Annotated in this window: 50 protein-coding genes and 1 pseudogene; 17 read left to right on the top strand and 34 right to left on the bottom strand. The window is 53.1% G+C overall.

Annotation, left to right across the window (positions count from 1 at the left end; all coding sequences use genetic code 11):
- The first annotated feature begins 219 nt into the window (after positions 1-219).
- Positions 220-393 carry a DUF6472 family protein gene (locus ACTQ3V_RS07335; protein ID WP_441466946.1) on the top strand — a complete coding sequence of 58 codons (174 nt, stop codon included), beginning with the start codon at positions 220-222 and terminating at the stop codon, positions 391-393.
- A gap of 12 nt (positions 394-405) precedes the next feature.
- On the top strand, positions 406-963 hold the full coding sequence (locus ACTQ3V_RS07340; protein WP_441466947.1) for a sugar O-acetyltransferase: 558 nt from the start codon (positions 406-408) through the stop codon (positions 961-963).
- Between the two features lie 146 nt (positions 964-1109).
- On the opposite strand, the gene ACTQ3V_RS07345 is transcribed toward ACTQ3V_RS07340, so the two are convergent.
- A complete protein-coding gene (locus ACTQ3V_RS07345; protein WP_441466948.1) occupies positions 1110-2324 on the bottom strand; it encodes an IS110 family RNA-guided transposase in 1215 nt (404 codons plus the stop codon).
- 607 nt (positions 2325-2931) lie between these two features.
- On the opposite strand from ACTQ3V_RS07345, the gene ACTQ3V_RS07350 reads away from it, so the two are divergent.
- The 14 genes and pseudogenes from ACTQ3V_RS07350 (at position 2932) to ACTQ3V_RS07415 (ending at position 14898) form a co-directional block, all read left to right on the top strand.
- Complete coding sequence (locus ACTQ3V_RS07350) at positions 2932-3864, top strand: RNA polymerase sigma factor (protein ID WP_441466949.1); 933 nt, start codon at positions 2932-2934, stop codon at positions 3862-3864.
- A gap of 70 nt (positions 3865-3934) precedes the next feature.
- Complete coding sequence (locus ACTQ3V_RS07355) at positions 3935-4135, top strand: helix-turn-helix domain-containing protein (protein WP_441466950.1); 201 nt, start codon at positions 3935-3937, stop codon at positions 4133-4135.
- A gap of 148 nt (positions 4136-4283) precedes the next feature.
- Positions 4284-4592 (top strand): hypothetical protein, encoded by a 309-nt coding sequence (locus tag ACTQ3V_RS07360; protein WP_441466951.1) that lies wholly within the window; start codon positions 4284-4286, stop codon positions 4590-4592.
- A gap of 92 nt (positions 4593-4684) precedes the next feature.
- Complete coding sequence (locus ACTQ3V_RS07365) at positions 4685-5098, top strand: hypothetical protein (protein WP_441466952.1); 414 nt, start codon at positions 4685-4687, stop codon at positions 5096-5098.
- A 72-nt stretch (positions 5099-5170) separates the two neighbouring features.
- Positions 5171-6058, top strand: coding sequence for a hypothetical protein (locus tag ACTQ3V_RS07370; RefSeq protein ID WP_441466953.1), 888 nt, complete (start codon positions 5171-5173; stop codon positions 6056-6058).
- Positions 6059-6136: 78 nt separating this feature from the next.
- Positions 6137-6466, top strand: coding sequence for a hypothetical protein (locus ACTQ3V_RS07375; RefSeq protein WP_441466954.1), 330 nt, complete (start codon positions 6137-6139; stop codon positions 6464-6466).
- A complete protein-coding gene (locus tag ACTQ3V_RS07380) occupies positions 6463-7053 on the top strand; it encodes a winged helix-turn-helix transcriptional regulator (RefSeq protein WP_262396870.1) in 591 nt (196 codons plus the stop codon). Before ACTQ3V_RS07375 ends, ACTQ3V_RS07380 begins: the two co-directional genes overlap by 4 nt.
- Positions 7054-7067: 14 nt before the next feature.
- Positions 7068-8252 (top strand): MBL fold metallo-hydrolase, encoded by a 1185-nt coding sequence (locus tag ACTQ3V_RS07385; protein ID WP_441466955.1) that lies wholly within the window; start codon positions 7068-7070, stop codon positions 8250-8252.
- A complete protein-coding gene (locus tag ACTQ3V_RS07390; RefSeq protein ID WP_441466956.1) occupies positions 8249-9250 on the top strand; it encodes a 3'-5' exonuclease in 1002 nt (333 codons plus the stop codon). Before ACTQ3V_RS07385 ends, ACTQ3V_RS07390 begins: the two co-directional genes overlap by 4 nt.
- A 404-nt stretch (positions 9251-9654) precedes the next feature.
- The gene (locus ACTQ3V_RS07395) at positions 9655-9972 is read left to right on the top strand and encodes a DUF3847 domain-containing protein (protein ID WP_441466957.1); all 318 of its coding nucleotides are present in this window, start codon (positions 9655-9657) and stop codon (positions 9970-9972) included.
- A 2-nt stretch (positions 9973-9974) separates the two neighbouring features.
- Complete coding sequence (mobQ, locus tag ACTQ3V_RS07400; protein WP_441466991.1) at positions 9975-11450, top strand: MobQ family relaxase; 1476 nt, start codon at positions 9975-9977, stop codon at positions 11448-11450.
- A gap of 26 nt (positions 11451-11476) precedes the next feature.
- Entirely contained in the window at positions 11477-11839 is a 363-nt protein-coding gene (locus ACTQ3V_RS07405) for a hypothetical protein (protein ID WP_441466958.1), read from the top strand.
- Between the two features lie 77 nt (positions 11840-11916).
- Positions 11917-13282 (top strand): annotated as a pseudogene (locus tag ACTQ3V_RS07410) (recombinase family protein).
- Between the two features lie 140 nt (positions 13283-13422).
- Positions 13423-14898 carry a recombinase family protein gene (locus ACTQ3V_RS07415; RefSeq protein WP_441466959.1) on the top strand — a complete coding sequence of 492 codons (1476 nt, stop codon included), beginning with the start codon at positions 13423-13425 and terminating at the stop codon, positions 14896-14898.
- A 79-nt stretch (positions 14899-14977) separates the two neighbouring features.
- Here ACTQ3V_RS07415 and ACTQ3V_RS07420 read toward each other — a convergent pair whose 3' ends face one another.
- Genes ACTQ3V_RS07420 through ACTQ3V_RS07435 form a run of 4 tightly spaced genes read right to left on the bottom strand, consistent with a single transcriptional unit; the run spans position 14978 to position 19075 of the window.
- Positions 14978-15628 carry a hypothetical protein gene (locus ACTQ3V_RS07420; RefSeq protein ID WP_441466960.1) on the bottom strand — a complete coding sequence of 217 codons (651 nt, stop codon included), beginning with the start codon at positions 15626-15628 and terminating at the stop codon, positions 14978-14980.
- A 26-nt stretch (positions 15629-15654) separates the two neighbouring features.
- Positions 15655-16734: an alginate O-acetyltransferase AlgX-related protein gene (locus ACTQ3V_RS07425; protein WP_441466961.1), complete on the bottom strand. Its 1080-nt coding sequence runs from the start codon at positions 16732-16734 to the stop codon at positions 15655-15657.
- An 11-nt stretch (positions 16735-16745) separates the two neighbouring features.
- Entirely contained in the window at positions 16746-18122 is a 1377-nt protein-coding gene (locus ACTQ3V_RS07430; RefSeq protein ID WP_441466962.1) for an MBOAT family O-acyltransferase, read from the bottom strand.
- A gap of 23 nt (positions 18123-18145) precedes the next feature.
- The gene (locus ACTQ3V_RS07435; protein ID WP_441466963.1) at positions 18146-19075 is read right to left on the bottom strand and encodes a DMT family transporter; all 930 of its coding nucleotides are present in this window, start codon (positions 19073-19075) and stop codon (positions 18146-18148) included.
- Positions 19076-19193: 118 nt separating this feature from the next.
- On the opposite strand from ACTQ3V_RS07435, the gene ACTQ3V_RS07440 reads away from it, so the two are divergent.
- Positions 19194-19367 (top strand): hypothetical protein, encoded by a 174-nt coding sequence (locus ACTQ3V_RS07440; protein ID WP_441466964.1) that lies wholly within the window; start codon positions 19194-19196, stop codon positions 19365-19367.
- A gap of 426 nt (positions 19368-19793) precedes the next feature.
- Here the strand turns inward: ACTQ3V_RS07440 and ACTQ3V_RS07445 are convergent, their stop codons facing one another.
- The 29 genes from ACTQ3V_RS07445 to ACTQ3V_RS07585 all read right to left on the bottom strand — a co-directional run.
- Complete coding sequence (locus ACTQ3V_RS07445; protein WP_441466965.1) at positions 19794-20984, bottom strand: pyridoxal phosphate-dependent aminotransferase; 1191 nt, start codon at positions 20982-20984, stop codon at positions 19794-19796.
- Between the two features lie 104 nt (positions 20985-21088).
- A complete protein-coding gene (locus tag ACTQ3V_RS07450) occupies positions 21089-23305 on the bottom strand; it encodes a DNA gyrase subunit A (protein ID WP_441466966.1) in 2217 nt (738 codons plus the stop codon).
- 17 nt (positions 23306-23322) lie between these two features.
- Complete coding sequence (locus ACTQ3V_RS07455; protein ID WP_441466967.1) at positions 23323-25317, bottom strand: DNA gyrase/topoisomerase IV subunit B; 1995 nt, start codon at positions 25315-25317, stop codon at positions 23323-23325.
- 431 nt (positions 25318-25748) lie between these two features.
- Positions 25749-25931, bottom strand: coding sequence for a 30S ribosomal protein S21 (gene rpsU / locus ACTQ3V_RS07460; protein ID WP_031472056.1), 183 nt, complete (start codon positions 25929-25931; stop codon positions 25749-25751).
- Positions 25932-26052: 121 nt separating this feature from the next.
- Positions 26053-28461: a leucine--tRNA ligase gene (leuS, locus tag ACTQ3V_RS07465; protein ID WP_441466968.1), complete on the bottom strand. Its 2409-nt coding sequence runs from the start codon at positions 28459-28461 to the stop codon at positions 26053-26055.
- A gap of 82 nt (positions 28462-28543) precedes the next feature.
- Complete coding sequence (rsfS, locus tag ACTQ3V_RS07470; protein WP_441466969.1) at positions 28544-28909, bottom strand: ribosome silencing factor; 366 nt, start codon at positions 28907-28909, stop codon at positions 28544-28546.
- A 22-nt stretch (positions 28910-28931) separates the two neighbouring features.
- Positions 28932-30677, bottom strand: a complete 1746-nt coding sequence (locus ACTQ3V_RS07475) for an LCP family protein (protein ID WP_441466970.1) — start codon at positions 30675-30677, stop codon at positions 28932-28934.
- Between the two features lie 24 nt (positions 30678-30701).
- Positions 30702-31283, bottom strand: coding sequence for a bis(5'-nucleosyl)-tetraphosphatase (symmetrical) YqeK (yqeK, locus tag ACTQ3V_RS07480; RefSeq protein ID WP_441466971.1), 582 nt, complete (start codon positions 31281-31283; stop codon positions 30702-30704).
- 38 nt (positions 31284-31321) lie between these two features.
- Positions 31322-31915: a nicotinate (nicotinamide) nucleotide adenylyltransferase gene (nadD, locus tag ACTQ3V_RS07485; RefSeq protein ID WP_441466972.1), complete on the bottom strand. Its 594-nt coding sequence runs from the start codon at positions 31913-31915 to the stop codon at positions 31322-31324.
- Positions 31912-32211, bottom strand: coding sequence for a YhbY family RNA-binding protein (locus ACTQ3V_RS07490; protein WP_441466973.1), 300 nt, complete (start codon positions 32209-32211; stop codon positions 31912-31914). The genes nadD and ACTQ3V_RS07490 overlap by 4 nt, the downstream gene beginning before the upstream one ends.
- A 27-nt stretch (positions 32212-32238) precedes the next feature.
- The gene (rdgB, locus tag ACTQ3V_RS07495; protein WP_441466974.1) at positions 32239-32811 is read right to left on the bottom strand and encodes an RdgB/HAM1 family non-canonical purine NTP pyrophosphatase; all 573 of its coding nucleotides are present in this window, start codon (positions 32809-32811) and stop codon (positions 32239-32241) included.
- Entirely contained in the window at positions 32811-33536 is a 726-nt protein-coding gene (gene rph / locus ACTQ3V_RS07500) for a ribonuclease PH (RefSeq protein ID WP_441466975.1), read from the bottom strand. Before rph ends, rdgB begins: the two co-directional genes overlap by 1 nt.
- A complete protein-coding gene (gene ftsY / locus ACTQ3V_RS07505) occupies positions 33536-34462 on the bottom strand; it encodes a signal recognition particle-docking protein FtsY (RefSeq protein ID WP_441466976.1) in 927 nt (308 codons plus the stop codon). Before ftsY ends, rph begins: the two co-directional genes overlap by 1 nt.
- A 13-nt stretch (positions 34463-34475) precedes the next feature.
- Positions 34476-34715: a hypothetical protein gene (locus ACTQ3V_RS07510; RefSeq protein ID WP_441466977.1), complete on the bottom strand. Its 240-nt coding sequence runs from the start codon at positions 34713-34715 to the stop codon at positions 34476-34478.
- Between the two features lie 17 nt (positions 34716-34732).
- Positions 34733-38308: a chromosome segregation protein SMC gene (gene smc, locus ACTQ3V_RS07515; protein WP_441466978.1), complete on the bottom strand. Its 3576-nt coding sequence runs from the start codon at positions 38306-38308 to the stop codon at positions 34733-34735.
- 170 nt (positions 38309-38478) lie between these two features.
- Positions 38479-39150 carry a ribonuclease III gene (gene rnc / locus ACTQ3V_RS07520; RefSeq protein ID WP_441466979.1) on the bottom strand — a complete coding sequence of 224 codons (672 nt, stop codon included), beginning with the start codon at positions 39148-39150 and terminating at the stop codon, positions 38479-38481.
- A 63-nt stretch (positions 39151-39213) separates the two neighbouring features.
- The gene (plsX, locus tag ACTQ3V_RS07525; RefSeq protein ID WP_441466980.1) at positions 39214-40227 is read right to left on the bottom strand and encodes a phosphate acyltransferase PlsX; all 1014 of its coding nucleotides are present in this window, start codon (positions 40225-40227) and stop codon (positions 39214-39216) included.
- 1 nt (position 40228) lies between these two features.
- Positions 40229-41533 (bottom strand): methylenetetrahydrofolate--tRNA-(uracil(54)-C(5))-methyltransferase (FADH(2)-oxidizing) TrmFO, encoded by a 1305-nt coding sequence (trmFO, locus tag ACTQ3V_RS07530; protein WP_441466981.1) that lies wholly within the window; start codon positions 41531-41533, stop codon positions 40229-40231.
- Positions 41526-43988 (bottom strand): type I DNA topoisomerase, encoded by a 2463-nt coding sequence (topA, locus tag ACTQ3V_RS07535; RefSeq protein WP_441466982.1) that lies wholly within the window; start codon positions 43986-43988, stop codon positions 41526-41528. Before topA ends, trmFO begins: the two co-directional genes overlap by 8 nt.
- 49 nt (positions 43989-44037) lie before the next feature.
- Positions 44038-45228, bottom strand: a complete 1191-nt coding sequence (gene dprA / locus ACTQ3V_RS07540; RefSeq protein WP_441466983.1) for a DNA-processing protein DprA — start codon at positions 45226-45228, stop codon at positions 44038-44040.
- A 13-nt stretch (positions 45229-45241) separates the two neighbouring features.
- Positions 45242-46021 (bottom strand): TrmH family RNA methyltransferase, encoded by a 780-nt coding sequence (locus ACTQ3V_RS07545; protein WP_441466984.1) that lies wholly within the window; start codon positions 46019-46021, stop codon positions 45242-45244.
- Positions 46018-46677, bottom strand: coding sequence for a potassium channel family protein (locus ACTQ3V_RS07550; RefSeq protein ID WP_441466985.1), 660 nt, complete (start codon positions 46675-46677; stop codon positions 46018-46020). The genes ACTQ3V_RS07545 and ACTQ3V_RS07550 overlap by 4 nt, the downstream gene beginning before the upstream one ends.
- 63 nt (positions 46678-46740) lie before the next feature.
- Positions 46741-48114, bottom strand: coding sequence for a TrkH family potassium uptake protein (locus tag ACTQ3V_RS07555; RefSeq protein WP_441466986.1), 1374 nt, complete (start codon positions 48112-48114; stop codon positions 46741-46743).
- Positions 48115-48375: 261 nt separating this feature from the next.
- Entirely contained in the window at positions 48376-50478 is a 2103-nt protein-coding gene (locus ACTQ3V_RS07560) for an ATP-dependent helicase (protein WP_441466987.1), read from the bottom strand.
- 1 nt (position 50479) lies between these two features.
- Positions 50480-51244, bottom strand: a complete 765-nt coding sequence (gene yaaA, locus ACTQ3V_RS07565) for a peroxide stress protein YaaA (RefSeq protein ID WP_441466988.1) — start codon at positions 51242-51244, stop codon at positions 50480-50482.
- Positions 51245-51327: 83 nt separating this feature from the next.
- Positions 51328-51789, bottom strand: coding sequence for a thioredoxin-dependent thiol peroxidase (gene bcp, locus ACTQ3V_RS07570; protein ID WP_441466989.1), 462 nt, complete (start codon positions 51787-51789; stop codon positions 51328-51330).
- Between the two features lie 603 nt (positions 51790-52392).
- Positions 52393-53646, bottom strand: coding sequence for a site-specific integrase (locus ACTQ3V_RS07575; protein ID WP_022117667.1), 1254 nt, complete (start codon positions 53644-53646; stop codon positions 52393-52395).
- Positions 53647-53660: 14 nt separating this feature from the next.
- The gene (locus ACTQ3V_RS07580) at positions 53661-53900 is read right to left on the bottom strand and encodes an excisionase (RefSeq protein WP_231195999.1); all 240 of its coding nucleotides are present in this window, start codon (positions 53898-53900) and stop codon (positions 53661-53663) included.
- Positions 53882-54074, bottom strand: a 193-nt coding sequence (locus ACTQ3V_RS07585) for a hypothetical protein (protein ID WP_441466990.1), incomplete at its 5' end; no start/stop codon positions are given. The genes ACTQ3V_RS07580 and ACTQ3V_RS07585, both read right to left, overlap by 19 nt.

The following is a 54074-nucleotide window of genomic DNA, read 5'->3' on the forward strand; positions in this document are numbered from 1 at the left end:
GGATATGGCCCCCTTTCGACAAGTTGTTGTATAGCAACTCAACTTTAACCGATGTGGTCTTATCCTTCATCCTTTTTTATTCAACTGTCCAAGATGTATTGTACTCCTACACCATTTGAACCTTTCCACAAAATGTGTTATGCTTTTATCAGAGACAATGACCGGCATCCTAATGCCTTTTCATTTCGCACAACACCTGTATGATTGGGGGAAACCATCATGACCGGTACCTGTGAGGGCTGCGCGTACAACGTATATGACGACATCGTGGGCGAGCATGTCTGCGAAGCCTATCTGGATGAAGACGAGTTCTACCGCCTGTCGCAGCGCAGCGGCCCTTGTCCCTATTACCGCTCCGGCGATGATTACGAGCTGGTGCGCCATCAAAACTGAGGAGAGAGCAACATGACTGAACGAGAAAAAGCAGCCGCAGGGCTGCTGTATGATGCCAATTACGACCCGGATCTGCTGCAGGCCCGCGCGACAGCAAAAGATCTCTGTATGGACTACAACCAGTTGCGCAGTACCCAACAAGAGGAACGCCTGCATCTTCTGCACAAACTGCTGGGTTCCTGCAGAGAGGACACCTACATCGAGCCGCCATTTTTTGTGAATTATGGCAGCAACATCCGCATCGGGAAGGCATTTTACGCTAACCACAATCTGGTTGTGCTGGACGGTGCGCTGGTCACCTTTGGCGACCATGTGTTCATCGGTCCAAACTGCTGCTTTTCCACGGCCGGGCACCCGCTCGACACCGCACAGCGCAACGCCGGGCTGGAATACGCCAAACCTATCACCATCGGCAATAATGTCTGGATTGGTATGGGGGTGCAGGTGCTGCCCGGCGTGACCATCGGAGATAACGTGGTCATCGGCGCAGGCAGTGTGGTAACCAAGGATATCCCTGCTGGCGTTCTTGCCGTTGGCGTGCCCTGTCGCCCGGTGCGCGAGATTGTGTAAAAACCACGCCGTGTCATTCTATAAGTCTGCAAATAAAAAGTCAATAGGAAATTGAGAAAAATTGCAGACTCAGGAGGAGGCGAAAAAGGGTATAACAAAAAGACCGCCGCGCAAGCACCGGTCAAATTGAAAGAATATGGAAGTGGTCAATCAGTATCTTCCAGAGAAGCCAGATACTCCTTTACCCGCCCATAGTAGATACGCAAGAACTTGTTGGCTCCGGCTGTCATGTAGACCAAGTAAGGCTTACCCTCGGCTCGTTTCTTGTCCATGAAGCAGTACACAGGGTCATCCTGCGGCATGGTTTTCAACAGGCAGTCCATGACCAGAAAGAGTGCTTTGCGCAGTTCTGGCGGCCCACTTTTGGAAGCCCTCGTACTCTTTGCCTCATGGGTGCCAGACTGGTCAGCACCAGGGTCAACGCCCGCAAAAGCAGTAATGGAGTTTCTGTGGGTGAAGCGGGTCACATCTCCAATCTCCGCCATGAGCTGTGGGCCAAGGGAATCTCCCACGCCGCGCATGGCCATGACAACTGGATATTCGGGGAGTTGGGCGGCCAGAGTACGCATTTCGGCTTTGAGCCGTTCCAGAGACGCAGAGACGGCGTTCAGTGCGTCAATGGCTTGCCGTACTACGGTTTTGGTTAGAGCGTCCTTTGGAAGCATGGCAATCAAATCCTGTGCTCGAGCGTGGATTTCAACAACTCGGCTCTGGCTGAAGTTGTAACCGTGCCGCTTACACCATTTTTGGTATCGCTCGGTAAAAGCAACAAGGCTCATATTCCGCACACAGTCCACATGCCAAAAAGCCATGGCAAAATCCACCCATTTTTGGCTGCCATCCTCGCGGACAGGGCTGTCAAACAGATTGTTGACTCCGGGATAGGTCTGGTCCAGAAGGGCGATGAGGTTGTTCTTCATCATCGTCTTGGTTTTGGAGTATAGACCCTGCTGCCGGTTCAGCGTTTTCAGTTGCATACGAATCGTGTCCATGGGTGTATGTTGGCGCAATTCCGTCCAGTTGTCAAGCCCATAGCGGGCGATCTTCCGGGCATCCGCCTTGTCTGTTTTCACTTTGCGCAGGGTGTTGTTCCCATAGTCTTTTATAAGCTTTGGATTGACCGCGCTGACAAAGATGCCCTCCTCGTGGAGAAAGCGGGCCACGGGCTCATAGTACCGCCCGGTGTGCTCCATGACCACCCGGGTCTCGCCTTCCAGGCTTTTCAAGTAGTTTGCCAACTCCTTGAGTTCACTGCCGGTGTGGCCAACAGAAAACGGTTTTGCCACCACTTCCCCAAAGGGGCGGAGAACAGATACCATGCTCTTTCCTTTGGAAACATCAACCCCTGCCACATTGTTCATGCAAATCGCTCCCCATCGTAGATTTGTCTTTTGGCATCCAGCCTTTTCATCATTGCCTATCCAATCTATTTGATGACACGGGCGCACCGGTGTGGCGGCTCAACCTGCATAAATCGAACGCTGCGAATGAGAGACTGGCTGACGGACTTATGCTCGGACGCAATGGTCCTGGGAGGAATACATCAGGCCAAGACTCTCTCATTCTAACTGCTTAGGCAACAATACGAAAAAAGACACGGCTGGCTGCCGTGCCTTAACCCGCAAATATATTGTAATAGGAGAAATACAAAAAAACCTTTGCCCTTACACGGGTGCTCATAAGAAAGTAATTCCAGAAATTACGATTATGGCATCTGTCAGACGGGGTTGGTAAACGAGATAACGGGTATTCGGTGAAAACCGAGTACCCGTTATTTTTTTGCCTATGCGTGGAAGCAATAGATTTATTCACATTTTTCGTGTATAATTAACTCATATCTTTTCCATTCTTTTCATTCCGAGATTTTTTCAAAAAATCTCAAAAAATTTTGGAAACATTGGAACAATTCAGCCTTTCTCATGCCATATATAGTAGAGGGCTATTTCAAAACGATTGGAGGTGACGCCTATGGAAAAGCGGAAAAGTCCGAAAGGATTCATTGTGGTGCTGCCCGGTGAGATTATTGAGATACCGCAGGACAGTGATAAATCATGGTTGACCCTGTTTTACAGTCTGCCGAGGGAGCTTGCGGAAAAGTGGAAGCCCGCCTACGATCTGCCCCGCTGTCCCTATGAGGTTTTGCGGACGGACAAGTATGACCACATCGTATGTGACGATATGTTCAAGTTGCTTGTGTGGGACTGCTACGCATGGAGCGCATGGCAGTTTTTCCAAGTAAAAGACCGCAAAGGCAATTATCGTGACATCCCCGGAAACTGGACGCAGTACGCAGGATATTTCCCCTTGTGGCGGCTATCGTACAGTATCATCCCCTACATCCGAATGAAGTTTGAGCAGAACGGGCTTGGCTTCCAAAACCTTTACAACATCCCGCAGGGTGTGGAAGTGCCGTGGCTGACCTATCAGCAGTTCAGCAATCTGATCGGTAATGTCACCGACATGGTGATTGCAGAGCAGAACTGGCAGCCGATGATCGACGCGATCTGGGAAAACCGCACCGTAGAGGACTACGAAACCACAAGTAGCACCGTTAAGACTAACTTCATGCGGAAGTGGCATCACAACCGTTCCGGCAAGCCGATCTCTCTGGATGAAATGATGGAGAGCGAGGACGGGGACATTTTCGATGTGGCAGACCCCCGCAGCGATTTTGAGAACTCTGTTATTTCTGAAATGCAGATTGCTTCCTTTGCGGAAAGTACCATTACAGAGAAAGACCGGGAGATATTGAAGTTGCGTATGGAGGGCTACACCGAACAGGAGATCGCAGACAGGGTTGGCTACAAAACTGCCAGCGCAGTCCATAAGCGGATCACCAAGATCGCAGCCGCTTATGAGGGCTTTGTGACAGCGGAATATCAGAAGTATTTGGACAAGTAAACAAACGCAGAAGCGGCAGCAGTTACCAAAATGGTGACTGCTGCTTTTTCATGCCCGAAAGGAGGTTTTTATGAGCAGAGAACCGTTTGAAACCATGCCCGATGTGATGGATGCTAAGCAGCTTGCAGAGGCGTTGCAGATTTCCAAAGCGGGAGCATACAACCTTTTGAGTAGCCCGGACTTCCCAACCTTACGGATCGGCGGGCGCAAATTGGTGATGAAAAATGAGCTGGTGGAGTGGCTGAAAAGCCACACGAACAGAACACCATGAAAATGCAGTCAAGAGCTGGAAAAGTGGCAAATCAGTCGGTAGGACAAAGTGAAATGTACCCCGCATCGTTTTGGGCGTTTCCATCAAAAAATCGCAGCACTTTTCCAATTCAAGAGCTGAGAAAAAATCGTGAAGATCAGGAGGTTTTATGAGAACAGGGCTTACCAAAAAGCAAAAGACAACGGTGATCTATTTTGACGAGTATGGCGGTATGATCGAGGTGCAGACCCACAACACCGATCTCAAAAAGCGGCTGATGGCATTTGCGGCAAAGCACCCGCAATACTGCCGCCAGACCGACGATGACGAGCAAGGCGGTCTGACCTTTGAAATTGAGAAAGGACGGCTGAGCTTCCGACTGACAGCACCGTACAGTGAGGAACGGAGACGGGGGGCAAGCGAGTGGGCGAAGAAGAACGGTGTGAGAAAATTGCTGCCCGAAAAACATTATCAATAAAAAACAACAGAACATCTTGACTTTTTGAAAATGTAGAGTACAATAATATCAGAGGCGTGAAAATACGCCTCTGATATTAAGGGGGCTTACAGATGAAAGCAACGTATTCTGGCTTTATTACGGACAACAAAAACTGTTCCGGCTTTGAGTTCAATACGGATGCGAACAGAATATTTGATTTTCTGAACCAAGATGAGATCATCATTAAAATGGCTGAATATGCAGATCAAGGCAAACCAGCTCTTGCCGGCTGTGTCTTGGAGTTAGAACAATTTTATGAGGAAATGGATAATCCGACGATCGACTTCAGCGATGGGTTCACTCGGACTGTTGTCGGTCGCATGATCAAGAGCATCTTAAAGCCATTCGGGTATCAGGTTGAAAAGCAAAAGGATTTCCCGAAAAACCGGAAGGGAAAATATTTTGTTTCAGCATCTTGTTACAAGCTCGACACAAGTGAAGCAACCATGCGCATTGTGAAAAGAATTGAAGAAATAGAAACATAGTATTCCATAGTCGGTTGTCATTTTTTGACCTGAATCGTATTTATATAGAGAAATGAAAGGGGAATATGAATCATGGGACGAAAATATACCAGAACTGAGACGATTGCACAAATAGAAGAAGTCGCAAAGGACATGTCAACTTTTTACATGGCTACCTGCATAAATCATGCCGGAACGACTTATAAAGCCGATGGTGCCAGGTACTACACAGAAATCATTTCTGAGTATTTGTTGGAACACTACGATTTATTTGATCAGATTCAAAAAATCAAACGTGGGAACTACAAAATTGGCTCGCATAACGGAACAACGCCTCGCGAAACTTCTAACCGAAAGGAAGAACGAATCGCACTGGCTTTAGCCCAGAAAAAGGTACTGAACCCACTCGGCGAGGTCATCGATTATCAAGTTCCGCTGAAAAGCAAGCAAAGCGATCGAGCCGGTAAAATTGATTTGATGACTTTCGACGAATCCACAGGGATTTTGAGACTGATTGAGTTAAAAGCACCTAAGAGCAAGGAAACATTGCTTCGCTGCGTTTTGGAGATTTACACTTATTACAAGACGGTGGATATGGACGAGCTGTTAAGAAGTTACGGTTTAGATGGTAAGTGCAAGGAAGTTCGGATTTGCCCGCTGTTTTTCAAGGGAAGCACTCAAAACAACGAATATAATACATTAGGCAATCACGGAAACCTTGTTGGACTGATGGACAAAATGAGTGATGATGGCGTCAAGGTCGAGTTACTCCGGTTTCCTTTTGAAAATATCGAAACGGTATCACCAAGCACTTCCTATGCAAATGGTGTCACTGGTTGTGATACTCCTTGCACCCCAGGGGCGATCATTATCATTCCTACCGTAAAGAGCCCCAATGCCGCTCCGCTTGATTTAGAAGAAGTTCCTGACTGTGACACGGGAACGCCATCAAAATGGGAAATCGAAATTTTGGATTATTAGCTTTTCAACTCTACCACCCTGTTGTCGCGGCGGTTTGCTATACTGCCATCAAGAAAGACAGTAGGAGGACAATTTTTTATGGATGAGCAGCAAATAAACGAAAACAAAACCCTGTCCGGCGACGACATTGCCTGTCCCAACTGCGGCAGTCACAATGTGCGCTGCGTACCGTACCCCAAGGTGGAGTTCGGCGCATGGTTTATCCTGTGGCTGGTTGTTGCGTTCGGCGGGTATATGATCTCGGTGTTTATTACGATCGCGGGCATCGTGTTCTGGAGCATTGCACTGGTTATCCGGCTCAAGCAGAACAAGCTGGCGAAACAGTACATTCGGATGCAGTGCATCACCTGCGGGACAAACTTTGACGTGGCAAGAAGCGAACTCACAAAGGGAGGCGGCAAAAAATGAGTCGGGACTATCGTATCAATACCTTCGGTCTGACCGAAGAACAGAACGCACTCGTGGAAGATAATATCCCGACACGGGACTATGAGGTTTTTGACACCGATGCGCCGACCGACCTGATCGCAATCAACTGTGAGGTACTGATCATCTATGCCCCGGAGATGGACCAGGATTCCATCGGCATGATCTTCGATTACTATTCGCAGGTCAACGGCTGCACCGACGAAACCGTTATCTGGCTTGGAGAGCCCAAACCTCCAAAAGAGCTGCAAAAGTTTTTCAAATGCTACGATTCCTTTGATGCGATCACGGACAAGCTCAAATATCTGCTGCTCACGGCACACAGCAAGAGTAAAAAGGCGCACGAATACAGTGAAAAGTTGGTAAACGGGCTGAAAATCCTCGCCTTGATCCGGAGTCATCCTGGCATCTCCACGCAGAAACTGGCTGAGCTGACCGAACTGCCGCTGCGCAGTGTACAGCGCTATATTGCCGCCCTGCAAGCCACCGGAGAATGGATCGAATATGACCGGTCACTTCGAGGCTGGAAGCTGTTTCATGGAATTTCGATGCTCTATGGCGAGGTCTGAAAGGAGGAATGGGATTGAAACTCTGCATTCATCGTGGGACGCATCAGATCGGCGGCATTGCCGCAGAAATCTCCACGGCAACGACACGCATCCTCATTGACATGGGCGATGAGCTGTCCCTTGACCCCAATTTTGTCTCCGCTCCACTGAACATTCCGGGTGTGACCGATACCGATGGATGCTGTGACGCTGTTCTGTTTACCCATTATCACGGCGACCACACCGGTCAGATGCTGCGCATCCGCCCGGAGATTCCGCTCTATGCCGGGGCGCTGGCGAAGGACATTATGCTCCAGTCAGCAGAACATGGCGGGCATAAAAATGACGCACTCTCCGCTCGGATGCAGACCATTCAAACCTTCTCTCCTGGCGAACCGTTTCTCATTGGCGACATCCAAATCACACCCTTTTGTATTGACCACTCTGCCTGTGACAGCTATCTCTTTTTGATCGAAGCAGACGGCAAGCGTGTTCTTTACACCGGCGATTTCCGACTGCACGGTGTGCGCGGCGGAACGATGGACAAGATTCTGGATAGACGAATCGGCAAGGTTAATGCCGTCATCACCGAGGGAACGACGGTGTCCCGCTCGGATGGCGCAGTGGTGACAGAATGGGATTTGCAGAAGCGCGTGAAAACGTATTTGCGGCAATATAAATATGTGTTCGTGCTGTGCGCGACCACCAACCTTGACCGGATTTTTGCACTGGCGCGGGCAGTGCCCTATGGAAAATACTGTATCTGTGACAACTATCAGAAAACACTGGTTCAGACCGTCTCTGAGCATTGGGCCGGTATTTCGACATTTTATCAAATGCCAAAGCTGACCGTTTATGGTGACAACCTGCTTCCACGGTTTCAAACGTTGGGCGGTCTGATGTTTGTCCGCGCTAACCGGCAGTTTGAAGCCATGATCCGCCAGTTTGACCCGGCGCAGAGTATTATCCTCTATTCCATGAGGGACGGCTACCGCACGAAACCCGGCAGCACAATTCCAGACTTTCTGGCACTGACCGGCACTTGGGAACTGCTGCACACCAGCGGACACGCCGCACCGGAGGATTTACGCCATGTCATCGAAAAAGCAGATCCAGAAATTGTTATTCCCATGCACACCGATGCGCCGCAGAAGATGCAGGCCCTATGCCCCAACCGGAAAGTTGTCCTGTTGAAAGACGGGGAGGAGCTTAAACTATGACAAATGATGTTTTCTGTGTCGGACTGACAAGGACAGAGCTGCAAACATTAAGCGTACTGTTCCCCATCACTTTCCCCATTCTGAGCGTAGAGCCCGACGCGCTGGACGAGGATATGATCGAACACATCACAGATCAGGTGCGGTGCATGGTACTAAACCCGAAACGGCTCTCCGAGGAGCAACTTACGTGGTTTTTGTACGATCAGGATTACCTTCGCACGCACTATCACCCTGTACCGATTCTCCTGTTTTCAGACCCCATGACCCGTGAGCAGAATCGTTCGATTCCGATGCCGGAGTTCCCGATTCTGGTGATCGACCTGCGCAAGCGGATAGACCGCAACCGGAAGCTTGCGATCAAGCTGCTGCGGGAGTCATCGCTGCCATGCTGGCAGAATAGAAAGACTATGCACAATAATATGTTCAACGATGCATGGTATCTGATTGACATTGAAACGACCGGGCTGGATGTCTGGAAAGACCGGATTGTTGCAATCCGTTTTTCAAAAATGGCAAATTTCGAGGTGCATGGCGAAAGCACGATTTATATTCGTCAGCCGGAGCCGCTGCCGGAGAATATTACCAAGCTGACCGGAATCACGGATGATATGCTGGAGCATGGTGTTTCTTTGGAGGAAGCCATCGAGGAGCTGGACGCTCTCCCGTGCAAGAACATTCCGTTTATCTTTACTGACGAGGACTATACGACAGGTTTTTTGAACGCAGCGTTCCTTCGCTACGGCAAGGCACTTGACCGGCCGTATCTTGCAATTGACAAGCTGGCGAATATCCCGTTCGGCTATCTGATGCAACGCAGGGCACGGAACATTCCGTCGCTGGCCGACCCGGAATCGACCGAGAACCTGCTGTTTGATACTGAGCTTCAGGAGCTCTATGCGCTGACAAAGTGTACCTTCGATGCCCTGATGAACCGCTACGATGTCCGCTGCCCTGGGCAGTTCGACAAACTGTACGCAGCAGAGTTGAGTAACGTATAAAACCCTTTTGGAACAAAGGGCGCACTTCTATACAGGGGCAAGCCCTGTATGTGCGCTCTGCGAGGCAGACAGCCCGGACGATTGAAGTCCGGGCTGTTTTGCGTCACTTCGTTCCGAACAAGGGGCTGCACCCCTTGCGCCATCGTCGTCGCAAAGTCCGCTCGGCTCCGTTTCCGCCTTGCGGCGAAAACTGCGCTCACTCCCTTGCTCCTCCTCTCCCCACAAAATCATGCGATTTTGCGGGGACCCCTTATGGCTATCCCTGTGTACTTTGCGATTGGCGCAATTTGCTGATGCAAACAGCACCACTCACAAAGTTTTGAATATGTACCCATGACCGTTTACCGATTTTCGGTAGGCGGTCTTTTTATATCCACCAATCAAAATCAAGGAGGTCATACACTATGGCAAAACAGAAAACCATTCCCCAACTGGAAGCAGAGAAAGCGGAAAATGAACGCAGGCTCTCGCAGCTTCAACACAAAAAGCAGCAGCTTGAAAACCGCATCACCTACTACGAAAAAGGAGATCGGCGCAAGCGGGCGCACCACCTTATCACCCGTGGTGCAGCCATTGAAAGCGTCGCACCGCTGACAAAAGTTTTGACCGAAACCGAGTTTTACTCCTTTGCGGAAAAAGCCCTTGCTGTCCCGGAGGTCAAGGGCTTGCTCATGGAAGCGGTCAACGAACACAACCGGGCTGAACAGAAAGAGAGGTGTTAAATATCGCACTATATCATTTTCATGTCACACAAATTAAGCGCAGCGCAGGACAATCCGCTATTGCGTCTGCCGCCTATCGTTCCGGCGAAAAGCTGCATAGCGAATACTACGGCGAGGACAGCGACTACACCAAAAAGGGCGGCGTGATCTGTTCGGGAATCCTGCTACCGCCTCATGCCCCACCCTCTTTCTCTGACAGAGAAACACTATGGAATGAAGTAGAAAAAGCGGAACGGGGAAAGAAAGCGCAGCTTGCATACAGCTTTGACATTGCCTTGCAAAACGAGTTTTCCGTGCAGGAAAACATCGAGCTCGCAAGGCAATTTTTATTGGAGCAGTTTGTAAGTCGGGGCATGGTGGTGGACTTCGCTGTTCACTCTCCCGACAAGGAGGACGGCGGCATTTCCAATCCCCACTTTCATGTTATGTGTCCTATCCGTCCTCTGGATGAACACGGCAGATGGGGCAACAAGCAGCGGCGGGAATATTTACTTGACGAGCATGGCGAGCGCATCCGGGATGAAGCAGGAAACTATGTATTCAACGCTGTGCCGACCACCGACTGGGGCAGTCCCGACACCTTGGAGCATTGGCGGCAAGCGTGGGCTGATCTATGCAATCAGAAGTTTGCTGAAAAGGAACTGGACTGTCGTATCGATCACCGCAGCTATGAACGACAAGGCATTGACCAGCTTCCCACCGTCCATGAGGGTGGGACCGTCCGGGCGATGGAAGCAAAGGGCATCCGCACCAACAAGGGTGATCTAAACAGATGGATCAAGGTGACCAACGATCTGATCCGCAATCTGAAAAAGAAAATCTCTGCGCTGCTTGACTGGCTGAAAGAAGCCCATGAGGAATTGAGCAAGCCGCAATCTCCCAATCTGGCGCAGCTTCTCAGCGAGTATTACACCAACCGCAACGCAGGAGCTTGGAGCCAGAAAGCGAAGATCGGCAATCTCAAGGAGTTCAATGAGATCGTCAATTATCTCATGCAGAACAAGCTGACAACGCCCGAAGAATTGCAGGAGCGTGTGTCTGTTCTGAGTGACCACATCGACACCTTGAAAAGCTCCATGCGTGGCAAGTCTGACCGCATGAAAGAGTTGGACGAGCTTCTCCGCATGGTGCAGTTTTACACCGATGGCAAGCCCGTTGCCGACAAGTTAGCGACTATCAAATGGAAAGGCAAGCGGGAGCAGTTTATGTCCGAAAATGAAAATACACTCCGCCTGTATCACATGGCAGAGCGCAAGTTGAAGACATATTTCAAGGATGGCAAGTTGCCCATCACTGCATGGCGCAGAGAGCGTGACCGTCTGGAACAGGAGTACAAGACCGAACAAGCGGAGCTTTCACCCATCCATGCGGAGGTAAAAAAGCTCTGGCAGATCAAATATAAGGTGGAGCAGGTCATCCATGAGCAGGAGCGTCAGAACGCTGTTACACGGCAGAAAAAACAGGAAATCGAACACTAATTCTTACACAAATTCAGGAGGCACTTATGAGCAAGAAGAAACCATTTGAACATGAAATCGACCAAGAGCTTTTGGCAGAGATTGAGGAATGGGAGCAGCAGGAGCATGACGAGCCGGAGGGATATTACTTTACCAATCCCGACCCGTATCTGAAACCCGCACCGCTGCCGCCCGACCATCCCAGACACAATTTCTGGTTTGATGAGGACGGACACATCTGCGTGAAAAATCCATCCGCTTTCTGGCTGCCGGAGTTCACTTTGCAGAAAGAGATCGGCGGTACGATCTACACCGTTACAGGGAGCTATGACGGGACGGAAACGCTGGACAGGAAAATGGAGCGCATCATGGCCGAAAAGTTTACAGAAAAGATGGAGGATTCCGAATGACAAATTCACAGACTCTTGGTACAATAGAAGCAACCAATCCTGTACTGGCAGTTGCCCCTTTGAAGGAGGAAACAGAAATGTTACGGGCAACTGATAAAATCACCGCACTCTATTGTCGCCTTTCCGTAGAGGATATGAATAAAAACGGCGGCAAAGAGGATGAATCGAACTCCATACAGAATCAAAAAATGATCCTGCTCCAGTACGCTAAAGAGAATCGCTTTCCTAACCCGACCTTTTTCGTGGACGATGGGTACAGTGGCACGAACTATGACCGCCCCGGATTCCAAGCCATGCTTGCGGAGATCGAAGCGGGACGAGTGGCAGTTTGTATCACCAAAGATTGTTGTGGCATATGCGCCCTATGGCTATATGATGCACCCGACAAAGCGGAATGCCCTTGCAGTTGATCCTGACTCTGCTGCCGTTGTCCGGCGCATCTTCGACGAGGCTCTGGCCGGAAACAATACCTCCGTCATTGCGGATATGCTGAACGACGAAAAGGTTCCGACACCCGGCCAGTATTTCAGAAGCAAGTACCCTGACAACAAGAAGTTTCTCCGCATGAGCGAAAAGATAAGCTGGACAACCTCTATGGTTCACAAAGTGCTGGTCAATCAGCTCTATACCGGAGCAATGGTCAGTCACAAGCGGAAGTCCTGCGGTGTGGGAAACAGGCGGACAGTAGCCAACGATCCGATCATCGTTGAGGGAACTCATGAAGCCATCGTTAGCAAGGAAGAGTTTGAAGAAGCGCAGAAGGTTATCCGGGGTGGTATTAAAAATCCTGACCGCAAGGTCAAGGAATATCCGCTGCGGGGGCTAATCTGCTGCGGCAACTGCAAACGCGCCATGTATCGCGGAAAAACAAGAAACGACGGTATTTTCTTTACCTGTACGCACTCAACGCACGATAAAGATACTGACTGTGCGGTTGGCGAAAAGTACAGCGAAGCATGGCTGGAGTCCATCGTCTTTCATGCGATTGGGGACTATCTGGCACTGGCAGAAAAACAGGCGGTTCAGAACCGGGAGGTCGGGTATCTCAGGAAGTCAGCGATCACGGAATGCGCCGCCAAGATACGATCCTTGCAGACACAGACAGAACAGCTCAAGGGTGTGAAGCTGCGGCTGTACGAGAAGTACACTTCCGGCAGCATTACGAAGCAGGAATACCTCAAGCAGAAATCCGACACCGATGCCAAGTTAGCGGAGAACGCTGAGGCGATCCGGTTTGCCGAAGAACGAATGCGGGAGCTTGACTCTGAGCAGCCTTGTTCCGACGAACGGCTGGATGCCGTGTGCAATGAGTACCGGAACAGTTCGGCTCTGACCTATGAGCTGGCTCACGCATTTATCTCAGCAGTCTATGTCCACAATCAGGACAACATCGAAATCGTCTGGAAGTTCAAGGACTTCCTTTCAGAAACGGAGGCTGAGTAGGTTGATCGTTGCGGTCTACGCCCGCGTAGCTACCAAGGAACAGCTTGACGATAAAGATTATCCTGAGCGTCAGACAGAAATGCCAGAACGGCGGGAGGATCAGAATCCGGCTCAGACAAATCAATCAGGGGCTTGATGAGATGCAGCAAGCCGTTCACGGGTGGTTGTCCACCTATGAACGGCTTGTAAATTCTCAATATTTTTTTAGTTCCTACTTGACACAAGAAGACCTATCCAGACTGGGACGAAATTCCTCGCTGACCGGGCTTTATATCAACTTCACTTTCCCGAAATACAATGTGCGGTATATTGCCATCAACGACCACTTTGACACCATTGACCCCAACAGCACAGATAGCGATATTGCCGGTATCAAAAACTGGTTTAACGAATTTTTCGCCAAAGATACAAGCCGCAAAATCCGGGCTGTGCAGAAAGCAAAGGGTGAGCGTGGCGTACCGCTGACAACCAATGTTCCGTTTGGGTATCTTAAAGACCCGGCAGACAAAACCAAGTGGATCGTAGACGAAGCGGCGGCTGTGATAGTGAAGCGAATCTTCAAGCTGTGCATGGAAGGACGGGGACCGATGCAGATCGCCAAGCTCTTGCAGGAGGAAAAGGTGCTCAACCCCACCGCCTACAAGAAGCGTGAGGGCATCAAGGCACCCAGCCCGGAAACCGCTGATCCGTACCATTGGAACACCAACACGGTCGTTCACATTCTGGAACGGAGGGAATACACGGGATGCACTGTCAATTTCAAGACCTATACCAATTCCATCTGGGACAAGAAGCAGAGGGAAACGCCCCTTGAAAATCAGGCGGTTTTCTACGACACCCATCCGGCGATCATCGAGCAAGAAGTCTTTGACAAGGTGCAGGAGATCCGGCAGCAGCGTCACCGCAGAACGAAAACGGGCAAAAGTAGTCTGTTCTCTGGCATGGTCTACTGTGCCGACTGCGGAGCGAAAATGCGGTACTGCACCACCAACTACTTTGAGAAGCGGCAGGATCACTTTGTATGCGCTAACTACCGCAGCAACACGGGAAGCTGTTCGGCTCACTTCATCCGGGCGGTTGTTCTGGAAGATTTGGTCTGGATGCACATGAAAGCGGTCATTTTCTATGTGACACGGTATGAGAAGCACTTCCGGGAGGTCATGGAGCAAAAGCTCCGCCTGTCCAGCGAGGAAGCCATCCGTGGACACAGAAAGCGTCTGGCACAGGCCGAAAAACGGTTGACGGAACTTGACCGCCTGTTTATCCGCATCTATGAGGACAATGTGGCAGGGCGTATCACGGATGAACGGTTCTCTATGATGAGCAAGACTTATGAGGATGAGCAGACGCAGCTCAAAGTGGAAATTCAGAGCTTACAGCAGGAAATTGAAGTACAGGAACGACAGATTGAAAACTTGGAGCAGTTTATCCAGCGGGTACACAAATATGAGGATTTGCAGGAGCTTACCCCTTACGCTCTTCGGGAACTTGTCAAGGCGATCTACATTGAAGCCCCTGACAAGAGCAGCGGCAAGCGGCGGCAGAACATCCGCATTTCCTATGACCTTGTGGGCTTTATCCCGCTGAATGAACTTTTGAAAGAGGAAACGGCATGACCGAAGCCATGCCGTTTCTGCAAAAAACTATATTACTTTCTTACGACCCCCGCCCTTTCGGCAAAGGTTTTTTGTTTGCTTAAGCAACCGCTTCTACGGTTTCCACACCGTTTTCGCGGTAGGTATACACGGTAAATCCACTGTACGTCCATACGCCGTCCTCTCCGTCACCCATGCAGCTGGGCGAATAGGTCTTAGAACTGGGTGACCCGAGTGCTCCCTCCAGCGCAGAAGCAGAAGAGCCAATATAACCGGATGCCTGCGAAGCCGTCGGCTTAGCCGGTTCAGGTGTCGGCTCAGGCTGCGGAGCGGGAGCCGGAGTGGATTGTGGCTTGCTGGTTGAAGTATTACCGGACAAGCTGCCTGAGGAAGGCGTACCGGTTGTATTGCTGTTAGAAGAACTCGAACCAGACGACGTAGTGCCGCTTGACTGCGGTTTGCTGGTTGAGCTGCTACCCGTGCTCGTGCCGGACGATGCGCCGCCCGACTGCGGCTTGGACTGTGAAGTACTACCCGAAGTCTGGCTATCCGCGTCATTCTTATCCGCTTCAGACTTATTCTCTTCGAGGGTCACATCCTCGGTCTTGTCCTTGTTCTCCTCATCCGTTACCGTCTCAACGGTCTCGTTTTCCTGTTTATCCTCGGCTGTAGGATTCTGATTACCGCCGCAGGCTGCCAGGCTGGCGCACACAAGCGCTGCCAGCAGCAGAAGTGTTATTTTCTTTTTCATATCTTGTCCTCCCGGTTGTTTCTATTTTATTCGACGGATTCCGTCTCCTGATTGTTCCCCATATCAGGCGGATATTTGAGCAAATTTCCGAGATTTCTCTCAACAATCTCAACAATTACCGTATCGCCCGCCTGCACCTGTGTCAGCGGATAGGGCATTTGCCGCGTGATGACCGCTTCGCGAAAGTCCGCAGCCAGAAACGGATGCAGCGCGTTTCCGAACGAATCACGGCACAGGATCAAACGCCCGTTCTGCGCATGCTCACTCGTCGTTTGCATTAGGATATCCTCTGCCGTGCGCGGTGGCGTGACATAGGAAAAGTCAATTGCATACTGCTGTTGTGTTTCCCTCTCGGTTCCCTTAGGATACAGCATTTCATACAGGTCGCCACGGTGAGTATTTTTCGTTTTGTAAGAGGCTTGACCAAACGGCGTATACGGCAAACCGAGCGTCTGCATCAGAAAATCATGCGCAAGCGCCGCGCCGCGGTTGGACCAGTGCGAATCTGTGTGCAGATACAGCACTTCATCCTGCCCGGAGAAAAAAGTGAACAAATCAGCATAGTCAACTTCATATTCCTGCAAATATTTCGCAACAAGCTCGTAATTGCCCGGGGAATCGCTTTGCAGATAACGTACAGGCATATGCTCAGGATAGAGAGAATTCTTGTTGGGTGCGATGGTGAACACAAACCGCGCGCCGCGCGCCTGGCAATATGCCTGCATGTCCGCCACTGTCTGCGCAACCTGTCGCGCCTGCTCCTCCGTCAGCGTAGCGTGGTTCTGATAATCGTCGAGTGTTGCGGCATAGTACAACCAGCCATCCGAGCCGTAAATCACATCCTCTGCGGGTGAAGTAGCAAGCAGCGTGGTCTGCAAAGCGGCGTTCGCGGTGACCATCTCCTGCCGCAGTGCAAAGTGGTCGGCAATGTAGTCGGTCACCTGATCAAGCACTGCCGTATTCCAGCTGCCATCCTCGTTTCGTAGGACCGGCTTGGGCGACAAGCGCTCATTGGCAGCCGCTTGCGTCGGCGGCAAAAACAGCATACCTGCCGAGGGAATCAAGCAGAGCAGCACAAAGGCCGCAGTAAAAATCCGGTATTTCATAAGCAGCCTCCTTAGAACTGAAAATAGATAAATGGATTAAAGGTGCCCGCCGACAGGTTAAACATGCAGAGCACAAGCAACACCATCGCCCCTGCAAGTGTCAGCACCTCGTTTTTTGGCTGAAAACGTTTTGCGGTAGGAATACTGAGTAAAAGCGCTAAAAACAGCGTTAACAAGAACATAGGCGTTAATAATGAACACACGGTCACGGTTCCTGCCCAATGCAAGCCGATGCCGGTGAACATGGCCGAGAACATCGCACCCGCTTGCGCAAGAGACGCTGCGCGGAACAGCGTAAAGCCCAGCACGACTACCAGCATGGTATACAAATGACCCAGCACCCTGCCTTTCAGTCTCCGGGCAGGTACGATGCCACTGTCCTCAAGCACCGAAAACAGTCCATGCCACAGCCCCCACAATACAAACGTCCAATTTGCACCGTGCCACAGGCCGGTCGTGAAAAACACGATCACGCGGTTGACCCAAGTGCGTACCCTTCCCTTGCGGTTGCCGCCCAGTGGAATATACAGATAATCGCGGAACCAGGTCGATAGCGAAATATGCCAGCGCCGCCAAAACTCCTGAATTGTGGTTGCCGTATACGGATAATCAAAATTTTCAAGGAAATGAAACCCAAACATACGTCCCATTCCGATTGCCATATCGCTGTAACCGGAAAAGTCAAAGTAGATTTGTAAGGTGTAGCAGATCGCTCCCATCCACGCGGCAAACATACCGATTTCGCCCGCAGGCAACGCAAACACCGCGTCTGCCATTTGGCCCATCACATTGGAAATCAGCAGCTTTTTGGAAAGTCCACAGATGAACCGACGGATGCCCAAAGCGATTTCATGCGGTGTGGTCCGCCGCTGGTCTATCTCCTTTTCGATATCGTGATACTTGACAATTGGTCCCGCGATTAACTGCGGAAAATAGGAAATATAGAGTAAAATTTTCACAAAAGAGCGAGAAACGACCGACCGGTCACGATACACATCAATCACATAGGACAGTCCCTGAAAGGTGAAAAACGAAATGCCGATCGGCAGTGCAATACCAGTCATCGGTACTGACATGCCGAGCAGATCATTTATCGTACCAAGCGCAAAATCAGCATACTTGAACACTGCCAGCAGGCCGACTCCACCAACGACCGCGATGCCAACGCCTAACTTCGGATACTTACCCGCCGCCAGCAAGCCACACGCATAGTTGAGTACTACGCTAAGCAGCAGCAACGGCAAATAGACCGGCTGCCCGAACGAATAAAAAATCAGACTGGCTATGAGCAACAGCATGTTTTTTACCCGTACATTGGGCAGCACGCGATCGAGCACGAACACGACCGGCAGGAAGATAAACAAAAAAATCGCTGAACTGAAAACCATGTTATTTTTCCTTTTTCTCTTTATTATGCCTGCCCGCCCTCTGTTTTACTCTCACGCACATAATTTGCAATCGCGATACCGCCGCTAACCAGCGCCAATGCGCCCAAATTACGCAGCGTCAGGATTTGTTCTCCCAGCACAATGGCGGAGAGCAGCGCGCCAAACACCGGAATCAAAAAGCAGAACAAGCTGACCTTGCCTACCGGAAATTTGCCCAGCAGCGCCGTCCAGATGGTGAACGCCGCTGCGGACAGCACCACCATATACGCCAGCAGTAGTACACCTACCGGTGTGACCGCTCCCAATCGGCCTCCACCGAGCAAACCAACCACTAACAGGAACACGCCGCCCATCAAAAGCTGCCAACCGGTCAGCATCATCGGATCCCGTCCCGGTGTATAGATGCGGGAAACCAGCGCGCCTGCGCCGGCCGATACCGCCGACAGCAGCACCAAGCCGTCTCCATGCAGATTAAATCCGTTCAGGCCACCCAAACCGAGCACCAGCACCCCTGCAAAACCGCACAGGCAACCAACCACCTTTTGTCGGTTCATTTTATCATTCTGCAAAAACAAATGCGCGCAAATGAGCGCAAAAAAGGTCTGTGTGCCGGAGAGCACCGCACCTTTCGTCCCGGTCGTGCCAGACAAGCCAATGTAATAGCATACATACTGAATCATGCTCTGAAACAGACTGATCCAGAAGATCGGCTTCCATTCGCTCCGCACCGGAATAATACGGTGTCCCTTGATGCGCGCCACCAGCAGCACAAGCAGCCCCGCCAGCGCAAACCGCCATCCGGCAAAGTACAGCTGGGAAAATGGTGCATCCGATGCAACGGCAAACAGCTCATATCCTTTTTTGATACAGGGGGCGGCACTGCCCCACAGGGCGGTACACAAGACCGCAGGCATATATAACCGACGAAATAATCCTGTTGTTTGTTCCTTCATTTTCTTTTCCCCTTTTTTGACGTAAAACCAGTATAGCACTTTTCCCCTTTTGCACGCAAGCAAGGGAAATTTATCGGACACCTCTTCTGGTATTCTACTATCAGAGGAGGTGAACGGCATGATTTACAGTTGTCAAACCAAATGCTGCCACTATATTTTCCTTGGCAGTGAACAGCAGCGCACCTGTCCGGACTGCGGAAAGCAGCAAATCCAGCCAGCAACCGCAGCGGAACGTGCCGAGTTCTTCCATCGGCATACCGCTACCCTCGTCAAACGCCGCCGCTCCGGCTGAGCGCACAGCAAAAGACCTTCCGAACCGTTCCGGAAGGTCTTTTACATGCCATTTTCATTTGTCATTTCATTTCTGACTCCTCAAGGCAGCCACAGCAGCCACCGTAATGTTTTGCATTACTTGGCGATGTGACGCGCCTTGCGAGACATCGACTTGACGCGGTTCTGGTCCAGATCCAGCGTACGTGCTGCGACCAGATCATTGAAGAAACCCTTCATCATGATTTCGTCACGCTCCTTTTCGTGTATTATTTCTGAGATCCTTTCCTGATCTCTGCTATTATAATACACGGAGTGCGGCAAAAAAACAAGCGGCATGTTTTATGAATATCATACAACTGATATCATTTATTTTTGTGCAATATTTCCGATCTCTGTTAACATTTTGTACATATATTACAGGAGTCAATTAGAAGTTTTCAACAATTTAACCTTTTCCATATTCTTCTGCCAACGCAGCAAACAGCGGCAGCGCCCGGCGAATCGTTTCCGTCTGCACACAGTAAGAGATACGCATATGGCCCGGCGCACCAAAGTCCGCACCAGGTACAACCAGCAAATCATATTTTTTGGCACGCTCACAAAATGCGCGATCATCCGGCTCGAGCGTCTGCGGAAACAGGTAAAACGCGCCCGCAGGTTTGACGCAGGTATATCCCATACCGGTAAGTCCTTCATAAAGCAGATCACGATTGGTCTGATAGACTGAAATATCGCTCGTCTGTCCCGCGCAGCGCGCTGCTATGCGCTGGAACATGCTGGGCGCGCATACATAGCCAAGCGCACGGCCTGCACCGCACACAGCAGCATACAGTTCAGCGCTGTCGGCCGCCTGCGGCGGCACCAGCACATAGCCGATGCGCTCGCCCGGCAGCGAAAGCGACTTGGAGTAAGAATAGCACACAATCGTATCATCATAATAGTTCGGGGCAAACGGCACCTGTGTGCCATCATATACGATCTCTCGGTACGGCTCATCCGATACCAGATAGATGGGGTGCCCGAACTGCTTTTCTTTTTCGCGCAATAGCGCGGCCAACTGCCGCACAGTCTGCTCCGAGTAAACCGCGCCCGACGGATTGTTTGGCGAGTTGACTACGACCGCCTTAGTGCGATCACTTAGCGCCTGCTCCAGCGCATCGAAGTCGATTTGGAAATCCGTGATGGAAGGCGGCACGATAACCGCCTTAGCTCCCGCTCCACTTTCAATAAACATGAGATATTCGGGGAAATACGGCGCCAGCACAACAAATTCATCCCCCGGACAGGCTATCGCCTTGAAGGCACAAGACAATGCTGCCGCCGCCCCTGCGGTCAAGTACAGACTGTCGCCCATATAAGCCGTTCCAAAACGACGGTTCAGGTTGTCCGCCAGTGCCTTACGCACATCCGCTGCACCCTGCGCAGAGGTGTAGCCGTGCAGCACAACCGGATCGCCCGCGGCTTCAGCCAAAATCGCTTGACGCACTGCATCCGGCGCAGGCACATTCGGATTGCCAATCGAAAAGTCAAATACATTTTCCCGGCCCACCACCGCCGCCCGCTGGTTGCCATATTCAAAAAGCTCGCGGATGGTGGAACGGTTGTTCCCCAGCGCGGCCATCTGCTGATTGAGCATGTAAAATCGCCCCTTTCTTATGGATTTTATTATAGCACAGTGCAAAAATGCGCGCAAGACAAAGCCCGCCGCACATCGACCGTGCGGCGGGGCTGTTTTTGCAGTTATTCAAATTTGATCTGCTTCTCCGGAAGATCCTCATCGGTCAGCAGCGCACCGATAGACGGAATGCTGCGGCAGCGGTAGCGCCCGTTGTCAGACAGCCCTGCGTCCTCCATGCGGCAGGCGCGCGTAATCGTGTGCTTACCGCGCAGCACCATAGCCTGTACACCCTGCGTTGAGCGGCTGGCCTTAATATCCAGCATGTTTGCGCGGAAAGTCAGCGCACGGTTAGCCGTCGAGAACATAGTGATTTCTGTTTCCTCATCAATCGGATGGAAGAACGCTACTGCGGGTGACTTGGCCGAATACGCGCCGGTCAGGCGTCGGCGATTGGTCTTGGTCTCAAAGCTCTCCAGCGAGAAACGCGCAGCCTTGCCGTTCTGGAACACGATAACCATATTGCCCTTGTAATCGCCCGGCAACATGGCATATACCGGCATTTCTCCTTCGTCCATGCCGAGCTTGCCGGTCAGGTAATCGCCCAGCACCGATGCCTTGCAGTCGTCAAAGTCATAAAGATGCGCTTTGTACGCCTGCTGCATATTGGTAAAGAATACGATCTCGGCCTTGTTAGTAGCTTCGGCCTGCCAAATCACCTCATCGCCGTCCTTAAGCTTATGCTCCTGCGACATGCGCCACGACTGCGGAGTGATCTTCTTGAAGTAGCCTTCGCGCGTCAGGAACAGCAGCACCGTATAATCCTCGATGTGATCCTCCTCATCGAACGTCGGCACCGCCTCCGCCGTTACCAGACGGGTACGGCGCGGCGATGGATACTTCTTGATGACCTGCTCCAGCTCTTTGACGATGATGTTCCGAATTTTCGCCTTGGATTTAACGATTTCCTCGAGCTTTGCAATCTCTTTCTCCAGCGCCTCAGTCTCCTGCGTGCGCTTGAGAATATACTCCTTGTTAATATTGCGCAGGCGGATATCTGCGATAAACTCGGCTTGAATCTGGTCGATACCGAAGCCAATCATCAAATTGGGAATGACCTCAGCATCCTCTTCCGTCTCGCGAATAATGCGAATCGCCTTATCGATATCCAGCAGAATCTTGGCTAAGCCGTGCAGCAAGTGCAGCTTATCTTTCTTTTTATTCAGGTCAAAAAACACTCGACGACGCACGCACTCGGTGCGCCATGCCGTCCACTCATCGAGCAGCTCACGCACACCCAGCACGCGCGGCATGCCGCCAATCAGCACATTGAAGTTGCAGGAAAAGCTATCCATCAACGGTGTCAGCTTCATCAGCTTTGCCATCAGCTTTTCCGGGTCGGTGCCACGCTTGAGGTCAATCGCGATCTTCAGACCGGACAGGTCGGTTTCATCTCGTACATCTGCTATTTCACGCAGCTTGCCGCTCTTGGCCAGCTCTGCAATCTTGTCAATAATCGCCTCGATGGTGGTTGTGTATGGAATTTCCGTAACCTCAATCAGGTTTTCCTTTTTGTCGAACGCCCACTTCGCGCGCACCTTGAACGATCCACGGCCGGTCTCATAAATGGCGCGCATCTCATTCTCGTCGTAAATCAGCTCACCGCCGGTTGTGAAGTCCGGCGCGGGCAGGGTCGTGAGCAGATCGTGTTCCGGGTTCTTGATACATTCCATCGTCGTGCGGCATACCTCTTCCAGATTGAAACCACAGAAATTGGATGCCATACCAACCGCGATACCCGTATTAGCCGAAACCAGAATATTCGGAAAAGTCGTCGGCAGCAGCGTTGGCTCTTTCATTGTGCCATCATAGTTATCGGTGAAATCCACTGCGTCCGTGTCGATATCACGGAATAACTCCGCGCAGAACGCATCCAGCTTTGCCTCGGTGTAACGCGGTGCGGCGTAGGCCATATCACGTGAATACACCTTACCGAAGTTGCCCTTGGAATCGACAAACGGCATGAGCAATGCTTCATTGCCGCGCGTCAGACGCACCATCGTCTCGTAGATGGCCGCGTCGCCGTGCGGGTTGAGCTTCATCGTGGCACCCACAATGTTGGCCGACTTGGTGCGGTTGCCATTCAGCAGCCCCATTTTGTACATCGTATACAGCAGCTTGCGGTGAGATGGCTTAAAGCCGTCAATCTCAGGGATCGCACGCGATACAATCACGCTCATTGCATACGGCATATAGTTTTCACGCAGCGTATCCGTGATGCGCTGGTCAACCGAGGGATGCTCCTTATATACTTTTGGCTCGTCGTTTTTCTTCTTTGCCATCCAAATTTAACTCCTTGTCAGGATATATCTGCCAACTCGAGGTACTGTGCGCCGTTTTCCGCGATATACTCCTTGCGTCCGGACAGATTATCGCCCAGCAGCAAATCGAACATCTCGCTGGTCGCTTTGGCGTCCTCAGGCTGGATACGAATCAGGCGGCGCGTCTCAGGGTTCATTGTGGTCTCCCACATCATATCCGCCTCATTTTCACCCAGACCCTTGGAACGCTGAATCAGCACCTTTTTTCCTTCAAGTTTTTGCAGAATCGCGGCTTTTTCACTCTCGTCGAATGCAAAATAGCTTTTATCTCGATAGGTGATCTCATAAAGCGGCGATTCAGCAATATAGACATAACCTTTTTCAATCAGCGTCGGCACCAACCGATACAGCATAGTCAAAATCAGCGTGCGGATCTGGAAGCCGTCCACATCAGCATCGGTGCAAATGATAATGCGTCGCCAGCGCAGCGCCTCGAGATCGAACGCGGACAGGTCTTTCGCCGCCTTGCCACGCACTTCCACCCCGCAGCCGAGCACCTTCAGCAGATCGGTGATGATATCGTTTTTGAAAATCTTGCCGTAATCCGCTTTCAGACAGTTGAGAATCTTACCGCGCACCGGCATAATCGCCTGAAACTCACTGTCCCGCCCTTGCTTAACCGAACCGAGCGCGGAATCACCCTCCACAATATACAGTTCGCGGCGGGTGACATCCTTGGTACGGCAGTCAACGAATTTCTGCACGCGGTTGGCCAAATCCATGCCGCCGGACAGCTTTTTCTTAATGTTCAATCGCGCCTTTTCGGCCTGCTCACGGCTGCGCTTGTTGATGAGAACCTGTTCGGCAATCTTATCCGCCTCAGCCTTGTTCTCAATAAAGTAAATCTCGAGCCCCTGCTTGAGAAAGTCGGTCATTGCCTCCTGAATGAACTTGTTGGTGATCGCCTTTTTGGTCTGGTTTTCATACGAGGTCTGGGTGGAGAAACAGTTGGTCACGAGCACCAGACTGTCCAATACATCCTGAAACGTGACCTTACTCTCATTCTTGGTGTATTTGCCATTCTGCTTGAGATAGCCGTCCAGTGCTGAAACAAACGCCGAGCGCACTGCCTTATCCGGCGCGCCACCGTGCTCCAGCCACGAGGAGTTGTGGTAATACTCGATACGCGATACCGCAGAGGAAAAGCAAAACGCACAGCTGAGCTTCACCTTATATTCCGGCTTGTCCGCCCGGTCACGGCCACGCCGCTCGCCCTCCAGAAACTGCACCGAAGTCAGCGGGTTTTCACCGACCAACTCAGTGACATAATCCACAATACCGTTCTGATAGAGAAATTCGGTTGTTTCAAACTTGCCGCCAACCTGATTTTTCAGCACGAACTTGATATGGCTGTTGACCACGGCCTGCCGCTTGAGTGTATCAAGGTAATACTCGACCGGAATGTTGATATCGGTAAACACCTCGAGGTCGGGCTTCCATCGAATGGTCGTACCGGTTTTTTTCGATGTCGACGGCTTTTTGGTAAACCCCTCCTTGGTCGGAGTCTTGTTCTCACCCTTTTCAAAATGCAGGCTGTACTCAAACCCGTCGCGAACGACTGTTACATCCATATATTCCGAGGAATACTGGGTCGCACAAGTGCCCAAACCGTTCAAACCAAGCGAAAACTCATAGTTTTCTCCTGTATCGTTTTTGTATTTGCCGCCCGCATACAGTTCGCAGAACACCAGCTCCCAGTTATAGCGTTGCTCATTCTCGTTCCACTCAATTGGGATGCCGCGACCACGGTCTGCCACCTCAATCGAGCCATCCTCATAGCGGGTGGTGACGATCTCGGTGCCAAAGCCCTCACGTGCCTCGTCAATCGAGTTGGACAGAATCTCGAACACCGCATGCTCGCAGCCTTCCAGCCCGTCTGAGCCGAAAATGACGCCCGGGCGCTTGCGCACACGGTCCGCGCCCTTGAGCGAGGAAATGCTCTCGTTACCGTATGACGGTTTTGCTTTGCTCATAAAGTCCTTAACTCCCTATTTCCGCAATTCTCAAATCCATAACTATAATAGTATACGCCGTTTTCTCGCATTTTTCAATCTTTTTCCGATTTGCATATGCAAAGTCTGTTTTTCTGCACAAAAAAGCGCGCGCTGCGAAATGCAGCGCGTGCTTTCTATAATAATGGGCGGTTGAGCCTCTTGTCTTTGGACTGTCCGGGAGCCTGCGCGGTATTCCGTCCCACAGGGCCGAACAGATTTTTTATCGTCTTCCCATGAAGAAGTTTATGTCAAAAGGGGTGTTCCCTTGCTGTGGTTATACTATACCGTATCCATATGTCTAAAGTTTGTAGAAAATTTGAAGGAAGTGTAAACACTGCCTTATCATCCAATTTATCTTATTCCAAACGAAAAAAGAACAGATGCAAAAGCATCTGTTCTTTTCTACTCAATTAGCGAAACTTTTTCTTCTTGGCGCGCGCAGCCTCAGATTTCTTGCGGCGCTTGACGCTCGGGCTTTCATAATGCTCACGCTTGCGGAGCTCGGAAAGCGTACCCGCCTTGGCGCACGAACGCTTGAAACGGCGCAGCGCGCTGTCAATAGATTCATTTTCCTTGATGCGGATCTCCGACACAGTTTTCCCTCCCTCCGCGCGTTCCACTCTGGAGGAACGCTATGCACAGCCCTGCATGCAACGGCACACAAAACCGTAAGAATATTATATCTGTTTTTACCGTCCGTGTCAACAACAAAGTTTAACGAACGACCAGATTGACAATTTTACCAGGTACGACAATCTGCTTGACCATTTCCTTGCCGGCAATCGCGTTCTGGACCTTCTCCTCTGCCAATGCAGCGTCGATTGCCACCTGCTTGTCGCAGTCCGCAGCCAGCTTAATCGTGCACTTGAGCTTGCCGTTGACCTGTACCGCCATTTCAACCGTATCCTCAACCGTCTTGGCCTCTTCATAAACCGGCCAGGGTGCAACAGACAACAAGCCCTCGCCGCCCATCTGCTGCCACAGCTCTTCGGTGATATGCGGAGCAAACGGATTGAGCAAGGTCAGGAAGGTCATATACTCGGCCTTATTGACGCCCTTGTCGTAGAACTCATTAAGCATGGTCATGAGCGCAGCAATTGCGGTATTGGCCTTGAGGTTGTCCGCGTCCTCGCCGACCTTCTTGATCGTACGGTGCATGAGCACCTCGTGCTGCTTGGAGTATGCGTCACCCTCCTGCACCTTTTCGGCCAGACCCCAGACGCGCTCGAGGAAGCGGCGGCAACCCTTGATGGACTTTGGACTCCACGGCGCGGCCTTCTCAAAGTCGCCGATAAACATTTCGTACAGACGCATGGTATCCGCGCCATAGGTATCCACAATCTCATCCGGGTTGACCACATTGCCGCGGCTCTTGGACATCTTTTCGCCGTTCTCACCCAGAATCATACCATGGCTTGTGCGCTTGGCGTACGGTTCCTTGGTCGGTACAACGCCGATATCATACAGGAACTTGTGCCAGAAGCGGCTGTACAGCAGGTGGAGTGTGGTGTGCTCCATACCACCGTTGTACCAGTCGACCGGCGACCAGTATTCCAGCGCCTCCTTGGAGGCAAGCGCTTTGTCGTTGTGCGGGTCCATATAGCGCAGGAAGTACCACGACGAACCAGCCCACTGCGGCATGGTATCGGTCTCGCGCTTGGCAGGACCGCCGCAGCACGGGCAGGTGGTATTGACCCAGTCAGTCATCTTGGCAAGCGGCGACTCGCCGTTCTCGGTCGGCTCATAGCTTTCCACGTCCGGCAAGGTCAGCGGCAGCTGCTCCTCCGGAACCGGTACCCAGCCGCACTTCTCACAGTAAACCAGCGGGATGGGTTCGCCCCAGTAGCGCTGACGGGAAAATACCCAGTCACGCAGCTTATACTGCACTTTGGCGTGACCGATGCCCTTCTCTTCCAGCCATGCGATCATCGCAGGAATAGCATCCTTCACCGTCTTACCGTTTAGAAAATCCGAGTTTACCAGAATACCAGTCTCATCTTTCGCGGTGAACGCGGCCTTCTGCACATCCTCGCCGCCGGATACGACCTCGATGATTTCGCAGCCGAACTTCTTGGCAAACTCCCAGTCACGGTCGTCATGCGCCGGAACCGCCATGATGGCGCCCGTACCATAGCCCATCAGGACATAGTCGGATACGAAAATCGGAATCTCACGGCCATTCACCGGATTGATTGCGGCAACGCCGTCCAGCTTTACGCCGGTCTTGTCCTTATTCAGTTCAGTACGCTCAAAATCCGACTTGCGCGCAGCTTCCTCACGATAACCACGCACCGCATCAATGTTTTTGAGCTTGTCCGCCCACTTTTCTATCGTCGGATGCTCGGGTGAGATAACCATATAGGTGGCGCCAAACAGCGTGTCCGGACGGGTGGTATAAACGGTCAGGGTATCGCCCTCTGTGGTCTTGAAATCAACCTCAGCGCCGGTTGAACGACCAATCCAGTTCTTCTGCTGTACCTTGACACGCTCAATGAAATCTACTTCATCCAAATCGTCGATCAGCCGCTGTGCATATTTGGTGATAGCCAGCATCCACTGGCTCTTGGTTTTATGGACGACTTCGCTGCCGCAGCGCTCACAGACACCGTTGACAACCTCTTCATTTGCCAGCACACACTTACAGGAGGTGCACCAGTTGACGCTCATTTCCTTCTTATAGGCAAGGCCCTTCTTAAACAGCTGCAAGAAGATCCACTGCGTCCACTTATAGTAGTTCGGGTCGGTTGTATTGATTTCACGCGACCAGTCGAATGACAGGCCGAGCGATTTAAGCTGTCCCTTAAAACGCGCGACGTTCTTCTTGGTCACTTCCGCCGGATGGATATGGTTCTTAATCGCAAAATTCTCAGTCGGCAGGCCAAAAGCGTCCCAACCCATCGGATACAGTACATTGTATCCCTGCATGCGCTTTTTACGCGCAACGATGTCAAGCGCGGTGTAGGAACGCGGATGTCCTACATGCAGGCCCTGACCGGATGGATACGGAAATTCGACCAGCGCATAGAATTTTTCCTTATCGCTGCCGTTTTCCGCTTCAAAGCAATGTGCTTCATCCCAGATGTCCTGCCACTTTTTTTCAACCAGTTTGTGATCGTACTTCAACGGTATTTCCCCCTAAAGTGAATGGTTTATTTTAGGCGCGGTAACGCGGCGGACACACTTTCTGCATCCGCCGCATTCTGTTTTATTTTTCTGCAATGCCAAGCTCGGACAGCGCCACCGGCGTTCCGTCTTTCCACAGGTTCTCCAGATTGTAGAACTTGCGGGCCTCCGGCATAAACACATGCAGCACAACACAGCCGTAATCGAGCAGCATCCACTGCGCGGTTTCATAGCCTTCGGTGTGATGCACCAGCGTTTCGTGATCGTATTTCAGACGCCACTCTACGTTATCGGCCAGCGCCTTAACCTGCGTGGTCGAGGAGGCAGAACAAATGACGAAATATTCTGTCAGCTCGGTCAGGCGCTCCACCTGCAGCACTTCGATTTCCTGCGCTTTCTTCTCCAGAAGTGCTTCGCAAATCGCTTTTACAGTATCTTTAGCAGTCAATTTTCAAACTCCTTCTTTATCGTCATGCTTCCGGATCGATTGCAGCGCCGCCGCCTGTGCCAGAATCAGTCGTGCCGCCGCCCGTGGTTTCTCTACCACCCGTGCTGCCGCCGCCGCTGGCTTCTCCGCCACCTGTGCTGCCGCCGCCAGTTGTGCCACCGCCGGTTTCTCCACCGCCGGTTGTGCCATCGCCTGTGGTCGCTCCGCCACCCGTGCTGCCGCCGCCTGTGCCAGAATCGGTCGTGCCGCCGCCGGTGGTTTCTCCGCCACCTGTGCTGCCACCGCCGGTCGTGCCGCCGCCGGTCGTTTCTCCGCCACCTGTACTGCCGCCGTCGGTCGTGCCGCCGCTGGTTTCTCCACCGCCGGTCGTGCCACCGCCCGTGGTTTCTCCACCATTGTTTGTGCCGCCTGTGGTTTCTCCACTACCGGTTGAACCATCGCCGGACGAAGTCTCGCTGCCGCCGGATGAACCGGAATCATCATTGTACTCCTCGTCCGAGGTATCACCCCAGACATAATTTTCCGACGGGTCAGACGTATAATAACCACCGCCGCCCGAATAGCTTTCCGGCCCGGAAACGATATCCAGTGTCTTAATCGGCTCTTCGTATGGATTAAAATACTTGTTGACCAGATCGAGTGTCTCCTGATAATACGGGAAGAAGAACGACAGCCGTAGCGAAGTGCCCGCTGTACTCATCTGGCCGTAACCCGGCAGGGTAAAGAACTGAATGCTTTCGTTTTTGATCTGCAACGCCTGCATGCCCATCCAGAGCAGCTCACCCGCGGTCAGATCGGTCTTGACGTTCTGGAACACCGCATCGGCAATCGAGGAAATCTTGGTGATATTCTTGAGTTGGAACACCTCACCTGCAAGCGTTTTCAGGAATTTCTGCTGATTTTCTACGCGGCCTTCGTCGCCGTTGGGATACTGCACCGAATAGTCGTTGTTGTGACGCCAACGCAAAAATTCTACTGTCTGCTTACCGTCCAGATGCTGCATACCCGCATACAGATCAATATGCAGATTCTGCGACGGATCGTCATACTGCATACGGAACGGGATTTCATAATCAATGCCGCCTATTGCATCTACAATTGCCGCAATGCCGTCAAAATTGACGATGACGTATTTATCCGGCTTAAAGCCCATCAGGCGTTCTATCTCGGTTTTGGTCTGTTCAATGCCTTTGCTCATACCGTAAGCGGCATTGATCTTGCGCCATGCTTCGCTCTGGCCGTTGTTGCACATGGTATCACGCGGAATATTCATCACGTTGATGGTCTTTTTGTTCACATCCATCGTAGCAACCATCAGTGCGTCGGTTCTGGTTTGATCTTCGTCCACCGCGCCAACCACAAAGGTAAACACATCGTCAATGCGCGTGCCCGAGTTGAGCATACTGTTGACATCGATTTTGTCGCCGTTCTCCTTATCCTTGATAGTGGGGTCATTGGCCTGCGGCGGACGAATGAAAACCACCGCAGCAACCGCTGCACAGAACAAAAGTGCAAGAACAACCGCAACAGCAATAATAATTCTCCTGACCTTCTGGCCCTTTGTCAGCTTTTTTTTAACCTTCGCACCTTTTTTACCAGTTGGTTTCGGTGCAGACTGCGATGCTCGCTGAGCCGTGGGCTGTGATGCTCTCGGCGCCGTGGGTATCGGCTTTTGATTGGTCTTTCCCGCGGCCTGCCGCGGCGCGCTTTGATTTTGCGTGCGGTTTGTCCGGCCGTTATGGCCTCCGCTGCCTCCGAAAAGTTTCAAACGATTCCTGCCTCCAGTATTGTGCTATTCGTCACGCCAGCGAATACCCTGCTGAATCATATCGTTATATGCTGCAATAGTATCACTGTGTATCAGTTTGCCACGCTCGACCAACTCGGTCAGCGTCTGGTCATAACAATAGAGCAATGCACGGTCAATGCTCTTCCGCGCCAGCTCACGCGCCTTTTCCACACCTGGAAAATCGCGCGTATCTTCGATGTAATCAGCAAGATAAAGAATTTTATCCAGCACTGTCATGCCGTGCTTTCCGGTTGTGTGGCAGGCAATTGCGTCGCAGATATCCTCGGGCATGCCGTATTCCTCGCGCGCAATGGCCGCCGCCGTTTTCCCGTGCAGCATTTTCGGCTCGCTTTTTTCAACGGTACAGGGTATTATACCGTATTTCTTACATAAATTCAACTGTTCCTGCGGAGAAAGATGCTTTGTTATGTCGTGCAGGATAGCGGCCACCCCAGCTTTTTCCGGATCGCCTCCAAAGCGCTCCGCCAGCTTTCTGGCAGTCCGCTCACATCCCAGCGTATGCTCATACCGGTATCCGTGCAGTCGCGCCAGAATCCCTTGCCTCATTTCATCGTTACACAACATAACTTTTCCCCGCCTTTCTGATTTTATATCGCTTGTTATCAATAACCGTATAGGTGATTTTGCTCGATATAATCCACGACCGCGGGCGCGGTGTAGCGGCGCAATGCACCACCCTGCCGCAGCTGGGTCGATGAAATGGGAATACTGGCGCCCTGCACCAGTTCGATATTCGCGTGCATACTGCGGCGCAGCAACACTGCCTTGCGGCGCAGCCTTGCCCAATCATCCTGTGTACGGGCGCAAACCGCCAGTGTACACAGGCGCACGATTTCATCGGGCGCACGCCAGATGCGGTCAAACGACAGCAACATGTCCGTTCCGACAATCAAATACAAATCGGTCTCGCCCCGCGCATGCAGAGCGCGCAGCGTATCGACTGTGTAGCTTGCTCCACCGCGATCGATTTCCATGGTATCCAACCGTGCCCACGGCGTATCTTTGGTCAGCAGGCGCACCATCTCACAGCGGTCGGCTGCCGTGGCTGTGTGTTCGGGCAGCGCTTTGTGCGGCGGAATATTCGTTGGAATGAACAGCACCCGGTCGAGGCCCAGCGCATCGTGTGCCATCTGCGCCGCGTGTAGGTGGCCCAGATGCGGCGGATTGAACGTGCCGCCGAGAATACCTGTTCTCATTTGACCAGCACAATCTTTCGCTTATCCTTGTCATGCGCCTGCCGGTACACAATAAATTTAGAACCGATGCACTGCACCTGTTCGGCGCCGGTCGCTTCACACAATGCCTCGGATACGGTACGCGGGGTAAGCATGGCGCTCTCGAGCACCTTGCCCTTTACCAGTTCATGTGCCTCCAGAAGTTGGTCGAGCTGACGCTCGACCGCGTCGGTCACGCCTTCCTTGCCAATAATCAGCGTATCAGCCAAAGGATTTGCCAAAGCACGCAGCTGCGCGCGCTGTTTGGTTGTCAGCATAAATAATATTCTCCTGTCTTGTTGGTTTCAAATGCGGGTTTTCAGCGCATCCTGAAGCGCGCGCAGTGCGCGGCCGCGATGAGAAATCCGGTTTTTGACCTCACCCGGCAGTTCTCCGAACGTGCAGCCGTATCCCGGCACGAAGAACAACGGGTCGTACCCAAAGCCGCCTACGCCACGGCTCTCGCGAAGCAGTTGGCCTCCACATTCACCGCGCACGGTCACCTCCTGCCCATCCGGCAGAATACACGCAATCGCACACACAAAACGGCAGGCGCGGTTATCCTTGTCCCGCATGTTCTCTAATAAAAACGTATTTCTATCCTGATCGGTTCCCTCACAGTAACGCGCGGAATAGATGCCCGGGGCACCGTCCAGCGCGTCCACGCACAGGCCGCTGTCATCCGCAATAGCGGGCAATCCGGTAAAATCTGCTGCGCTTTTTGCCTTGATGATGGCGTTTTCCTCAAAGGATGAACCGGTTTCCTCCGGCTCAGGTGCATTTTCGGGTAAAGACAACACTTCAATGCCGAGTTCACCCAAAATCTCCGCCATTTCTCTCAGTTTTTTCTGATTGTGGGAGGCAAGCACAAATTGCATTATAAGTTCTCCCCCATTACGCGGCTCTGCTCTTTACAGAGGCACAGACACCCCTCTTTGCCCAGCGCAAGCAGTTTTTGGAGTTCTCCGTCCGAAAACGGACGACCTTCCCCCGTTCCCTGTACCTCGATAAACTCGCCCGACGAGGTCATGACGACATTGCAGTCCACGATTGCGTGGCTGTCCTCGGCATAATTGAGGTCAAGGATGGCCTCATCTTCAAAAATACCGACCGAAACTGCCGCAACCTGCGCGGTAAGCGGCATTTTCTCGATCACGCCTTCCTCAATCAGCTTTTTGCACGCCAGCCACAGAGCGACAAATCCGCCCGTAATCGACGCGCAGCGCGTACCGCCGTCCGCCTGGATGACATCGCAATCCACCGTAATCTGTCGCTCACCGAGCGCTTTGCGGTCAACCACCGCACGCAGTGAGCGACCGATCAGCCGCTGGATCTCGCTCGAGCGGCCATCCAGCTTGAGACTTTTGATATCGCGCTTTTTACGGGTATTGGTTGCGCGCGGAAGCATGGCGTATTCCGCCGTGACCCAACCAAGGCCCTTGCCCTCCAGAAAGGGCGGCACCTTGTCCTCCACCGAAGCGGTGCAAATCACCTTGGTATTGCCCATTTCAACCAATACCGAGCCTTCGGCATACATCGTATAATCTTTTGTTATCTTCACCGGCCGCAGCGCGTCAGGTGTTCTTCCGTCAGGTCGTTGCATTATGCGTTTTCTCCTTCCACAGGCGGCAGAATGGCTTCCAGAAATGCCGCGCGGTCAAAATCAATCAAATCGTCAATGCCCTCGCCCACGCCGACCAGCTTGACCGGAACACCCAGTCCCGCCGAAATGGCGATGACGATGCCGCCTTTTGCCGTGCCGTCCAGCTTGGTCAGCACGATGCCGGTCAGGTGCGCAGCCTTGTTGAATTCCTCGGCCTGATGCACAGCATTCTGTCCGGTCGTCGCGTCCAGCACCAGCAGCGTCTCACGCGACGCATCCGGCAGCTCGCGCGTGATGACACGATCTATTTTAGCAAGCTCGTTCATCAGGTTGGCCTTGTTATGCAAGCGGCCCGCCGTATCCACAATGATGACATCGCTGCCGCGCGCCTTTGCCGCCGTTATCGAGTCGAACACAACCGCCGCGGGGTCTGCCCCTTCGCCGTGACGCACAATGTCCGCTCCCGCGCGCTTGGCCCATATTTCGAGCTGGTCAGCCGCCGCTGCACGGAAGGTATCCGCCGCGGACAACATCACTTTCTTGCCCTCGTTCACATATCGGGCGGCCAGCTTGCCGATCGACGTGGTTTTACCCACACCGTTGACTCCAATTACCAGAATAACCGCAGGCTTACCTGACACGTCGAGCGGCTGGTTTTCCAGCATATTGTCGGTCAGCACCTCGCGAAGCAGCTCGCGCAGCTCGGGCGCGGTCGTGATCTTTTTGAGTTTGGCACGTTTTTCCACCTCTGAGACGATTCTCATCGATGTTTCCGCGCCTACATCAGACAAAATCAGCGCTTCTTCCAACTCTTCCAGTAAATCTGCATCAATTTTGACAAATGCCGCAAACACATTGTCCAGCGAACGGTTCACCGCATCGCTTGTTTTCTGTAAGCCCTGTTTAATCTTATCAAATAATCCCATAAACACAAAACTCCTACATGACATCTAAATAGTACAGTGCTGTGCAGAACAGCATAAGCAGCGATCCCCCGGCAATCAACGCATTGCCTATCGCACGGCGCTCTCGCCCATCCCGTCCGGCCTCGTCTTCCTCATCGGTAGGGTGCAGATAGAACACCGCTCCCACCAAACCAAAAACAAAGGTAAACGGCCAAACAAACCATGAAATTGTGCCAATAGCGCCCAGAAACTCAAATAATGACTCTATGAACACTTTTCGTTTCCCCTCTGTTATCGAATTGCGCTGCCCAGCTGTTTTTCCGCCTCCGCGAGATTGAGCATCAGCATCTTAGACACGCCCTGCTCCTGCATGGTCACGCCATAGAGCATGTCCGCCTCCTCCATCGTACCACGGCGGTGCGTGATGACGATAAACTGCGTCGCATTGGCCAATCGGCGGATATACTGCGCAAAACGCGCGACGTTTACATCGTCGAGCGCGGCTTCGATCTCGTCGAGCACGCAGAATGGTGTCGGCCGCAGCTTTAAGATTGCAAAATACAGCGCAATCGCCACAAAGGCCTTTTCGCCGCCCGAAAGCAGCGTCAATGTTTTGACAGCCTTACCCGGCGGAGAAACACGGATATCAATACCACAGTTGAGAATATCCGAAGTATCAGCCAGCTGCAATTCCGCATGTCCGCCGCCGAAAATCTCGCGGAATGTCTCGCCGAAATAAGCGTTGAGCTTGGCAAACTCAGAGGCAAAAATCTCCTTCATGCTGACAGTCAACTGTTCGATAACCTTATACAGCTCATGCTGTGCTTTTTCCAAGTCATCCTTCTGCTCTCCCATAAAGGTATAGCGTTCCAGTGCCTGTTGATACTCCTCAACCGCGTCCAAATTGACGTTGCCGAGCGCACGCATCTTCATGCGGATACTCTGCGCCTGCTCTTTGGCGGCAGGCACATCCTCTAGCGGACGTGCGACCTCGGACGCAGGCGTGGGCGTCAACTCATAGTTTTCCCACATTTTATCCAAAATCTGCGTTTCCTCGGTTTTGAGTTGTCCCGCGCGGTTTTCCAGCCGCGCAGATTCACGCTCGAGACCAAGAATTTCTTCGTTTTTACTTTGCGTTTCGCGGTCAATCCGAGCGCGGTCGCCCTCTACTCGCTCACGCTGCTGTATTTTTACATTCAGTGTATCATGCAGCCGTCCCTCGGCCGCAGCAGTCTCCTTACCGGCGTCTTCAGTCCGCGTCAGTTCATCTGTCAAACGAGCAATTTCCGCTTCAAACCCCGCGATCGTATCCGCTGTGCCGGTCACGCCGGCATCCAATTCGGCCTTGAGTTGTTCCAAATCGACCAGCGCACGCGCTTCACTGGCCGCCTCCGAACGGTTCTGCGCCAGTTCGGTTTGCACTGCGGTCATGCGAGAAGCGTTTTCCGCAGCCTGTGTGCCCTGCCGTTCGAGCGCCGTGCGGCAATCCGCAACCTGTCTCTCGGCCTCGTCCAGCGCCTTCTGCGCGCCCGCCTGCTTTTCGTCACACTGTGCGATAGCATCCTCATACTGCTGCTTGGCCTGAGCAAGATTATCCCGCTCCAGCACCAGACTGTCATACTGATGCTGCAAACTGTCGAGCAGCACACCGTGCTGCGACACAGAAGCGCGCAGTCCGGCCTCATCCTGTTCGGCACGGATGCGCTCGGCCTCAATTGCTTTGAGGTCATACTCCAACGCTGCATATTCTTCCTTGGCTTCATGGAACGCGCGGTCGGCCTGCGCCCGTGCCGCTTCCAGCTTTCCAACCTGTTCCTGCGCGGCCTTGAGCCGTCCCGCACGGGCCAGCGCGCCTGTGCCGCGTGAGGCGGAACCGCCCGTCATCGCACCGCCTGCCTGTATAATCTGGCCGTCCAGTGTAACGATACGGAAACGGTGCCCATATGCGCGCGCCAGTGCAAGAGCGGTATCCATATTTTCGGAAACCACCGTGCGTGCCAGTAAGTTCTGCACGATAGCAGTATAGCGTTTATCAAAAGTGACCAGCCGGTCAGCAGTGCCAAAACAGCCATTTTCGCCTTCTAAACCGCTTTCACGCAGCATATTCGGACGAATCGTATCAATCGGCAAAAAGGTCGCGCGGCCGCCGTCCGTGCGCCGCAGGAACTCAATGCAGCGTTTGCCATCCGCCGAAGTATCAACCACAATCGAAGATGCGGACGCACCAAGCGCCGTATCAATCGCGGTGACAAAACGGTCATCGGTCGTAATGAGCGAAGATACCGGTCCGTGTACGCCGCGCATGGCGCCGCGCTCGACCTGCTGCATGATAGACTTGACCGAACGCGAAAAACCCTCGTAGTCCCGCTGCATATCGCTGAGCATCTTGACGCGGTTTTTGGCATCAGTCAGCGCAGCCTGTGCTTTCGTTAACTCACCCTGTAAAACTTCAGTCTTTTTGCGTCGGCTGTCCGCTTTGAGGGCGATACCCTGCACTTTATTTTTTGCACCGGCAAGCGTATCCAGGCACGCCTGCATGCGCGTCTCCAGCTCGTTGTGCTCCTGTTTCTCCTGTTCCAGCCGCTTGCCCGCAGCCTCAATGTCGGCTGTGATGGTGTCGCGTCGACCATCCATACCGGCAAGGCTGGTTTCCGCCGCCGTGCGGTCGAGCGCAAGCGCGTGCAGCTCGTTCTGTCTGGTATCACGCACTTGCTGCGCCTGCCGCAAGGTCTGCTCTGCCTGCGCACGACTCGCGTCCTGCACAGCGGTCTGCTTCTGCAAATCAGCAAGCTGAGCGGACAGGCCGGCATGGCGGGTATCGAGCAACTCGATGTGTGCGCGCCGTTCTGCCAACTGTGCGCCCAAATTATACGCCTGCTCACTGCGCTGCTGACTTTCGCGCCGTGCGCGGTCGATATTTTCCCGGTTGTTCTGAATATTGGCACGTAATACCGCCGCACGACTCGCCTGATCGGCCGCCCGCTGCTCGGTTTCGCGCAGCTGCTGGCGCAGACGGTCAGCCTCTCTGTCAATTTCTCGCATATCTTCGGAAAGCCGCTCGGACTGTGCATACAGCGCCTCCTGCGCTTGCTTGGCCTGCGTCAACTGACCGGAACAGATTGCCGTGTCCTGCTCCAGCTTAGACGCATCTGCCTTGATACGCGCAAGCGAAAGCAGCCAGAGCGATATCTCCAGCACACGCAGCTCGTCGCGCAGCAGCAAATATTGCTTTGCCTTATCCGCCTGCTTCTCCAGCGGACCAATCTGCCGCTCCAACTCATCGTACAGGTCGCGGATACGAGTCAGGTTTTCTTCGGTGGCGGCGAGCTTGCGTTCGGCCTCCTCCTTGCGATAGCGGAACTTGGTGATACCGGCCGCTTCCTCAAAGATTTCACGTCGATCCTCGCTCTTGAGCGACAAAATCTCGTCGATACGGCCCTGCCCGATGATGGAGTAGCCGTCACGCCCAAGGCCGGTATCCATGAACAGCTCATGGATATCACGCAGACGGCAGTGCTTTTTATTGAGAAAATATTCGCTCTCTCCGGAGCGGTAGTAACGACGAGTAACCATAATCTCGGTAAACTCCGAGCGGAACACGCCCGCAGAGTTATCCAAAATCAAAGAGACCTCGGCAAAGCCGACCGGCCCACGCTTGGCCGTACCGCCGAAGATAACGTCCTCCATTTTCGCACCGCGCAGCGAGCGCGAGGACTGTTCGCCCAACACCCAGCGGATCGCATCCGAAATATTCGATTTTCCCGAGCCGTTCGGCCCGACAATCGCCGTCATACCGCCGAGAAACTGAATCTCGGTCTTATCCGGAAATGACTTAAAGCCCTGTAGAATCAGGCTCTTTAATACCATGTGACACCTCGAAGATATATATGGTATTATTTTACCACTTGACACACCGGTTTTCAATGCGAAAAGCAGAATTTACGTCCTGTTCACACCTTGCCCGCGCTGTGCATCATAAGCCTCGCCAAATATGACAAAAGACTCCGAAAGCGTTTCTTTCGAAGTCTTTTTTATGCTCATTGTACGCCCATAGCGGCCAGCGCCTGCTTGGCGGCCATCTGCTCGGCTTCCTTCTTGCTTCGTCCGGTGCCGGACGCAAACACATTGGAGTTTAACAGCAGCTCCATGGTGAAGCGCTTGTCATGATCCGGCCCCGACTGCCCTGCCAGACGGTATTCCAGCGTTTCCTGCTTGTTTTTCTGCACAATTTCCTGCAGCATGGTCTTATAGTCCTTAAACGCACCGCCCGCAATCGCAACATCCACCTTATGCGGGATAAACCGCAGTACAAAGGCGCGCGCGGGTTCGATGCCGCCATCGAGGTAGATTGCGCCCAGCAGCGCCTCGGTCGCGTCGGCCAGAATACTCGGCCGCTCGCGCCCGCCGCCGGTCTCCTCGCCGTGCCCCAGCCGGATTTCGTCGGGAATCCCCAATTCGTGCGCGATTTCGCACAGCGCCCCCTCACATACGACCGCCGCGCGCAGCTTGGTCAAATCGCCCTCAGGCAGTTCCGGATAATGTGTGAACAAATAATCCGCCGTGACAAAGCCCAGCACCGAGTCGCCCAGAAATTCCAGCCGTTCGTTATGGTGCAAGTGGTTACCCCGATGCTCGTTGGCATACGAGGTATGCGTCATCGCAGTTTCCAGCAGCGCGGCATTTTTAAATTGATACTCTATCTTCAGCATATTTTCACCTCCCGCATGCGCCTTAGGGCGCGGGCATGGACGGTGGCGCAGCATCTGCCGCTGTTATTCCACCGTCATGTACTGTATATTCTGTTCGACTTGGTGAATCATCCCCGACTTAGTGTAGGCAATCGCCTGCCGCACCGCGTTCATCACAGCGATCTCATTGGATGAGCCATGCGCTTTGATGACCGGCTTTGCGATACCCAAGAAGGGCGCGCCGCCGATTTTATCCTGATTGAACAGATCGCGGAACTCGTCCATTCCCTTTTTGCAGGCAAGATACCCCAGTTTGGTGGCGGTGTTACGCGTAAAGACCCCCTTGATCTGGCCGGCCATAAAGCGCGCCACACCCTCGATGGTCTTAAGCATGACGTTGCCCGTAAATCCATCGCATACCGCCACGTCGCACGCGCCGAGCGGCACCATGCTGCCCTCGACATTGCCGACAAAGTTTAAGCGGCCCTCTTCTCCCGCCTTTTTGAGCAGCGCATAGGCTTCCTTGCGCAACGGGTCGCCCTTGGTATCCTCGGTGCCGTTGTTGACCAATCCGACACGCGGATTTTTCACCCCGTTAATCTTCTCCGCATACAGCGAACCAAGGAAGCCAAATTGCAGCAGCATTTCCGCCGTACACTCGGTATTTGCGCCCGCGTCACACAGCATAACCTGTCCGCCGCTGCACGGCATGACCGGCGCCAGCGCACCGCGACGGATGCCCTTGATGCGGCCGCCATACAGCGTCGCGCCGGTCAGCAGCGCACCCGTATTGCCTGCGGAAACAAGCGCATCGCCCTCGCCTGCCTTGAGCAGCTTGAACGCCACCGCCATGGAGGAATCCGGCTTTTTGCGCAGAACTGTCGCCGGGTCGTCGTGCATATCCACCAGATCGGAGGCCGGCATGATGGTCAGATTGTTCATGTCCTGCATGCCACGCTTTTTGAGAATCTCCGCGACTGTATCCGGCTGACCGACCAGCATCACTTGTTCGCCGTATTCCTTCGCTGCCAGCGCGCCGCCGATAACGGCAGACTCCGGCGCGTTATCGCCGCCCATTGCATCCACGATGATCCTCATATCAAAGCTCCCCTTTCAGGCTGTCGATCTTTTCGAGCGCTCGCTCGGATATCTTTGTATTTTTCTCCCGCTTGCCTTTGATTTTATGGCCCAGCGGGTCGAGAATACCAAAATTGATGTTCATCGGCTGAAATTTCGTCACCGTATGATCGGAAATATAGCGCGCAAGCGCGCCCGTTGCGGTCTGTCGGTCAAGTGCAGGCATCGTTTTGTCCTGCATTTCAAGCGCGGTTGCCACCCCCGCGACCCAGCCGGACGAGGTGGACTCCACATAGCCCTCCACACCGGTCATCTGTCCCGCAAAGCGGATACGCGGGTCGGCTTTGAGTGCATAGGTTGCGTCCAGCAGACGCGGTGAATCCAAAAACGTGTTGCGGTGCATCACGCCATACCGCACAAACTCGGCATGCCGCAGCGCCGGAATCATGGAGAACACGCGCTTCTGCTCGCCCCATTTGAGGTGCGTCTGGCAGCCGACCAGATTATACAGCGTACCCTGCGCATTGTCGCGCCGCAGCTGCAATACCGCGTATGGGTCTTTGCCCGTCTTGGGATCGGGCAGGCCAATAGGCTTTAAAATGCCGAAACGCATGGTGTCGTACCCGCGGCGGGCGTTGACCTCAATGGGCATGCAGCCCTCGAACACTTTGGAATCCTCGAAGCCGTGCACGGGCGCCTCCTCCGCCGTGGTCAGCGCATCCCAGAAGGCATCGTATTCCTCCTTGGAAAACGGACAGTTAATGTAGTCCGCCGTACCCTTGCCATAGCGCGAGGCGATATAAGCGGAGTCCATATCGATGCTCTCCGCCGTGACAATGGGTGCGGCTGCGTCGTAGAAATGCAGGAACTCGCCGCCGACTTTGCGGTGAATCGCGTCGAACAGCGTATCCGAGGTCAGCGGGCCGGACGCGACGATGACCTTTCCCTCGGGAATGTCAGTCACTTCTCCGTATACGATTTCAATATTGGGATGATGTTTGATTTTGTCCGTCACCGCATGCGCAAACGCTTCGCGGTCCACCGCGAGCGCGCCGCCTGCCTCGACACGGTTCTCGTCCGCGCAAGCGAGAATCAGACTATCCAGACGGCGCAGTTCTTCTTTCAGCAGCCCCGCCGCGTTGGAAAGCTCATCCGAGCGCAGTGAGTTGGAGCAAACCAGCTCCGCAAAATCATCCGAATGATGCGCAGGCGAGTGCTGCTGCGGCTTCATTTCGCACAGACGCACCGAAATGCCACGCTGCGCGAGCTGCCACGCCGCTTCGCAGCCCGCAAGCCCCGCGCCGATGACCGTTACCTGATTACTCATCCGCGGCCTCCTTTTCTTTCGCGGACTTACGGGCGGGCTTTTTCGCCTTTGCAGCCTTTTCCGCCGCCTTTTCGGCTTCATATTTCGCCAGCGCCTTGGCATACTGTCCCTGCTGCGTTTTGGTCAGCGCCTGCACATCTTCATCTTTCAGTTTTTTAAAGCGATTGGTGGTCTTGGTCATCCACGGCACTTGCTTTTTTGCGGCCGACTTGTTGGCTGTCGCTTTTTTCGTCACCTTTTTGGGCTTTTCCTCCGCTTCTCCCGCAGCTTCCGCCGCAGCCTTGGCTGCCGCGCGCTCCGCCGCTTTCGCAGCGCGCGCCTCACGACGCTGGCGGTTCTTTTCGGCCTCCTCAGGCGATACGCCCTCCTTGACCAACTCCTTATAGCCGCAGCCCTCGCGCAGGCACACGTCCGTGACCTCCTTGGAATCGCGGTCGGTGTGGCGGAACAGCGAGGAATCGCACTGTGGACACTTGGTCTTGAGCGGCTTATCCCACGTCATGAACTGGCAGGTGGGGTAAGTGTCACAGCTGTAATACACATAGCCGCGCGCGGATTTCTTTTTGACCACCTTCGCGCCGCACATCGGGCAGGCTGCGCCTGTATCCTCGGTGATGGGCTTGGTGTTGGTGCACTCCGGAAAGCCCGGGCAGGCAAGAAACTTGCCGAAGCGACCGGACTTGATGACCATATTGCGTCCGCACTTGTCACAAATGACGTCCGTGACCTCGTCCTGAATCTTGATACGCTTGCCCTCAAGATCCACTTCCGCCTGTTTGAGCGCACTCTCAAAGCCGTCGTAAAATTTGTGCAGCAGCTGGATGTAGTCCAGTTTGCCCGCCTCCACCTCGTCAAGCTGCTCCTCCATATTGGCGGTGAACTCATAGTCCGCCACCGACTTGAACTCATCGACCAGCAGGCCGGTCACGCCCTCACCCAGCGGGGTCGGACGCAGTGCGCGATTCTCCTTGGTCACATAGTCACGGTCGAGAATGGTCGATATCGTCGGCGCATAGGTCGACGGACGCCCGATGCCGCGCTCTTCCATCGCGCGGATGAGCGATGCCTCAGTGTAGCGCGCGGGCGGCTGCGTGAAGTGCTGCGCGGGATCAAGCTTTTGCACCGTGAGCATATCGCCCTCGGCAAAGCGCGGCAACGGCTTGCCCGCCTCGCCTTTTTTCTCGTCGTCCGTGCCTTCCTCATAAACCGCCGTAAAGCCCGGGAATGCGACCGTGTGGCCGGATGCGCGGAACACCTGTCCCTCGCATACGATATCCGCCGAGACGGTATCCAGCAGCGCGTCCGCCATCTGACACGCAACAAAGCGCGACCAGATGAGCCTATACAGCTTATACTGATCGGGCGTCAGATACTGACGAATTTCATCCGGCAAGAGCTTGACGTCCGATGGACGAATCGCTTCATGCGCGTCCTGCGCATTTCCCTTGGTTTTAAATACGCGCGGCTTGCCGGGATAGTACTCCTCACCGTAGCGGCCGCGAATAAAGCCTGCGGCGGCAGCCGTGGCCTCGTCCGACAGACGCAGCGAGTCAGTACGCATGTAAGTGATCAGACCGGTCAGGCCGTACTCGCCCAATTCGATACCTTCGTACAATTCCTGCGCAATGCTCATCGTGCGGCGCGGGGTCATATTGAGCTTGCGGCTGGCTTCCTGCTGCAACGTAGACGTGATAAACGGCGGCGCAGGCGTGCGTTTTTTCTTACCGCGCTTGATATCGCCTACTGTAAACGGTTTACCGCTTACGGCATCTACAATCGCCTGTGTCTGCTCCTCGTTTTTCAGCTCCACCTTGCCCGATGCGTCGCCATAATAGCGTGCGGTAAACCGACCGCCATCTTCGGTTTGCAGCAGCGCCTCGATCGTCCAGTATTCCTCAGGCACAAAGGCGCGAATCTCATTTTCGCGGTCGACAACCAGACGGGTCGCAACGCTCTGCACGCGGCCTGCACTCAGTCCACGCTTGACCTTGCGCCACAGAAAGGGTGACAGCTCATAGCCTACAATACGGTCGAGAATACGACGCGCCTGCTGTGCGTTGACCAAATCAATATCAATATCGCGCGGATGCTCGATACCATATTTGACCGCAGGCTTGGTGATCTCATTGAAGGTCACGCGCTTAGAATCCTTGTCCTTCAGCTTGAATAGCTCTTTGATATGCCAGGAAATGGCCTCTCCCTCGCGATCAGGGTCGGTTGCGAGATACACGAAATCGCTCTTGCGGATTTCGCTGCGAATTTCCTTGATGATTTTATCTTTTCCCTCGATCGGCACATATTCCGGTTTAAAATCGTGCTCGATATCGACGCTCATTTTTTTCTTTGGCAAATCGCGCAGATGCCCCATCGAAGCCTTGACCACATAGCCCGACCCCAGATATTTGCCAATGGTTTTTGCCTTGGCGGGCGACTCCACGATGACTAATTTCGACATGTTTTTCCTCCGTTTTCGGCCGACGCACATAGCAGCAGCCGAGGTTCATTTACTGACAGCCTATCACCAGTCTGCCCTTTTCGCGGCGCAGAATACCATCCATCTCAAGCATGGTGATAAGGCTCATAACACGCGGCGCGGGCAGGCCGCAGCGCTCGATCAAATCCTCCGGCGTGCCCACGCCCTGCTGCACAAGCTCCACGATACGGCGCTCATCACCGCTCAGGCTGTCTGCCATCACACTGGGCGGCGGCGGTGCAGGTTTTTCCGTCTTTCGGGGCGTTTGACGCGCTGCATGGGTTTTTTGCGGTGTTTTCACAAAATGCGGCGCACGATGCTCTCCGGAGCGCGCAGGCAGCAGTCCACTGTACGTCCGCACAAGTGCCTCCGGGCTGCGCAGCAATGCCGCTTCGCCCTTTTCAATCAACGCATTGCAGGCCGCTGACTGTGGCGCATCCAGCGCGCCGGGGACGGCATACACATCGCGCCCCTGATCGAGCGCGGCCCGCGCGGTGATGAGTGCGCCTGATCGATAGCCCGGCGCTTCCACAATAACCGCTGCGACCGAAAGGCCGCTGATGATGCGGTTGCGGGCATGATAATGCTCACCGCGTGGCTCAGTACCGGGTGGATATTCACTGACGATTGCACCCGAGAGCAGGATATCGCCCATCAGTCCACGGTGCTGCGGCGGATAACACACATCCACGCCTCCCGCCAGTACAGCGACCGTCAGTCCGCCGGCCCGCAGCGCGCCGCGATGCGCCGCACCGTCATTGCCCAGCGCCATGCCGCTGACCGTGATAAAACCGGCCCGCCCCAGGGCGCTGCCGATGTGCTCCGCGGTTTGCAGGCCGTAAGGCGTGGCCTCGCGCGTGCCGACAACGGCAATGCCGGGCATGACGTCAAAATCCGGCCACTTACCGCGCACATACAGTACGACCGGCGGGTTCTCGATTGCGCGAAGCCTATCGGGATAGGCGCTGTCGCCGAGCGTGATAATCTGAATACCGTCTCCCGCGCACTGGGCTAAAATACGCTCGGCTTCGTCGGTATTTTTATCGCACAGCGCGTCCACCTGCACCTTGCGCAGCGGACAGTCCCGCGCTGTAGTCAGCGATGTGCGATCGGCCGCAAACACCGCTTCGGGCGAACCAAACGCGCGCAGCAAGCCCACTGCCGCACCCGCTCCCAATCCTCGCCGGGTGGCAAGCCATACATAACTCAACCTTGAGGACATACCGCACGCCTCCTTATTTTGTCATTTCATAAATCACGATAGCCGCGGCAACGCCTGCATTGAGCGACTCGGCACGCCCGTGCATTGGGATAATCACACGCCGGTTGCTGAGCGCGAGCGCCTGCGGTGTCACGCCGCGCCCTTCGCTGCCGATGATAACCGCGGCACGCCCCAACGGCACTGTGTCCAACGGTTCGCTGTCCGCATGCAGCGCAGTCGCATAAACCGCCAAGCCTTGCGCACGCAGTCGCTCCACGGCCTCCTGAAGCGGCAGCTGCACGCACGGCAGGCGAAACACGGCCCCCATAGTCGAGCGCACGACCTTGGGGGAAAACGGATCGGCGCAGCCCTCGCACAATACAACGGCACCGAGTGCAAATGCTTCTGCGGTGCGTAAAATCGTGCCAAGGTTGCCCGGGTCCTGCAAACCGTCCAGCAAAAGCACCTGTGCTTTGCCGTCCAGCGCATCCGCCGTCCAACGCGGCTGCTTGCAGGAGAAAATCACGTTTTGCGGTGTTTCCACCTCGCTGGCATGCTCAAACAATGTGTCCGGCGCGCAATAAAGTGCGGCGCCCGCCTGCGCGGCACGATCCAGCAGGCCGTCCGGCAGCCTGCCCTTCGCCCGTTCGCGCACCAGCAGCACGCCGGGCTGCGCCCCTGAACGCAGCGCCTCCTCCAGCATCTTTTCGCCCTCGCACAGCATTTCCCCTGTGCTGCGGCGGTACTTCCGCTCCCGTCCCAGCCGCGCCAGATGCCGCAGCGCGCTGTTTTGACGGCTTTCAATCGTAATCAATGCTGTTCCACCAGCTTATCTACGTTTTCGTTCGTGCCAATCACGATGAGTAAATCATCCGCCCCGATCACTTGATTTGCCTGCGGCGTAACATCTACCTTTCCGCCCTCGCCGTGGCGAATTGCCAATACATTCACCTGATAGCGCGCACGCACTCCCAACTGACCAAGCGAACGGCCAATCCAGTTTTTCGGCGGATGGATTTCCAAAATGGAAAATTCCTCCGACACACCAATATAATCGACCACATTGGTGCGCACCAGACGCTGCGCCAGCCGCTGCCCCATTTCACTCTCCGGCAGCACCACGCGATCCGCGCCCACACGCTCCAGTACACGGGCATGCACCGGACTTTGCGCCTTGGCTACGACATATTTTGCGCCCATCTCCTTGAGCATCACCGTGATCAGAATACTCGCTTCCATATCCGCACCGACCGCAACGATGCAGCAATCAAAATTACGCGCGCCAACCGAACGCAGCACGGCTTCGTCCTGCGCGTCACCGCGGATGGCCTGTGTCACATCATCCGCGATATGCTGCACGTTTTCCTCATCCTCATCCAGCACAAGGACCTCCTGCCCAAGCGAGGCCAGTTCCCGCGCTACAGCCGATCCAAACCGGCCCAGACCGATTACCAAAAAGGATTTCATCATCCAAGTCTCCTCTGATTTTCCCGATTGCCGCAGCCCCCAACGAGGACACGCGGCAAAATCCGTTTATCCTACCATGACATCCGCATCCGGATACTGCATTTTGGGTGGCTCCCGATGGCGCATCAGCACCGCAACGCCCAGCGTCAACACACCTACACGCCCCAGATACATCAACAAAATCAAAATCAGGCGGGAAAGCGCATGCAGCGTAGGCGTCAGCCCCATTGACAGGCCAACCGTTGCAAATGCCGATACAGCTTCAAACAAGCATATGCCGAACGGTACATTTTCCACATAGGAAATCACACACGCACCCGTCAGGCTGAGCGTTCCGCCCACAATCATCATCGTGACTGCGTTCATGATACTGCGCGAAACAATCGTGCGGCCAAAAGCGGAAACCGTCGTACGGCCACGCAGCGCGGAAAGCGCACTGAGCACCAGAACGGCCGCCGTCACGGTTTTGATACCGCCTGCTGTCGAGCCGGGCGAGCCGCCAATCATCATCAGCAGGCAGGCGACCGCCTGTGAAGGGCCGGTCAATGCCCCTTGGTCAATGGTGTTGAAGCCCGCAGTGCGCAGCGTGACTGATTGGAACGCTGCCGCCAGCACTTTATCCTGCACCGACATTGCACCCAGCGTATGCGGATTGCTCCATTCAAAAAACAGGGTGAGTACAAAGCCCGCACAGAGCAAAAACGTGGTTGTAACCAGTACCAGCTTGGTATGCAGACGCAGTCGGCGAAAACGGCGTTTGTCCCAAATGTCTCCCCAAACGAAAAATCCCAGACCGCCTATCACGATCAACGCCATAATCGTCAGGTTCACAATCAGGTCATCCGCATAGCCGGTCAGCGAGGCAAACGGATTATCCGGCGTACCAACCAAATCAAATCCAGCGTTGCAGAAGGCAGATACTGAATGAAATACACCCATTTTAATGCCCTGCCATAGCCCCATACGCGGGATGAATCGTGTTGCAAGAATCACTGCTCCTGCCCCTTCAAACGCGAGCGTGCCCAGCAATACGCGACGGGTCAATCGGACGATACCCGCGTTTTCCGTCAAATTCATCCCCGCGCTCATCACCATGCGCTCGCGCAGCGTGATGGTGCGGCGGGTAAGAAAAGAGGCAATCGACGCCAACGACATAAAGCCCAAGCCGCCTATCTGGATAAGTAACAGAATCACGGCCTGTCCGAAACCCGACCAGTGCGTCGCTGTCCCAACGGTGACCAAACCAGTTACACAAGTAGCCGAGGTCGCGGTAAATAAGGCATCCAGAAAATCTGTCGGCTCTCCACCCCTGGCGGATACAGGCAGCATGAGCAGCACCGCGCCGGTCAGGATAGTAATCAGAAAGCCCAATGCAATCACCATTGCGGCCTGCATGCCCGGACGACGTCCTTTCCGTCCAAAATATCTCACGCGGTTCATTTATGTTCCTTCCCTTTTTGTGAAATGCCAAAAGCCTGAACACACCGTCCAGGCTTTATCAGGCGTTTTATGGCTCCGTACTGAACGGCTTTATCGCAGGGATACAGAGCCAAGCATCTGAATCCTGTATTACGACCAATTTAGTTTATCATAGGTGTTTCCCATTTTCAAGATGGTTATTTAAATTGTATCGAACGATTAAATTCTGCAATTTTCTGCTTTTTTCGGTATTTCTGCACTGCTCCGCGACGAAATCTCGCTTCACTCCCGGCGAAGCTGCCCGAGCCGCAGCGCCACGGAAACCGCAATCTTTTTCGTCTCGCCGCTGTCAAAAGCAATCATGCCGATATCTCCGCTCCGGCTGACCAGTGTTCCGGGGCCGAAGGCTTTATGAAGTAATCGAATACCGGGAATATAGTCTTTGGCAATAGCCGCAATGCGGGCCGCATCCGGCTCTTTCCGGACAGCCGGCTTTTTAACCGTTGTCGGCGGTTGCGCCGCGCGTCCTGTTTCAGGCGGAAAGATTTCCCGCGCAAAGGCGGACTGCAAACCGACCTTTCGGAAGGTCATAATACCAAGCTCCCGCTTGGCTCTCGTCAGTCCCACATAAAACAGCCGCCGCTCTTCCTCGTAAGCGTCAAGCTTCTCCGGTTCTGCATCTGCTCCGGGCATCACCTTGGGCAATAGTCCGTCCGCTACGTCCATCAGGATAACCCGCTCGTATTCCAATCCCTTGCTGGAGTGGATGGTAGAGAGCACAAACGGACAGTCTGCATCCGTTCCACCCCGCTGTACCACTTCCCGCAGTTCCTCCAGACGATCGAGCAGCCGTTCCGGCGTAGGCTCCTGCGCTCCCAGCGCTTCCAGAATGTCCGCTTTGGTCAAGTCTCCGCCCCGCTCTTTTAAATAATCCTCATAGCCCATAAAATGGACAATGCGGTAAACCGCCTTATCCGCCCGCTCACGGAGCAGATTATTCAGATGCGTCTGCAAGGTTTTGCACTGTTTTTGCGTCCACGGCGAGGCTGCGGAAGAAGCGGCGATATACCCAAGAATCGTCTCGCCCTCCGACGCAGCACGGTCAGCCGCAACCTGTGCCACCACCTTGCTGATGCCCGCCCCCAGCTTATAGTACAAACTCAAAAACAGCTCTCCGTCGTTCGGGTTCTGCGCGAAACGAATGATATCCGTGATATCACGCACTACTCGATTGGTAAAAAACAGACTTTCCACCTGCCTGCAGCGGTAAGGGATACCCGCACGGTCCATGCGGTCGATGAGCGGCAGCGCGCTGTCATTATCCCGATACAAAACAGCCGTTTCCACCGTGCAGCTCTCCGCCAGCTTGCAGAGGTAGGCATACTGCTTCTGCCGGTCATAAACCGAACATTCGCGCACCGCCGGGCCGCTGCCTTGCGTGGCTCTCATATGCTTGGGGCGACGGTTATGGTTTTTCTGGATGAACCGATCCGCCGCCGACACAATCTGCCGCGTGGAGCGGTAATTCTGCTCCATATACAGCACCTTGGCGTTTGGATAAACGGTGTCAAACTCGGTCAGCGCCTGCGGATAGGCCGCTCGAAATCCGTAAATGCTCTGATCCTCATCGCCAACCATAAACAGGTTTCCGCTCTGCCCCGCAAGCAGACGGATGATGGTATGCTGGATTTTAGAGGTGTCCTGCGCCTCATCCACGCAGAAATACGTGTAACGCGTCTGGAAATCACGCAAGATTTCGGGATATTGGCGCAAAATCCGCAGCGCATAGACCATCTGATCGTCATAATCCATCAGCTGCCGCTCGCGCAGTGCCTTGCCGTATGCCGCAAAAAACGCGGCAAAGTCGACCCCCTCCACCTCGACCGCGGACAGTTCCTCGCCCTTGAGCATCTGGTTTTTCGCATAGGTAAGCGCGGTCTGAAGGGCTTTTACCGTGCTTTCCGTGGCAAACTCCTTACTTTGCATCCGATACAACTCGCTGATGAGCGCGCTTTTCTGCACGCCTTCCTCGAGCAGTCGGAAAGCGGTACGGCCAAATGTGCGCTCGTAATAGCGAATAATTCGACTGCATACACCGTTGATAGTGCGAAATTCCAGACACTTTGCTTCTTCCTCACCGAAGAAAGCGGCGTATCGCGCCTGCATGTCCCGCGCAGCCGCCACGGTATACGTCATGGTTAGAATCCGCTCGGGCGGGATTGACCGCACATAACGCATATACCCCAGCCGGGTCACCAGCACGGTGGTCTTGCCACTGCCCGGTACCGCCAGCAGCAGCACCGACCCGTCTACCGCCTGCACCGCTGTTTCCTGCTGCGCATCCAGAGGAATGGAAAATTTCGTTTTAAATTGGGAAAAATCCATGTTACACTCCGCGTTCTGATGCCTTTTTCAACAGAAAGACATAGGTATTCTCATCAGAGTGATCCGGCGAAAAGGTATAGTGCAAGCAGGAAAAGGTTTTGAGTGCCTCCGGACTTTCCGCGTGGGTTTCAGCCAAATGGCGTACCATTTCTCCGCGAGCCATCTTGCACAGCGTCCCTTTCTCCACGATTTTACCGTCCTTCTCCTCCCCGAATACACAGGTGATAAACTGCGTTCCCGGCTTTTTATGGCGCGAGACACAGACGCTGTACTCCTTGGAGGCGAGATTGATGATGCAATCGGTTTCCTGATACAGCTTATCTGCAATCTCTCCGCGCCAATAACCGTACAAATCCCTCGCCCCATTGGTTTGCAGCTTGGCCTGCATCTCCAGTCGGTAGGGTGTCACCCCGTCAAAGGGGCGTAGAACGCCGTATAATCCGGACAGGATACGCAGATGCGCCTGCACATAGGCAAGCTGTTCCTCCGTGAATACGCCGGGCGCCATGTACTGATACTGAATTCCCTCATAGGATAGAATTGCCGGGGTCAGGCATGTGCGCAAATCCATGCTCTCCAGCCGCTCCACATTCTGCGCAGCGATGGCGTCATTGCACTTCCAGAGCTTTTTCAGTTCCTCATACGGCATAGATTTGAGTATTTGGTAAAGCGTTTCCGCCCTGTTGATAAAACAGGGCAGATCTTGCCACGAAAGCGTATCCGCATCTACTTTCATCTTTTTCGCTGGTGAAATAATAATCCGCATATTCGTCCTCACGCCCATAAGCCAATCCTGCAAACCGCCAAGCACATATTCCCATGCACGATCATCCTACTTTACCCCTTGCATCACGCTTCAGCCAAATACCCCAGAATTTCAGCTGCATTGGTATCCGGCTTCACCTTGGGCATCACCTTTTCAATCATTCCCTTTTCATCGATCAGGTACGTTGCGCGCACAACGCCCATGCCTACCTTACCATAGAGCTTCTTTTCCTGCCAGACGCCATAGGCCTGAATAGCTTGCAGTTCCGGGTCGGAGAGCAGCACAAAGGGCAACTCATACTTCTGTGCAAATTTGAGATGCGAGGCCACAGAATCCTTACTGATGCCAATCACCACGACGTTCTTCTCTTTAAACGCTTCGTAATTCTGTGCAAAGGCGCAGGCCTGACGGGTGCAGCCAGGCGTATTGTCTCTGGGATAAAAATATAAAACCACTTTCTTGCCCAGAAAATCAGACAATCTGACCGCATTGCCATCCTTATCGGGCAGTGTAAAATCCGGGGCTTTTGTACCAACTTCCAGCATAATAATTCTCCTTTTTCATCTGTTTTTCTTTTGCATAGCATCACGTTTTGCAGCCTGTATCCCTCATACCGCAGCCACACACTCCCATATTGGCGCTGCGCTTATATACAGCACATGCTATTGGTTTGGCCGCGCACAAACGTCTCATTTCTTCATATTGATAGACGAACAGGACCGCCGATCGTTCAGCAGTCCTGCTTGTTCCTATGTGATCCCCGGCCTCAGTTTTCCAGCGGCTTCATGGTCGGAATTTCAAGGGAGAGTATCTTATACCCTGATTTAACCTCTCTTTTCCTTACTTTGTTAATCCAAACCGTTTTCATTAAAGTACATAACCTCACATAAGATGTCATAACTTTATTTGGTTTGTCGTAAAAATTGTCGTAAAAAAACGAGGGTGTTTTCATTGTCCAACGATTTAGGACATCGTTTCAATTCTTGCTATAACCCAACATAGTTCAAAATAAGTCGCAAATCAGATTTTTTCAAAATCCTACTTTACTTTATTTTCGATTAGTTTCGTGGGGGCTTTGTGTAAGAATTGATGTAAATGATGTAAATGCTTTTATCCACCAACTATGAAGTCCGTATCAATTTAATCTGTCAAACCGACACTTTATTATACTCATTTTTGAAGTAGGAGTCAAGACCTTCAAATTCGGACTTCCTCAGCTCCTTTGTTACATCGGTATAGATGTTGAGCGTAGTTGAAATATCCTTATGACCGAGCGTGTCCTGAATAACCTTAACATTTACCCCTGCTTCGCACATTCTTGTTGTGAAAGTGTGCCTTAAAGAATGGCAGCTAAAATGCGGGAGCAATACTTCTGCATTTTCATCTTTCAACAACTGCTCATCGTTACAGTCACGAATAATACGGCGAATTGCTTTGTTGAGGGTTGCCTGATGTTGCGGCTGACCGAAACGGTTGATGAAGATAAAATCGGTGTATCCGTCAACAGTCGCTTCACAATGAAGGTCAAGCAATTCCTGTCTTTCTTTTTCCATTAAAAATGCTTCTTTGACGAAACCGAGCATAGGCACTTTTCTTCTTCCTGCCGGGGTTTTGGTTGTATTAACATTGAAGTAACAGCCACGCTTACTGCCCTCGGTACGGTGGTCGTAGTAAACCAGCGTGTGGTTCACATCAATGATACCTTCTTCCAAATCAATATCGCACCATCTTAACCCTGTAACCTCACCAACACGAAGTCCCGTCCCAATCATAACCGCAAACACCGGATACCAATACTTTGATGTCGGAGAGTTTTTCAGATAGTCAAGAAACAATTCTTGCTCCGGCTTTGTTAAGGCTCTACGCTTCTCGGTCTGAAAACAATGGGACTGTTTCAACTCTTTAAGCACATTGTTTGACGGGTTATTCCTGATGTAGTCATCATCGACCGCCATATCCAAAATCTGATGGAGAACCGTATGAATATTATCAATGGTCGCCGGCTTCAGATGGCGTTCGTCTGCAAGGTAATTATAGAACCTCTTTATATCTGTTTTTCTCAGAGACGATACAGTCTTTGAACCTATCTGATGACGGACAAAGGTCTCATACATATACTTATAGTTTTCAAAGGTGTTGTTTTTCAGACCTCGCTTCAAATCCTTCCAAAGCTCATAAATGTCATTGACCGTTGTGTATCGAGCTTCTGCCTTAATGCCATCGCTCTTGTCTTTTGCGATTTGTTCCTCTTTATATCGCAGTTCATCAAGTGTCTTGGCATACACATAACGCCTTTTGTGGTTGGCGTCCGTCCAACTGAAATGGTATGTACCATCGGCTCTCTGTGATTCGCCTGTACGAAGCACTACTCTTGATTTGTCTTTTCTTTTTGTTCTTGGCATAACTTTTTCCTCCCTTAAATACAAAATTGCTTATCAAGATAATCAATAAACTTGTCTCGGATTACACAGACCTGAACACCGTTAGTGACAGCAAAGGGACAATCGCCCCTCATTATGATTTGCCTGATTTTTGTCCTGCCGATACCGGTGTACTCAGCTGCTTCCTCAACCGTTAGAACCTTCTTCTCCCAAAAGGGAGCATTTTCTTTTCGCTTATCAAGTAAGACTCTGTAAGCTAAAACATCGCTGTCCATAAGCCCTCCTTCCTATATTGAGTACATTTTCTCAATGTACTCATCAAAAACTCGTCTCTTAATTGCATACGGCGGCGGCCAGCGGCCGCTGGTGCGGAGCAGAACGGCCGCGGTGCGGTCTGAGTAACAGCCGCCACTAACAACTTGATGTAGTCCAGATATTCTCCATAATGG

Source organism: Candidatus Agathobaculum pullicola, assembly GCF_052117205.1.
GTDB lineage: Bacteria > Bacillota > Clostridia > Oscillospirales > Butyricicoccaceae > Agathobaculum > Agathobaculum pullicola.

Excerpts from the sequence above, each read along its gene's own strand:
- yqeK (WP_441466971.1), bottom strand. The coding sequence starts at position 31,283 with ATGTTGTGTAACGATGAAATGAGGCAAGGGATTCTGGCGCGACTGCAC.
- ACTQ3V_RS07370 (WP_441466953.1), top strand. The coding sequence starts at position 5,171 with ATGGGACGAAAATATACCAGAACTGAGACGATTGCACAAATAGAAGAA.
- ACTQ3V_RS07365 (WP_441466952.1), top strand. The coding sequence starts at position 4,685 with ATGAAAGCAACGTATTCTGGCTTTATTACGGACAACAAAAACTGTTCC.
- ACTQ3V_RS07360 (WP_441466951.1), top strand. The coding sequence starts at position 4,284 with ATGAGAACAGGGCTTACCAAAAAGCAAAAGACAACGGTGATCTATTTT.
- dprA (WP_441466983.1), bottom strand. The coding sequence starts at position 45,228 with ATGTCCTCAAGGTTGAGTTATGTATGGCTTGCCACCCGGCGAGGATTG.
- smc (WP_441466978.1), bottom strand. The coding sequence starts at position 38,308 with ATGGTATTAAAGAGCCTGATTCTACAGGGCTTTAAGTCATTTCCGGAT.
- ACTQ3V_RS07575 (WP_022117667.1), bottom strand. The coding sequence starts at position 53,646 with ATGCCAAGAACAAAAAGAAAAGACAAATCAAGAGTAGTGCTTCGTACA.
- ACTQ3V_RS07390 (WP_441466956.1), top strand. The coding sequence starts at position 8,249 with ATGACAAATGATGTTTTCTGTGTCGGACTGACAAGGACAGAGCTGCAA.
- ACTQ3V_RS07415 (WP_441466959.1), top strand. The coding sequence starts at position 13,423 with ATGCAGCAAGCCGTTCACGGGTGGTTGTCCACCTATGAACGGCTTGTA.
- ACTQ3V_RS07430 (WP_441466962.1), bottom strand. The coding sequence starts at position 18,122 with ATGGTTTTCAGTTCAGCGATTTTTTTGTTTATCTTCCTGCCGGTCGTG.
- yaaA (WP_441466988.1), bottom strand. The coding sequence starts at position 51,244 with ATGCGGATTATTATTTCACCAGCGAAAAAGATGAAAGTAGATGCGGAT.
- ACTQ3V_RS07490 (WP_441466973.1), bottom strand. The coding sequence starts at position 32,211 with ATGCTGACAACCAAACAGCGCGCGCAGCTGCGTGCTTTGGCAAATCCT.
- ACTQ3V_RS07435 (WP_441466963.1), bottom strand. The coding sequence starts at position 19,075 with ATGAAGGAACAAACAACAGGATTATTTCGTCGGTTATATATGCCTGCG.
- ACTQ3V_RS07445 (WP_441466965.1), bottom strand. The coding sequence starts at position 20,984 with ATGCTCAATCAGCAGATGGCCGCGCTGGGGAACAACCGTTCCACCATC.
- ACTQ3V_RS07340 (WP_441466947.1), top strand. The coding sequence starts at position 406 with ATGACTGAACGAGAAAAAGCAGCCGCAGGGCTGCTGTATGATGCCAAT.
- plsX (WP_441466980.1), bottom strand. The coding sequence starts at position 40,227 with ATGAGGATCATCGTGGATGCAATGGGCGGCGATAACGCGCCGGAGTCT.
- ACTQ3V_RS07440 (WP_441466964.1), top strand. The coding sequence starts at position 19,194 with ATGATTTACAGTTGTCAAACCAAATGCTGCCACTATATTTTCCTTGGC.
- ftsY (WP_441466976.1), bottom strand. The coding sequence starts at position 34,462 with ATGGGATTATTTGATAAGATTAAACAGGGCTTACAGAAAACAAGCGAT.
- ACTQ3V_RS07405 (WP_441466958.1), top strand. The coding sequence starts at position 11,477 with ATGAGCAAGAAGAAACCATTTGAACATGAAATCGACCAAGAGCTTTTG.
- ACTQ3V_RS07450 (WP_441466966.1), bottom strand. The coding sequence starts at position 23,305 with ATGGCAAAGAAGAAAAACGACGAGCCAAAAGTATATAAGGAGCATCCC.
- ACTQ3V_RS07555 (WP_441466986.1), bottom strand. The coding sequence starts at position 48,114 with ATGAACCGCGTGAGATATTTTGGACGGAAAGGACGTCGTCCGGGCATG.
- ACTQ3V_RS07395 (WP_441466957.1), top strand. The coding sequence starts at position 9,655 with ATGGCAAAACAGAAAACCATTCCCCAACTGGAAGCAGAGAAAGCGGAA.
- ACTQ3V_RS07550 (WP_441466985.1), bottom strand. The coding sequence starts at position 46,677 with ATGATGAAATCCTTTTTGGTAATCGGTCTGGGCCGGTTTGGATCGGCT.
- ACTQ3V_RS07345 (WP_441466948.1), bottom strand. The coding sequence starts at position 2,324 with ATGAACAATGTGGCAGGGGTTGATGTTTCCAAAGGAAAGAGCATGGTA.
- ACTQ3V_RS07560 (WP_441466987.1), bottom strand. The coding sequence starts at position 50,478 with ATGGATTTTTCCCAATTTAAAACGAAATTTTCCATTCCTCTGGATGCG.
- ACTQ3V_RS07350 (WP_441466949.1), top strand. The coding sequence starts at position 2,932 with ATGGAAAAGCGGAAAAGTCCGAAAGGATTCATTGTGGTGCTGCCCGGT.
- ACTQ3V_RS07335 (WP_441466946.1), top strand. The coding sequence starts at position 220 with ATGACCGGTACCTGTGAGGGCTGCGCGTACAACGTATATGACGACATC.
- ACTQ3V_RS07380 (WP_262396870.1), top strand. The coding sequence starts at position 6,463 with ATGAGTCGGGACTATCGTATCAATACCTTCGGTCTGACCGAAGAACAG.
- rph (WP_441466975.1), bottom strand. The coding sequence starts at position 33,536 with ATGCAACGACCTGACGGAAGAACACCTGACGCGCTGCGGCCGGTGAAG.
- ACTQ3V_RS07580 (WP_231195999.1), bottom strand. The coding sequence starts at position 53,900 with ATGGACAGCGATGTTTTAGCTTACAGAGTCTTACTTGATAAGCGAAAA.
- ACTQ3V_RS07375 (WP_441466954.1), top strand. The coding sequence starts at position 6,137 with ATGGATGAGCAGCAAATAAACGAAAACAAAACCCTGTCCGGCGACGAC.
- bcp (WP_441466989.1), bottom strand. The coding sequence starts at position 51,789 with ATGCTGGAAGTTGGTACAAAAGCCCCGGATTTTACACTGCCCGATAAG.
- rnc (WP_441466979.1), bottom strand. The coding sequence starts at position 39,150 with ATGCTGAAGATAGAGTATCAATTTAAAAATGCCGCGCTGCTGGAAACT.
- ACTQ3V_RS07420 (WP_441466960.1), bottom strand. The coding sequence starts at position 15,628 with ATGAAAAAGAAAATAACACTTCTGCTGCTGGCAGCGCTTGTGTGCGCC.
- nadD (WP_441466972.1), bottom strand. The coding sequence starts at position 31,915 with ATGAGAACAGGTATTCTCGGCGGCACGTTCAATCCGCCGCATCTGGGC.
- ACTQ3V_RS07455 (WP_441466967.1), bottom strand. The coding sequence starts at position 25,317 with ATGAGCAAAGCAAAACCGTCATACGGTAACGAGAGCATTTCCTCGCTC.
- ACTQ3V_RS07355 (WP_441466950.1), top strand. The coding sequence starts at position 3,935 with ATGAGCAGAGAACCGTTTGAAACCATGCCCGATGTGATGGATGCTAAG.
- topA (WP_441466982.1), bottom strand. The coding sequence starts at position 43,988 with ATGTCGAAATTAGTCATCGTGGAGTCGCCCGCCAAGGCAAAAACCATT.
- rdgB (WP_441466974.1), bottom strand. The coding sequence starts at position 32,811 with ATGCAATTTGTGCTTGCCTCCCACAATCAGAAAAAACTGAGAGAAATG.
- ACTQ3V_RS07425 (WP_441466961.1), bottom strand. The coding sequence starts at position 16,734 with ATGAAATACCGGATTTTTACTGCGGCCTTTGTGCTGCTCTGCTTGATT.
- trmFO (WP_441466981.1), bottom strand. The coding sequence starts at position 41,533 with ATGAGTAATCAGGTAACGGTCATCGGCGCGGGGCTTGCGGGCTGCGAA.